This is a genomic window from Ponticaulis sp. (genome assembly GCF_029210165.1).
Classification (GTDB): domain Bacteria; phylum Pseudomonadota; class Alphaproteobacteria; order Caulobacterales; family Hyphomonadaceae; genus Ponticaulis.
On record NZ_JARGNT010000001.1, the window covers coordinates 706,823 to 764,493 of the forward strand.

Annotated in this window: 53 protein-coding genes (2 of these 53 running past the window's edge); 15 read left to right on the forward strand and 38 right to left on the reverse strand. The window is 55.5% G+C overall.

Annotated elements, in window-relative coordinates; translation table 11 throughout:
* The 5 genes from P1U45_RS03560 to leuC all read right to left on the reverse strand — a co-directional run.
* Positions 1-320, reverse strand: the 5' portion of a protein-coding gene (locus P1U45_RS03560) for a DUF4287 domain-containing protein (RefSeq protein ID WP_301057526.1). It extends 241 nt beyond the left edge of the window; only the first 320 of its 561 coding nucleotides appear in the window; it begins with the start codon at positions 318-320; its stop codon lies off the left edge, out of view.
* 54 nt (positions 321-374) lie between these two features.
* Positions 375-1,001: a rhomboid family intramembrane serine protease gene (locus tag P1U45_RS03565; protein ID WP_301057527.1), complete on the reverse strand. Its 627-nt coding sequence runs from the start codon at positions 999-1,001 to the stop codon at positions 375-377.
* Between the two features lie 14 nt (positions 1,002-1,015).
* Positions 1,016-1,702: a response regulator transcription factor gene (locus tag P1U45_RS03570; protein WP_293609326.1), complete on the reverse strand. Its 687-nt coding sequence runs from the start codon at positions 1,700-1,702 to the stop codon at positions 1,016-1,018.
* 120 nt (positions 1,703-1,822) lie between these two features.
* Positions 1,823-2,050 carry a hypothetical protein gene (locus tag P1U45_RS03575; protein WP_301057528.1) on the reverse strand — a complete coding sequence of 76 codons (228 nt, stop codon included), beginning with the start codon at positions 2,048-2,050 and terminating at the stop codon, positions 1,823-1,825.
* Between the two features lie 82 nt (positions 2,051-2,132).
* Positions 2,133-3,533 carry a 3-isopropylmalate dehydratase large subunit gene (leuC, locus tag P1U45_RS03580; protein ID WP_301057529.1) on the reverse strand — a complete coding sequence of 467 codons (1,401 nt, stop codon included), beginning with the start codon at positions 3,531-3,533 and terminating at the stop codon, positions 2,133-2,135.
* Between the two features lie 197 nt (positions 3,534-3,730).
* On the opposite strand from leuC, the gene P1U45_RS03585 reads away from it, so the two are divergent.
* Complete coding sequence (locus tag P1U45_RS03585; RefSeq protein ID WP_301057530.1) at positions 3,731-4,570, forward strand: 2OG-Fe(II) oxygenase; 840 nt, start codon at positions 3,731-3,733, stop codon at positions 4,568-4,570.
* Here the strand turns inward: P1U45_RS03585 and P1U45_RS03590 are convergent.
* Together P1U45_RS03590 and purE are read right to left on the reverse strand one after the other, a co-directional pair.
* Positions 4,567-5,631: a 5-(carboxyamino)imidazole ribonucleotide synthase gene (locus P1U45_RS03590; RefSeq protein WP_301057531.1), complete on the reverse strand. Its 1,065-nt coding sequence runs from the start codon at positions 5,629-5,631 to the stop codon at positions 4,567-4,569. The genes P1U45_RS03585 and P1U45_RS03590 overlap by 4 nt on opposite strands.
* Positions 5,628-6,119, reverse strand: a complete 492-nt coding sequence (gene purE, locus P1U45_RS03595) for a 5-(carboxyamino)imidazole ribonucleotide mutase (RefSeq protein WP_301057532.1) — start codon at positions 6,117-6,119, stop codon at positions 5,628-5,630. The genes P1U45_RS03590 and purE overlap by 4 nt, the downstream gene beginning before the upstream one ends.
* Positions 6,120-6,286: 167 nt before the next feature.
* Here purE and P1U45_RS03600 point away from each other — a divergent pair, with 167 nt between their 5' ends.
* From P1U45_RS03600 to P1U45_RS03640, 9 genes are all read left to right on the forward strand, one after another.
* Complete coding sequence (locus tag P1U45_RS03600; RefSeq protein ID WP_301057533.1) at positions 6,287-7,024, forward strand: GGDEF domain-containing protein; 738 nt, start codon at positions 6,287-6,289, stop codon at positions 7,022-7,024.
* Between the two features lie 744 nt (positions 7,025-7,768).
* Positions 7,769-8,416 carry a TetR/AcrR family transcriptional regulator gene (locus tag P1U45_RS03605; protein WP_293607118.1) on the forward strand — a complete coding sequence of 216 codons (648 nt, stop codon included), beginning with the start codon at positions 7,769-7,771 and terminating at the stop codon, positions 8,414-8,416.
* A gap of 85 nt (positions 8,417-8,501) precedes the next feature.
* Positions 8,502-9,845: a serine hydrolase domain-containing protein gene (locus P1U45_RS03610; RefSeq protein ID WP_301057534.1), complete on the forward strand. Its 1,344-nt coding sequence runs from the start codon at positions 8,502-8,504 to the stop codon at positions 9,843-9,845.
* A 152-nt stretch (positions 9,846-9,997) separates the two neighbouring features.
* Positions 9,998-10,864 carry a hypothetical protein gene (locus P1U45_RS03615; protein WP_301057535.1) on the forward strand — a complete coding sequence of 289 codons (867 nt, stop codon included), beginning with the start codon at positions 9,998-10,000 and terminating at the stop codon, positions 10,862-10,864.
* Positions 10,864-11,925, forward strand: coding sequence for a hypothetical protein (locus tag P1U45_RS03620; protein ID WP_301057536.1), 1,062 nt, complete (start codon positions 10,864-10,866; stop codon positions 11,923-11,925). The genes P1U45_RS03615 and P1U45_RS03620 overlap by 1 nt, the downstream gene beginning before the upstream one ends.
* 93 nt (positions 11,926-12,018) lie before the next feature.
* Positions 12,019-13,083 (forward strand): hypothetical protein, encoded by a 1,065-nt coding sequence (locus P1U45_RS03625; protein ID WP_301057537.1) that lies wholly within the window; start codon positions 12,019-12,021, stop codon positions 13,081-13,083.
* A gap of 76 nt (positions 13,084-13,159) precedes the next feature.
* The gene (locus P1U45_RS03630) at positions 13,160-14,215 is read left to right on the forward strand and encodes a hypothetical protein (protein WP_301057538.1); all 1,056 of its coding nucleotides are present in this window, start codon (positions 13,160-13,162) and stop codon (positions 14,213-14,215) included.
* A gap of 91 nt (positions 14,216-14,306) precedes the next feature.
* On the forward strand, positions 14,307-15,368 hold the full coding sequence (locus P1U45_RS03635; protein WP_301057539.1) for a hypothetical protein: 1,062 nt from the start codon (positions 14,307-14,309) through the stop codon (positions 15,366-15,368).
* Positions 15,369-15,470: 102 nt separating this feature from the next.
* Positions 15,471-15,917 carry a DUF6152 family protein gene (locus tag P1U45_RS03640; RefSeq protein ID WP_301057540.1) on the forward strand — a complete coding sequence of 149 codons (447 nt, stop codon included), beginning with the start codon at positions 15,471-15,473 and terminating at the stop codon, positions 15,915-15,917.
* 150 nt (positions 15,918-16,067) lie between these two features.
* Here P1U45_RS03640 and P1U45_RS03645 read toward each other — a convergent pair whose 3' ends face one another.
* The 6 genes from P1U45_RS03645 to P1U45_RS03670 are packed head-to-tail and all read right to left on the reverse strand — an operon-like array spanning position 16,068 to position 21,260.
* A complete protein-coding gene (locus P1U45_RS03645) occupies positions 16,068-16,991 on the reverse strand; it encodes a DUF6644 family protein (protein ID WP_301057541.1) in 924 nt (307 codons plus the stop codon).
* On the reverse strand, positions 16,991-17,551 hold the full coding sequence (locus P1U45_RS03650) for a DUF6644 family protein (RefSeq protein ID WP_293609284.1): 561 nt from the start codon (positions 17,549-17,551) through the stop codon (positions 16,991-16,993). The genes P1U45_RS03645 and P1U45_RS03650 overlap by 1 nt, the downstream gene beginning before the upstream one ends.
* Positions 17,548-18,108: a hypothetical protein gene (locus P1U45_RS03655; protein ID WP_301057542.1), complete on the reverse strand. Its 561-nt coding sequence runs from the start codon at positions 18,106-18,108 to the stop codon at positions 17,548-17,550. The genes P1U45_RS03650 and P1U45_RS03655 overlap by 4 nt, the downstream gene beginning before the upstream one ends.
* Position 18,109: 1 nt before the next feature.
* On the reverse strand, positions 18,110-18,841 hold the full coding sequence (locus tag P1U45_RS03660) for a HupE/UreJ family protein (RefSeq protein WP_301057543.1): 732 nt from the start codon (positions 18,839-18,841) through the stop codon (positions 18,110-18,112).
* Entirely contained in the window at positions 18,838-19,305 is a 468-nt protein-coding gene (locus P1U45_RS03665; RefSeq protein ID WP_301057544.1) for a hypothetical protein, read from the reverse strand. The genes P1U45_RS03660 and P1U45_RS03665 overlap by 4 nt, the downstream gene beginning before the upstream one ends.
* Positions 19,306-19,307: 2 nt before the next feature.
* Positions 19,308-21,260 carry a PQQ-binding-like beta-propeller repeat protein gene (locus tag P1U45_RS03670; protein WP_301059281.1) on the reverse strand — a complete coding sequence of 651 codons (1,953 nt, stop codon included), beginning with the start codon at positions 21,258-21,260 and terminating at the stop codon, positions 19,308-19,310.
* Positions 21,261-21,539: 279 nt separating this feature from the next.
* Here P1U45_RS03670 and P1U45_RS03675 point away from each other — a divergent pair, with 279 nt between their 5' ends.
* Complete coding sequence (locus tag P1U45_RS03675; RefSeq protein WP_366144977.1) at positions 21,540-22,346, forward strand: SDR family NAD(P)-dependent oxidoreductase; 807 nt, start codon at positions 21,540-21,542, stop codon at positions 22,344-22,346.
* A 72-nt stretch (positions 22,347-22,418) separates the two neighbouring features.
* On the opposite strand, the gene P1U45_RS03680 is transcribed toward P1U45_RS03675, so the two are convergent.
* Genes P1U45_RS03680 through P1U45_RS03690 form a run of 3 tightly spaced genes read right to left on the reverse strand, consistent with a single transcriptional unit; the run spans position 22,419 to position 25,847 of the window.
* Positions 22,419-24,104 (reverse strand): HAMP domain-containing methyl-accepting chemotaxis protein, encoded by a 1,686-nt coding sequence (locus tag P1U45_RS03680; RefSeq protein ID WP_301057546.1) that lies wholly within the window; start codon positions 24,102-24,104, stop codon positions 22,419-22,421.
* Between the two features lies 1 nt (position 24,105).
* Entirely contained in the window at positions 24,106-24,729 is a 624-nt protein-coding gene (locus P1U45_RS03685; protein ID WP_301057547.1) for a hypothetical protein, read from the reverse strand.
* Between the two features lie 11 nt (positions 24,730-24,740).
* Complete coding sequence (locus P1U45_RS03690) at positions 24,741-25,847, reverse strand: porin (RefSeq protein ID WP_301057548.1); 1,107 nt, start codon at positions 25,845-25,847, stop codon at positions 24,741-24,743.
* 344 nt (positions 25,848-26,191) lie between these two features.
* Between P1U45_RS03690 and P1U45_RS03695 the strand changes: the two genes are divergently transcribed.
* A complete protein-coding gene (locus tag P1U45_RS03695; RefSeq protein ID WP_301057549.1) occupies positions 26,192-28,093 on the forward strand; it encodes a PQQ-binding-like beta-propeller repeat protein in 1,902 nt (633 codons plus the stop codon).
* A gap of 440 nt (positions 28,094-28,533) precedes the next feature.
* On the opposite strand, the gene P1U45_RS03700 is transcribed toward P1U45_RS03695, so the two are convergent.
* The 4 genes from P1U45_RS03700 to P1U45_RS03715 form a co-directional block, all read right to left on the reverse strand.
* Positions 28,534-32,238: a right-handed parallel beta-helix repeat-containing protein gene (locus P1U45_RS03700; RefSeq protein ID WP_301057550.1), complete on the reverse strand. Its 3,705-nt coding sequence runs from the start codon at positions 32,236-32,238 to the stop codon at positions 28,534-28,536.
* 103 nt (positions 32,239-32,341) lie between these two features.
* The gene (locus tag P1U45_RS03705) at positions 32,342-37,408 is read right to left on the reverse strand and encodes a hypothetical protein (protein WP_301057551.1); all 5,067 of its coding nucleotides are present in this window, start codon (positions 37,406-37,408) and stop codon (positions 32,342-32,344) included.
* A 243-nt stretch (positions 37,409-37,651) separates the two neighbouring features.
* The gene (locus P1U45_RS03710; protein ID WP_301057552.1) at positions 37,652-38,779 is read right to left on the reverse strand and encodes a hypothetical protein; all 1,128 of its coding nucleotides are present in this window, start codon (positions 38,777-38,779) and stop codon (positions 37,652-37,654) included.
* 128 nt (positions 38,780-38,907) lie between these two features.
* A complete protein-coding gene (locus P1U45_RS03715; protein WP_301057553.1) occupies positions 38,908-39,378 on the reverse strand; it encodes a hypothetical protein in 471 nt (156 codons plus the stop codon).
* Between the two features lie 296 nt (positions 39,379-39,674).
* Between P1U45_RS03715 and P1U45_RS16635 the strand changes: the two genes are divergently transcribed.
* Positions 39,675-39,842, forward strand: coding sequence for a DUF3422 family protein (locus P1U45_RS16635; protein WP_366144978.1), 168 nt, complete (start codon positions 39,675-39,677; stop codon positions 39,840-39,842).
* Here the strand turns inward: P1U45_RS16635 and P1U45_RS03720 are convergent.
* The 12 genes from P1U45_RS03720 to ald all read right to left on the reverse strand — a co-directional run bounded on the left by P1U45_RS03720 (position 39,822) and on the right by ald (position 52,076).
* Positions 39,822-42,554 (reverse strand): hypothetical protein, encoded by a 2,733-nt coding sequence (locus P1U45_RS03720; protein WP_301057554.1) that lies wholly within the window; start codon positions 42,552-42,554, stop codon positions 39,822-39,824. The two genes, P1U45_RS16635 and P1U45_RS03720, sit on opposite strands and share 21 nt — an antisense overlap.
* 37 nt (positions 42,555-42,591) lie before the next feature.
* On the reverse strand, positions 42,592-43,464 hold the full coding sequence (locus P1U45_RS03725) for a hypothetical protein (RefSeq protein WP_301057555.1): 873 nt from the start codon (positions 43,462-43,464) through the stop codon (positions 42,592-42,594).
* Between the two features lie 17 nt (positions 43,465-43,481).
* On the reverse strand, positions 43,482-44,042 hold the full coding sequence (locus P1U45_RS03730) for a hypothetical protein (RefSeq protein WP_301057556.1): 561 nt from the start codon (positions 44,040-44,042) through the stop codon (positions 43,482-43,484).
* Complete coding sequence (locus tag P1U45_RS03735; RefSeq protein ID WP_301057557.1) at positions 44,042-44,554, reverse strand: hypothetical protein; 513 nt, start codon at positions 44,552-44,554, stop codon at positions 44,042-44,044. Before P1U45_RS03735 ends, P1U45_RS03730 begins: the two co-directional genes overlap by 1 nt.
* A 90-nt stretch (positions 44,555-44,644) precedes the next feature.
* The gene (locus tag P1U45_RS03740; RefSeq protein ID WP_301057558.1) at positions 44,645-45,202 is read right to left on the reverse strand and encodes a hypothetical protein; all 558 of its coding nucleotides are present in this window, start codon (positions 45,200-45,202) and stop codon (positions 44,645-44,647) included.
* Positions 45,203-45,266: 64 nt separating this feature from the next.
* Positions 45,267-45,863 (reverse strand): hypothetical protein, encoded by a 597-nt coding sequence (locus P1U45_RS03745; RefSeq protein WP_301057559.1) that lies wholly within the window; start codon positions 45,861-45,863, stop codon positions 45,267-45,269.
* The gene (locus P1U45_RS03750) at positions 45,863-46,504 is read right to left on the reverse strand and encodes a hypothetical protein (protein ID WP_301057560.1); all 642 of its coding nucleotides are present in this window, start codon (positions 46,502-46,504) and stop codon (positions 45,863-45,865) included. Before P1U45_RS03750 ends, P1U45_RS03745 begins: the two co-directional genes overlap by 1 nt.
* 13 nt (positions 46,505-46,517) lie before the next feature.
* Positions 46,518-47,027 carry a DUF4402 domain-containing protein gene (locus P1U45_RS03755; RefSeq protein WP_301057561.1) on the reverse strand — a complete coding sequence of 170 codons (510 nt, stop codon included), beginning with the start codon at positions 47,025-47,027 and terminating at the stop codon, positions 46,518-46,520.
* Positions 47,028-47,061: 34 nt separating this feature from the next.
* Positions 47,062-47,667: a hypothetical protein gene (locus tag P1U45_RS03760; RefSeq protein ID WP_301057562.1), complete on the reverse strand. Its 606-nt coding sequence runs from the start codon at positions 47,665-47,667 to the stop codon at positions 47,062-47,064.
* A gap of 163 nt (positions 47,668-47,830) precedes the next feature.
* Complete coding sequence (locus P1U45_RS03765) at positions 47,831-50,149, reverse strand: serine/threonine-protein kinase (RefSeq protein WP_301057563.1); 2,319 nt, start codon at positions 50,147-50,149, stop codon at positions 47,831-47,833.
* Positions 50,150-50,180: 31 nt separating this feature from the next.
* The gene (locus P1U45_RS03770; RefSeq protein ID WP_301057564.1) at positions 50,181-50,789 is read right to left on the reverse strand and encodes an ECF-type sigma factor; all 609 of its coding nucleotides are present in this window, start codon (positions 50,787-50,789) and stop codon (positions 50,181-50,183) included.
* A 195-nt stretch (positions 50,790-50,984) separates the two neighbouring features.
* The gene (gene ald, locus P1U45_RS03775; RefSeq protein ID WP_301057565.1) at positions 50,985-52,076 is read right to left on the reverse strand and encodes an alanine dehydrogenase; all 1,092 of its coding nucleotides are present in this window, start codon (positions 52,074-52,076) and stop codon (positions 50,985-50,987) included.
* A gap of 137 nt (positions 52,077-52,213) precedes the next feature.
* Between ald and P1U45_RS03780 the strand changes: the two genes are divergently transcribed.
* Positions 52,214-52,654, forward strand: a complete 441-nt coding sequence (locus P1U45_RS03780) for an Lrp/AsnC family transcriptional regulator (RefSeq protein ID WP_293609287.1) — start codon at positions 52,214-52,216, stop codon at positions 52,652-52,654.
* A gap of 6 nt (positions 52,655-52,660) precedes the next feature.
* Here P1U45_RS03780 and P1U45_RS03785 read toward each other — a convergent pair whose 3' ends face one another.
* Genes P1U45_RS03785 through phhA form a run of 6 tightly spaced genes read right to left on the reverse strand, consistent with a single transcriptional unit; the run spans position 52,661 to position 57,182 of the window.
* Positions 52,661-52,951, reverse strand: coding sequence for a 4a-hydroxytetrahydrobiopterin dehydratase (locus tag P1U45_RS03785; RefSeq protein WP_366144962.1), 291 nt, complete (start codon positions 52,949-52,951; stop codon positions 52,661-52,663).
* Positions 52,948-53,958, reverse strand: coding sequence for a fumarylacetoacetate hydrolase family protein (locus P1U45_RS03790; protein ID WP_301057567.1), 1,011 nt, complete (start codon positions 53,956-53,958; stop codon positions 52,948-52,950). The genes P1U45_RS03785 and P1U45_RS03790 overlap by 4 nt, the downstream gene beginning before the upstream one ends.
* A complete protein-coding gene (maiA, locus tag P1U45_RS03795; protein WP_301057568.1) occupies positions 53,955-54,614 on the reverse strand; it encodes a maleylacetoacetate isomerase in 660 nt (219 codons plus the stop codon). Before maiA ends, P1U45_RS03790 begins: the two co-directional genes overlap by 4 nt.
* Positions 54,614-55,165, reverse strand: coding sequence for a VOC family protein (locus P1U45_RS03800; protein ID WP_301057569.1), 552 nt, complete (start codon positions 55,163-55,165; stop codon positions 54,614-54,616). The genes maiA and P1U45_RS03800 overlap by 1 nt, the downstream gene beginning before the upstream one ends.
* Positions 55,165-56,271: a 4-hydroxyphenylpyruvate dioxygenase gene (gene hppD / locus P1U45_RS03805; RefSeq protein ID WP_301057570.1), complete on the reverse strand. Its 1,107-nt coding sequence runs from the start codon at positions 56,269-56,271 to the stop codon at positions 55,165-55,167. The genes P1U45_RS03800 and hppD overlap by 1 nt, the downstream gene beginning before the upstream one ends.
* A 17-nt stretch (positions 56,272-56,288) precedes the next feature.
* Positions 56,289-57,182: a phenylalanine 4-monooxygenase gene (gene phhA, locus P1U45_RS03810; protein WP_301057571.1), complete on the reverse strand. Its 894-nt coding sequence runs from the start codon at positions 57,180-57,182 to the stop codon at positions 56,289-56,291.
* Positions 57,183-57,325: 143 nt separating this feature from the next.
* Between phhA and P1U45_RS03815 the strand changes: the two genes are divergently transcribed.
* A protein-coding gene (locus P1U45_RS03815) for an Lrp/AsnC family transcriptional regulator (RefSeq protein ID WP_293609267.1) crosses the window boundary here: on the forward strand, positions 57,326-57,671 show its 5' portion. The gene runs 122 nt beyond the window's last position; 346 of the gene's 468 nt are visible here — the first part of the coding sequence; the start codon lies at positions 57,326-57,328; its stop codon lies beyond the right edge, outside the window.

The window sequence follows — 57,671 nt, forward strand, 5'->3', positions numbered from 1 at the left end:
TCGCCGCCAAGCGTCTGCACATATGCGATTACGGCATCATAAATTGGTTTGAGGTCAGCTTTCCCACCGGAATATTGCGCCGCCACCAGATCATCAGACGACTCATCTGTTGTTGAGGCTGCAGATTTGAGCGCCGTATGCGCAACCAGATTGGCAAAGCCGTGCGTCATACCATGATCGGTTTTAAGTAGCTTGACGATTGCGCCATGCTTTTCCAGACCGGACCCGGATACAATCTTTAGCCAGTCTTCCATAGCCTTGCCGGTCTTTTCCGGCATATTGGCAATCATAGTTGCCGCCATTTCTTCAGGTGTCGCCATTTCGCCCTCCCACAATTTGAGGACGGTTTTACGCGATGATTTTCAACTGGCAAATCAGCGCCCGGCGAAACGTGCTTTCACCTGACGCCAGAGCTCGAAGAACACATCGGGACGCATCACCGCAACAACAACCAGTCCCGCCAGCGCGCCCGCAAGGTGCGCCTCATGACCAACACCGCCAAACGAGCCGGACCGGATGGCAAAGGTCGAGAACCCGATAAAGCCGACCGCATAGAGAATGGCAGGGACCGGAATGATTCCGAAAATGAGGATCATCATAAACGGCGCGAACAAGCTGACGCCGATCATCACGCCAGATACCGCGCCCGACGCGCCAACAGCCGCGTAATTCACATCACCCAGATTAGCCCAGACAGCATATCCACTGCCCACCAGAAGGGACACGAAATACAAAATCAGAAAGCCACGCCGGCCAAGAAAGCGGTCACTCTCCAGCGCAGGGCCGAAGAAGAAGAGCGTGAACATATTGAATAGCAGATGGGTGAAGTTCAGATGTAAAAAGCCTGACGTCAGAAGACGCCAGATCTGCCCGTCCATAACCGCCCCGACATGCAGCAGTCCCATGCCAAAGACATAGGGGCTGGCAAATCCGGCGAGCGAGATGATCACGTTCGCCGCGATGATCACATATGTCGCCGGAAGGGATTTCTGTCGGGTCATTTAGGGCTCACCTGCTATGCCTGCAGGCGATACCCGCCTGTCTCGGTCAGAAGAAGTCTGGAATTGGCCGGGTCCGGCTCGATCTTCTGCCGCAACCGGTAAATGTGAGTCTCCAATGTATGGGTAGTGACATTGGAATTGTAGCCCCAAACCTCAGAGAGCAGCTCTTCACGACCAACCGGCTTGCCGCTGGAACGATAGAGATACTTCAGAATGTTGGTTTCTTTTTCCGTGAGACGAACTTTGCGGCCCTCGCTGTCTGTCAGCAGCTTGGTGCTCGGGCGGAACTCATACGGACCGACCTGGAAGATCGCGTCTTCACTCTGCTCAAAGCTGCGCAGGTGCGCACGCACACGCGCCAGAAGAACGGAGAATTTGAACGGCTTATTGACGTAGTCATTCGCGCCAGAGTCGAGGCCCAGAATGGTATCGGCATCCGTTGTCTGACCCGTGAGCATAATCACCGGGGCACGAATACCATCACGGCGCATCAGCTTGCACGCATCGCGTCCATCCATATCCGGAAGCTCAACATCCAGAAGGATAAGGTCTACACGGCCGGTTTTCGCGGCCGAAATACCGTCGGCAGCATTCGCCGCCTCGATAATAGAAAATGTATCATAAAGCTCGAACTGCTCTTTCAGAGCGCCGCGCAAATCCTCATCGTCATCTACCAGAAGGATCGTTTTAGTCGCTGACATGGCCAGCCTCCACAAATTGTCTCGGTCAGACTTTAATAGGGTAAGTCAAATCACATTTGTAGATTTTTATCGATAAACAGAAATGACGACAACTACACATTCGCGTGTAGTTAAGCGTGATTAATCGTCCTCGTCGAGATCGTCTTCGAAGTCCTCGGCCTCGAGTTCATGGTCGATATCTTCGATATCGGCGACATAGTCACCCCCGACCGAGTTCACGCAGTCCGAGTAAAGGTCCAGAAGCAGCTCTTTACCGAGATCGGTCGGCTTGAGATTCTTACCATCCAGAATCGTCTCCATCAGCTTCCATGCCGTGTAGGATGGTGACCAGTTCTTTGTATCAGACATGAGGGCGCTCCAATGATTTCACATCGGGAATCATGGATGCGTTCGCGGCGTTGCGAAAGAACAGAAATGGCTGGCGAAGCGGTTATTCTCCGCCAAGCGTTCCAGACAGAGCTGCGCGCGCAGCAATGCGTGGGCTGACAAGGTGCGTACGGCCATCGCGGCCCTGACGGCCCTCAAAATTCCGGTTGGAGGTCGACGCGCAACGCTCGCCCGGCTCCAGCGTATCAGGGTTCATACCAAGGCACATAGAACAGCCCGGCTCACGCCATTCAAAGCCAGCCGCTGTGAAGATCTCGTCGAGACCTTCTTCTTCGGCTGCCGCGCGCACGAGACCGGAACCCGGGACCACCATGGCGCGCACGCCCTCGGCAATGGTCTTGCCTTCAACTTCTTTCGCCGCAGCACGCAGGTCCGCGAGGCGGGAGTTTGTACAGGATCCAATAAAGACACGGTCGATCTTCAGGCCCGAAATCGGTTCACCCGGTGTGAGGCCCATATATTTGATCGCGCGGGTCGCAGCCTCTTTCTTGATAGGATCATCAAAATCTTCCGGCGCAGGAATGCTCGCAGACAAAGGCAGAGCCTGCTCAGGGCTTGTGCCCCAGGTGACAGTTGGCGGAATGTCGGCAGCATTAATCTCAATCACATGATCCCATTGGGCATCATCATCAGAGAAGAGCGTTTTCCAGTGCGCAAGCGCCATTTCCCAAGCGCCGCCTTTTGGCGCAGCAGGACGACCCTTCATATATTCAAACGTGACCTCATCTGGCGCCACGAGGCCAGCACGTGCACCGCCTTCGATCGAGAGGTTACAGAGGGTCATACGGCCCTCCATATCGAGCCCGCGAATTGCGTCACCCATGAACTCAATAACGCAGCCTGTTCCGCCCGCTGTGCCGATCATTCCAATCAGGTGAAGCGCGATATCTTTCGCCGTCACACCTTCCTGAAGTTCACCATTCACACGCACAGCCAAATTCTTCATCTTGCGGGCGCGCAGAGTCTGAGTCGCCAGAACGTGCTCAACTTCGGATGTACCAATGCCGTGCGCCAGCGCGCCAAACGCGCCGTGCGTGGAGGTGTGGCTGTCACCGCAAACGATCGTGAGCCCCGGCTGAGTACGCCCCTGCTCCGGCCCGACGACGTGAACGATACCATTACGGATGTCGCCCATCGGGAAGAACTCGATGCCATACTCTTTCACATTACGTGAAAGCGTTGCGAGCTGGTTCTTCGCTTCCGGGTCTGTGACACCATCAATGCCTGCCGCCTGATTTTCTGTCGGCGTGTTGTGGTCCGCGACAGCGAGCGTCAGGTCAGGGCGGCGCACATTGCGGCCTGCAGATTTAAGGCCCGCAAACGCCTGAGGCGTCGTTACCTCATGGATAAGGTGAAGATCGATGAATAGCAGCGCATCACCATCCGGAGTTTCATCCACCAGATGTGCATCCCAGATTTTGTCGTAGAGCGTTTTGCCAGTCATAAGTCTTTTTTACCCATAAGAGAAAAATTCACGCGCTCTTCTTTCAAGACGCAAAGCGTTTGTCCAGTCACTGAGGCATAAGTTTGCGCCTGACGAATATCAGAGATAATGCCCGGTCTCACCTATGTGTAGAGTTGGTTGCATTCTGACCAGCGCGTAAGCCATAAAGTAGCAGAGCAAACACTGCACGAGACGCCATGCTTACAGAAGCCAAGCTTAATGAGTGGACCAGCTGGGTCTGGACAAACCTCCATCGCGGGGTTTCTCCGTCCATGCTGAAAGCAGAGATGTCAAAGCAGCTTGTGCCAGAGGGCGAGATTGCACGCGTTTTTGACCGCGCGCTCGAACCCACTGCTCCGGTCGACTACGAAGCGCTCGCCAATTGCGCGATCACCAGAAAGTTCACAGAAACAGCCGGGCTGAAGAAAATCGCATCCCGTAAGGCGCAGGTTTTCAGTTGGGAAAATTTCCTGACACCGGACGAGTGCGAGAAGACGATCGACGTCATCAACCAGCATTTGCGCCCGTCAGAGGTTACAGACACGCGCGGCGATAAATATGTCCGCACGTCGTCCACGTGCGATTTGGGCGATATTGCTGATCCGCATGTCTTTATGCTCGATCGCAAGACGGCCGAGGGCCTTGGCATTCACTGGAGCTATTCGGAGCCAACGCAGGGCCAGAAGTACGAGATCGGTCAGGAGTTCAAATCTCACACCGATTATTTCGAACCAAGAACCAAAGAATTCGAACCGAATACGGCAGAACGCGGCCAGCGCACCTGGACCTTTATGATCTATCTGAATTCCACGCCGGAAGGCGGCGCGACGCGGTTTCCGAGACTGGAAAAACTGTTCCGCCCGAAACAGGGCATGGCCGTTATCTGGAACAACCTCAATGCCGATGGCAGCGTGAACCCTTTCACCCTGCACCATGGCATGAAGCCGCGTCAGGGCGAGAAATACATCATCACCAAATGGTTCAGAGAACGCGGCTGGGGCCCAATGTTTGATGATCCGGGGTTTTCGAAGCTTTAGAGCTTCTTGACGATATGGCCCATTTTCCGGCCGGCGCGCATTTCCCGCTTGCCATAGAGCGTGATCATATCGCCCGGACCAGCTGATCCATAAGCCTTCATCACATCGTCACCGAGCAGATTCTCCATCTCAACATCCATGAGACGGTCTGTACTACCAAGCGGCCAGCCCGCAATAGCGCGGATATGCTGCTCGAACTGACCGGTGATGCAGGCTTCCGGTGTCCAATGGCCTGAATTATGGACGCGCGGCGCGATCTCATTGAGAAGGATCTCGCCCGACTCCAGAACGAAGAATTCACACGCCATGACACCCACATGGCCGAGCGCCTCTGCGAGATTTTTTGCCGCCTCGATAGCAGCCTGTTTTGTCTCTTCGGCATAACGCGACGGCGCACGTGAGATGTGGAGAATACCGTTCTTATGAATATTCTCGGCAGGCTCGAACGTTGCCATTTTACCATCGACGCGGCGCGCCACGATGACAGACATTTCTCCGGCGAAAGGGACGAGCGCCTCGAACACGCATGGCGCTTCACGTAAATCTTCAAACGCCTGAACCGGACTGTCTTCAGGCTTCAGCCGACGCTGGCCATGCCCGTCATATCCGTCGCGGCGTGTTTTCAGAATGCCGTTTCCGCCGAGCGCCTCAAACGCCGTAATCGCCTCATCAACGGTGTTTACTACGTGATAATCTGCCGTCATCACGCCCGCATCGCGTGAGAAAGACTTTTCCAGATGGCGGTCCTGACAGATTTTAAGAGAAGTCTGGCCCGGGCAAACGGTAACGCCCATGTCCTCAAGGATTTGCAGCGCCTCAACAGGCACGTTCTCAAATTCCAGCGTGATCAGATCGCAACGGACAGATAACTCCGCAAGCGCGTCACGATCAGTGTAGTCTGCGATAATCGAATGTGACGCGACACGTCGCGCAGGACTATCCTCATCCTGTCCAAACACAACAACATCAAAGCCGAGCCGGGCCGCCTCGGTGGCAAGCATCCGGCCAAGCTGACCGTCGCCCAGAATTCCAATCACCGAGCCGACGGGTAAAGGTGTCATTGGTCTACCGGTTCCTCTGTCACCGCGGCGCTTTGCTCTTCGCGGAACGCAATCAGGCGTGCACGTACGTCTTCATCATGAAGCGCGACAACAGACGCCGCCAACAAAGCAGCGTTCGCAGCGCCTGCGCCGCCAATCGCCAACGTGCCAACAGGAACACCCTTCGGCATCTGAACAATAGACAGAAGGCTATCCATGCCTTTGAGCGCTTTGCTTTCCATTGGAACGCCAAACACTGGCAAATGGGTCAGCGCCGCGACCATGCCTGGAAGGTGGGCTGCCCCGCCTGCACCGGCGATAATCACCTGAACACCGCGCGCCTCGGCTTCGCGTGCATAGGTAAACATACGGTCTGGCGTACGGTGGGCAGACACGATCTTGCACTCATGTGCAACACCAAGGGATTCAAGCATATCATGGGCGGCGGAGAGAACCGGCCAGTCAGACTGACTGCCCATAATAATCCCAACCTGAGGCGTGGTTGTCATAGCGGGTGTGCTCCGGCAAAGGGACAACTTATGGATTTTGTTCCCGCTGGCAAGACCCTCTGCAATTGCGCGGTTTCCTTCCGGTTTTTTAAAGAAAAAATCGCCTATCGTTAACCGTCCACTAAGCCATTCAGCGCATTCTTAATAGAATTGCGAGGAATGATTTAATGTCTGACACGCCTTCGGGTCATCAGAATTGGACATCAGGAAAGGTTCTCCAGCTCTATCCGGGCGGGGGAAACAATGATCGCACGTCCGATTCCGTTCGCGCGTCGCTCAACACATTTCTCAATGCGTCCGGCTGGTCGGTAGACGACCTCACGCCAAACCAGCTCCACATGCTGGTTGGTCTTATGACCGAGCGCCAGAATCTTCTCGAAACCGTCCAATCGCTAAACGCTGCGCTGGATCAGGCGCGCGACATTGCTGACCACGACCCGCTTTTGCCGGTATATAACCGCCGCGCTTTCATGCGTGAGCTTGCTAAACAGATTTCCTTCTGTGAGCGCTACGGCACCACCGTCTGTCTCGTCTATATGGACCTGGATTACTTTAAAGCGCTCAATGACTCTCTTGGTCACTCGACCGGCGACATGGCGCTAAAATCCTTTGTCTCCATCATTAAGAAGCATGTTCGCCAGTCCGACCTCGTCGGCCGCATGGGCGGAGACGAGTTCGCTGTACTCCTTCTTAACGCAGAAGAAGAGCAAGCCGCCCAGAAGGCGGGTTTCTTTTCTGATGACCTCAAAGAGATGGAATTTGGCGAAGCAAGTGCTGCCATGACACTCGATGTCTCATGCGGTGTTGCTGTCTGGGAACGCGGTGAAACACCGGAGCACTTCATCGAGCGCGCCGACGAAGCCATGTACATTCAGAAGCGCCTGAAGAACAAAGCACGCGCCTGAACCCCCTCAAATGCAGAAACAAAGCACCGCCCGTTTATCGTGCAGCGGCGTTTGAAAACGCGTCAGCGCTTACGCTGCGGCATGCTTTAGTATTTTTTCTGCAATTAGTGAGTTGATCACGAAACTGTACGCGTTTAATAGCCTGCACTAAAGATGTAGTGAGCCTATCATGAAATCGCCCGACGGGGCCGTTTTACGAGGCTTGCATTTGGGGGAGTGCAGCAAGGCGCGTTCGAATAAATCGAACAGCGACAAACTCTTCCACGACAGAATTGAGCGCGGTGCCTGCCTGTGTAGTATCCGCCTCAAAACAAACGACGCGGCATTCCCTTGTATTGCCGTCTCGTAGGAGAGCCGGCTTCCGGCGCTCCGAGGTCAGTCTCTTTTTCCCCTGTGCAAGGGTTGAGAGTCTGTCTTTTCTTTCCCAGAAGACCTGAAGGCGGTCGGTTTCCGACCGCCTCTTTTTCTGGCAAAATTGCGCATAGCACGACCTGCATAGGTGCGACACAATCCTGCATAGCTCACCCGGAAAATCTGTGTTCCAAGTGAGAACGACAGCGTTCATGGGCATTTTTTAAGCTTTTTTATAGCGAAATCCGATAAAAGTATGAGGTTTGCGAGCTTTTAATCACTTATATGCTGTGATCATATGCCTTGCTTGAGTCTCGGCATGGAATGTATCGGGCTCGTTATAAAAAACGAACCCGAACCAACTGGGACAAGAAAGAAAGACGGACGAAAGACATGACGACGAAATTTCCATTGCGTACGAAACGGAAAATGGAGACGCGCCTGAAACTCGTCAGGTCTGCCCGCCACCTGTTTCTGACCAAAGGTTACGACAACACGACACTCGAAGAAGTCGCGGAAGCAGCTGGCCTGCACGTCCAGACACTTTACCGTCACTTCGGCACGAAACAGGATCTCGCAAAAGCAGGCGATGAATACTGGCTGCGCCTTTTCGAAGAAGCGATCAGCAAGCGCGACGCGTCTCAAAGCACATTTGCGTTCTGGCGCAACTGGATGTCCGAAACCGTTGATACGCTTCTGGAAGACGCCGAGGCATTTCGGTCCCACCTTCGCATGAGCTATTCAACGCCAACTATTATGGGCGCGACACTCGCGATCCGTGGCGAGTATGAAGATCTTCTAACCAAACATCTGGCGAAAGATTTCGGCATGCCGTTTGAAGGCGTGACAACACCGCGCCTCGTTGCCGGCATGCTCATGTCGGGCAACCACTATGTCCGAATGAACTTCAAAGACCATGATACAGACCTGAAAGCTGAAACACTGCAGGTTATCGATACCGTCACTGAAATGTTCTCCGATCTGGTGAAAGCACCCGCGAAAGCTCCGGAGAAAGTAAGCGCTGAATCCACACCGGCCTGAGCGCGTTTAAAATCACTGGCACACCTCCCGCGATTATGCATAGTTCACTCTATTAAAGAGAGAACATAATCCGTGGGAGGATACCTTGAACACAACCGAGACGACGGGCTTACTGCGCCCAAAGCTGATCGCTGGCGCATGTTTTGCCGCGCTGCTTGCGCTTGGCGCATGTAATCCGACAAGTTCGGAATCCGCGCCAGCCGCTGTTGAACAAACCGAAATCCATGAAAGCCGCTTTTCTGCAGAAGGCCTTCAAAACCTGGACGACGCCATGCGTCAGGCGGTTGAGTCCGGCGAAGTCATCGGCCTGTCTTATCTTCTGGTATCCGGCGAAGAAGAAATCGCACGCAATTACTTCGGTCTCGCCTCAACTCAAACGAACGCGCCGATTCAGGAAGATACGATTTACCGCATCTACTCCATGTCCAAGCCGATAACCGGCGTTGCCATGATGATGCTGTGGGAACAGGGCCTGTGGGACCTCGACGATCCGGTCACTGAGTACATTCCGGAATTTGAAAATCTTCGCGTTCTGGACGGTATGAATGAAGACGGCACACCGCGTCTGGTTGATGCGAACCGCCCGCCAACCATGCGCGAAGTCATGAGCCATCAGGCAGGTTTTGCCTACGGTCTGGGCGGCACGGATATCGCGAATGAAGCCTTCCGCGAGCGCCGCATTCTGCGAGAGCCGGATCTGGACTCCTTCATTGATGCGATCGCTGACGTTCCCCTGCTCTTCCAGCCGGGCGATGACTGGTATTACAGCGCCGCTGTCGATGTGCAGGGCTACATTGTAGAGAAGCTTTCAGGCCAGAGCTTTGGCGAATTCCTCGACGAAAACATCTTCACACCACTTGGCATGGACGATACCGGCTTCTTCGTTCCGGAAGCCGATTATGACCGCCTGTCTGATGTTTTCACCTTCAGTCAGGAATATGATCGACTGGTAACTGTCCCGACGCTCGAAACGCGTTTCCGTGAAGATACGGTACCTATGGAATCCGGTGGCGGCGGCCTCGTCTCGACACTCGATGACTATAAGAATTTCTGTCAGATGATGCTCAATGGCGGCGAACTGAACGGCCACCGCATTATCCGCGAAGATACTGTCGAGCTGATGCGCACAAACGTACTCGGTCCGGACATGGAGCTCTGGTCCAACGGCAATGCGGGGCGCGCAACAGGCGCTGAAGGCCATGGCTTCGGTCTTGATTTCGGCATCGTTATGGACCCGTCCGCCACAGGTACAGGACAAGGCCCCGGCACATATTACTGGGGCGGTGCTGCCGGAACATGGTTCTGGATCGACCCTGCCAATGACCTCTATTTCATCGGCATGATCCAGCTGTTCGCAGGCGATCCTGAATCGCAGTTTGACCCGCGCGGTGCGAGCCGTGAAGCCGTCTATGGCGCTCTGGTCGAGTAATCAGCCAGCTGGTAAATTTACCTAACTTGACATTCGTGTAGTTAAGTATCACAAATTCAATGGCAGGCTGGCAGAGTGCGCAAAAGCGCCGCCAGCTGCCAACTTAAGTGAGGAGTCAGAAAGGCAAAAATGCCTTTCGCGGGAGGATATACATGAAGGCTTTGTTTTCAGCCGCTGCAGCGATGGCGCTGCTGGCCGGCTGCGCGACTGCGCAATCAACCGGTACAGCGACAACAACCGCGGCGGCACCAGCTGTTGCTGAAGAAAGCGCTCGTCCAGACCTGAACGGCGTCTGGCGCGTCAACAATCGCGCTTACTACGACCTGGAAGCACACCATGCACGCCATGCTATGCAATTGCGTGAAGGTCCATACGGCCCTCTGCCTGATAGCCGCGTTGTCGCACTGGGCGCCATTGGCGCGGTTCCAGCGGGCGAAAGCGTCGTAAGCACGGGCGACATTCCATATACAGCGGACGCACTCGAGCGCCGCGATGCGAATTTTGAAAACTGGATTGATCGCGACCCGAATATCAAATGCTACCAGCCGGGCGTTCCGCGCGCGAACTATATGCCATTCCCGTTCCAGATCATCATGAATGAGGAACAGGGCCAGATGCTGATGGCTTACGAATATGCTGGCGCAGTTCGTAACGTCTTCCTTGGCGAAGATCCGGGCGAAGCGCCGGTCGATAGCTGGATGGGTCAGAACTATGGTTACTGGGACGGCGATGACTTTGTAATCGAAGTCAAATACCAGAACGGTCAGACATGGCTCGACCGCGCAGGCAACTTCCTGCCATACGGCGCAGAAGTCACAGAGCGTTATTCCCGTATTGACGACAATCACATTCGCTACACAGCGACGATCGTCGAGCCGGAAACCTACACAGAGCCTTGGGAAATCTCCATGGTGCTCTACCGCCAGATCGAAGAAGACGCTCAGATCCTCGAATTCAACTGCGTTGAATTTGTTGAAGAACTTCTTCACGGCCACCTGCGCCGGGAGCCGCTTGACTAATGAAAGCGCTCAAACTTCTCACAGCCTCGGCGGTAGCGGGACTTCTCGCTGCCATGCCGGGTGCGATGGCTCAGGATGGTCCGGCCCCATGGGATCCGGACTATGAACCGCCACGCATGGAAGATGGCACACCAAGCTTTGCCGGTGTGTGGTCGAAGGCATCCCTTACCGTTCTGACACGCGGACGCCAGTTCTCCGATCTCGTGATCCCGCCTGCCATGGCGCAAGCGATCGAGTCCGGCAACGCCGCAGCGACAGAGCGCGCCAATGCAGCGCGCGACCCTGACGAAATCCGTCAGGCACCTGAAGCGGGCGGCGCTGGCGTGGGCGGCTATAACCGTTTCTGGATGGACCCGGGCAATGCACTCGGCGTCATTGACGGCGAATATCGCTCATCTTGGATTGTCGATCCGGCCGACGGCCAGATCCCTTATACAGACGCAGCCCGTGAAGAAGCCGAAAACGCCATTTCAAACATGCGTAACAGCTTCTCTGATCCGGAAGTCCGCTCTGCAGGCGAACGTTGCACAGTCGGTTTCGGCTCTACAGGCGCACCGCCTATGCTGAACGTGCTTTACAACAACCATATTCAGTTCTTCCAACAGGAAGACCTGATCGTTATTCTCGCAGAAATGAACCACAATGCTCGCATGATCCGCATGAATGCGGAACACCGTGGTCCGGAAATGCGTGAATGGCTTGGCGATTCGATTGGACACTGGGAAGGCGATACGCTCGTCGTGGAAACGACCAATTTCCACCCGGATAACTCTATTCGCACGGCTATTCGTCACGAGCTGTATTTCGAACCGGATACAGTCGTAGAAGAGCGCTTCACACGCGTATCTGACGAAGTGATCCATTACGAGTTCACCGTGACTGACCCGGATCTGTTCACACAGCCATGGCGCGGCGAGATGCCGATCTGGGCGGCTGAAGGCCCGATCTATGAGTATGCCTGCCATGAAGGCAACTACTCTCTGCCGGGTATTCTGGCGGGCGCACGACGCGAAGAACGTCTGGCAGCGGAAGCTGCTGCTAACGGAGGTGGCGGGGAATAGACCTGCCGCTTTCAGAGATGACCACACCGGTGCGCGTTTTATCAACGCGCACCGCGCATCTCAGACTATAATAACCAATTTAGGGAGCGCGACATGACATCACCGTTAAAGAACCTGGTTTCTAAGGGCGCCATTTCCATGCTTGTAAGCGCGATGGCGCTGGCTGCCTCCGCACAGGACGCGCCGCCTGCATGGGACCCGACCTATGAGCCGCCCCGCATGGAAGACGGCACGCCAAGCTTTGCCGGCATCTGGTCAAAAGCATCTCTCACTGTGCTTGAGCGCAGCCCGCAATTCAGTGATCTTGTCATTCCGCCGGCGATTGCCCAGCGCATTGAGCAGGGCCGTGCCGCAGCGACCGAAGCAGCTAACGCCCCACGCGACCCGAACGAGCTGGAAGCCCCGGAAGCGGGCCAGAATGTTGGCGGCTATAACGCCTTCTGGACCGACCCCGGCACCGCGCTGGGCGTGATTGATGGCGAGTATCGCTCGTCCTGGATTGTCGACCCGGCTGACGGACAAATTCCGTACACTGAAGCGGGCCGCGAAGAGGCTTTTTCTGCGCGTCAGGAAGCGCGTGAAAACTTTGACGATCCGGAAATCCGCATGGCGGGCGAGCGTTGCTCCGTCGGCTTTGGCTCTACTGGCACGCCGCCAATGCTGAACGTGCTCTACAATAACCACGTCCAGTTCTTTCAGGATGGGGATACAATCCGCATTCTGGCGGAAATGAACCATAACGCCCGCATTATCCGGATGAACACGGAGCACCGCGATCCGGAAATGCGCACATGGCTTGGCGATTCCATCGGCCACTGGGAAGGCGACACGCTTGTTGTGGAAACCACCAATTTCCATCCGCAGAACTCGGTTCGCTCCGCCATCCGCCACTATCTGTATCTGCAGCCGGATTCTCTTGTCGAGGAACGCTTCACCCGCGTGTCTGACGACGTCATCCATTATGAGTTCACAGTGACAGACCCGGATTTGTTCACCCAGCCATGGTCGGCTGAAATGCCACTATGGGCGGCTGAAGGCCCAATCTACGAATACGCCTGTCATGAAGGGAATTATTCTCTTCCAGGCATTCTTGCTGGCGCGCGTCGCCAGGAAGCTCTCGCCCGCGAAGCTGCGAGCGAGAACAGCGGCGGCGAATAATTCGCCGGACGCTATGAACAGAGCTGACCCGAATAATGAGGTTGGCCCGTTCGACACGAGTTAGGGAGGATATGTCGTGCAATCGGCATTAAAGAAACTAGCCGCAGCGACTGCGCTTACCGTGATGACGGTAACTGGCGCAGCCACCGCTTCAGCACAGGACGCGCCAGAGGCGTGGGACCCGAATTACGAACCGCCTCGCATGGCAGACGGCACACCAAGCTTTGCTGGTGTCTGGTCTAAAGCGTCACTCACCGTACTGGAGCGCACACCGCAATTTGCCGACCTGATGATTGCGCCAGCCGTCGCGCGGGCGATCGAGAACGGTCAGGCTATGGCGATGGAAGCCAGCCAGGGCCCGACCGATCCCGATGCACCTGCACCGGAAGCCGGTCAGGATGTTGGCGGGTACAATACATTCTGGATGGATATGGGCGACCGGATCGGCGTTGTTAACGGCGAATACCGCTCCTCATGGATCGTTGATCCTGCAGATGGCAAGGTCCCGTATTCAGAGGAAGGCCGCGCGGCAATGGCAGATGCCATGAGCCAACGCAGCTTTGATGACCCTGAAGTACGCTCAGCTGGTGAACGTTGCACAGTAGGCTTCGGCTCTACGGGCGGCGCGCCAATGTTGAACGTGCTCTATAACAACCATGTCCAGTTCTATCAGACCGAAGATGTCGTCTCCATTCTTGTCGAGATGAACCACAATGCACGTATGGTGCGGCTGAATGAAGAACACCGCGCGCCTGAAATGCATCAATGGCTTGGCGATTCCGTCGGACACTGGGAAGGTGATACGCTTGTCGTTGAAACGACCAACTTCCATCCTGGAAACCTTATCCGCGGGGCAATCCGCCACCGCCTCTATGTCGAGGAAGACACTGTTGTTGAAGAACGTTTCACGCGCGTAGCAGACGATGTGATCTTCTACGAATTCACCGTCACTGATCCGGATCTTTACACCCAGCCATGGCGTGCCGAGATGCCGCTCTGGGCGGCTGAAGGCCCGATCTACGAATATGCCTGCCATGAAGGAAATTACTCTCTGCCGGGCATTTTAGGTGGAGCCCGCCGTGAGGAAGCCCTCGCACGTGAAGCTGCCGAAAACGGTGAGACCACGAATTAAACCAAACAAGCTGCCGGTCGTCAGTATTATACCAGCTGAACGAGCGACCTGCCTCAAGAATAAAAACGTCATAGCCCGGGGAAAAACAGCAATGACATCACGCCTGACCAAATGCCTCACGGCGACCATAAGTTTCATCGCGATCGGCATGTCTGGTGCCGCCGCTCAGGACGGACCAGCTCCTTGGGACCCGAATTATGAACCGCCACGCATGGAAGACGGCACGCCGAGCTTTGCTGGCGTCTGGTCCAAAGCGTCCATTACATCAATCGAACGCAGCCCGATGTTCGACACGCTCGTCATCCCGCCGGAGATTGCCCAGAACGCTGAAGAAATGCGTGCGCGCATGTTCGACCAGCGCAATTCTGCTCGTAATCCTGACGAAATCCGCGAAGCACCGGAAGCTGGTGGCAGTGTTGGCGGGTATAACGCGTTCTGGCTCGATCCCGGCAGCACGCTTGGCGTTGTAAATGGCGAGTATCGTTCTTCATGGATCGTTGATCCGGCTGACGGCCGCATCCCGTATTCCGAGGAAGGCCGCGCAGAAATGGAAGAAGCCGTGGCTCTGGCCTGGCACAATTACGATAACCCGGAAAACCGTTCCGCAGCCGAGCGCTGCACAGTCGGTTATGGCTCCACCGGCGCACCGCCAATGCTGAACGTGCTCTATAACAATCACGTCCAGTTTTTCCAGACAGACGACCTGATCGTACTGCTCGTTGAAATGAACCACAACGCCCGCCAGATCCGCATGAATGCAGAACATCGCGGTCCTGACATGGCGCAATGGCTCGGTGATTCCGTCGGCCATTGGGAAGGCGACACACTCGTCGTTGAGACGACCAATTTCCATCCGGATATGAACCAGCGCTCCTCTCAGGCACAACGCTTCTACCTTCAGGAAGATACAGTTGTCGAAGAGCGCTTTACCCGCGTCGCTGATGACACAATTTTCTACGAGTACACGGTCACAGATCCGGACCTCTTCACACAGCCATGGAGCGCCGAGATGCCTCTATGGGCGACAGATGGCCCGATTTACGAGTATGCTTGCCATGAAGGCAATTACTCACTGCCGGGCATTCTCGCTGGCGCGCGCCGCGAAGAGCGTCTCGCGGCTGAGGCCGCTGCCGAAGCAAATGGTGGCCAATAACAAAAAGCAGTCCAACTGACTCATTCAGTTGATATTCATGCGGGTCGTGATATTAAACTAACATAAAGTGGCCCGCACACTTATAATCTGGAGGCAACGTACATGATTAAAATGGGGAAAAAGACACTCGCAGCATTCGGTACAGCGACAGCTGTAGCCCTGATTGCTGGCGCATCCTACGCCCACCACGCTTTCTCTGCCGAGTTCGACGCTGACGCGCCGGTTCTGCTCGAAGGCACAGTAACCCGCGTTGAGTGGGTGAACCCGCACACATGGATTCACATCGATGTGGAACAGGAAGATGGCACTTCTCAGCCTTGGATGGTTGAAGGTGGTACGCCAAACACTCTGCTGCGCGCTGGTCTGAACCGCCGCACGCTGTCACCTGGTACAGACCTCGTTGTTCGTGGCTACCAGTCTATCGACCGCCTTTGCGCGCCAGCTTGTAAAGCTAACGGCCGTGACGTGACCTTCCCGAACGGCGAGCAAATGTTCGTAGGTTCTTCAGGCACAGGCGCTCCGGAAGACGGTTCTGACCCGACAGAATAAGATCAACTCTGATCTAATCTGACACGAAGCCGCCTCTGGTTCACACCAGAGGCGGTTTTCTTTTGTCTGTTCTCAACAGCGATATAAAACAAAAAGCCCGTGCCAATAGGCCCGGGCTTTTACGCGTGATGGATGGCTAAGTCTTATCGCCTACCAGAAGGCAATCCAGCGGCCAGAGATCGCCACCGAGAGCCAGAGGAACATGCTCATCATGCTGACAAAGCGCATGCTCAAGGGCTGGGTCTGCACTGCGCCCATACCAATCCAGGAAATCACACCGGCGATATAAGACACCAGCATCATGCCCAGAATGGACGGATGGAAGAATGCAGCAATCCCCATCGCGTTGAGGTCGAGCTCATGGAAGTACTGATAGTCGATCCGCGCAAGCAGGAATGCTGCGGAAATCAAAGCACCAACAACAACCAGAAAGCCCGGCAATGAAATATACATTGGCAGAGCTCGGAGTTTCTCCACCTTCTCGTTCTTCAGGTACATTGGTGCGGTGATAAAGCCTACGATCAACAGCATCAGAATGAGATAGGCCTGACGGGCCGCATATCTCCAGTCGGTCAGCTCGATCCAGGCATACCAGAAGACCAGCATAGAGATCACAAGGCCGATAATCGCGACCGGCGTGAACTTGCCATTGTTTCGAATTACGCTGTCTCGCGTCGTGAAGGTAAAGACGAGCGCGGAGAACAAGCCTGCCATTTTCAGCCAGAATGGCGGACTGTTATAGATCCGCATCACCTGGCCCAACCCAAGCATAATGCCTGAGATAATCAGTGCGATTGCTGCCCCGACAAGGAACGGGTGCATTTTCCGGTTCAGCTCACCAGGTGAACGCGCCGTGACGCCCGGGCCAACAACCCGAAGGTCAGCCAGCAGAGTAGCGCCGCCCAACAGAGATAGTGCAACAAGGTGCACACACCCCGCCATCGGCGTAAAATACCACGCATCTTTCACAAATCGCGCCGCAGGCCCCTGATCGGTAGCGCGGAATAGCGGCTCGATATTGTCGGAGTAGAAGTCGGCATTGCCTGCGAGTTGGTAGATCAGATCAAACAACATCAGTGGCCTCCCAGTTGCGGACAATCAGAGAAGAAGTAGAGGAAGTCACCCTCGTTGAATGTCGCGCAATGAAACCAGTCACCATACGCGATAAGACGGCCGAGACAGACGACAATCACCCAGCTCGAAAGTGATAGCCCGGCGATCACGCGCGCGCTCATTGGCGGCTTTTCAGCATTATCCCACTTCGCCTGACCATGCTGAACCCGGAAGTGGAACACCATGATGTTGATCATCGCGAGCGCGATCACGATCAGTTTCAGCCGGAAGTACATATTGTTGTAATAGGTAAGTGGCTTGGCGTAGAACAAAACGACGCCCGTGATCATCAAAACCGCAAAGCCGACCATCGTCAGTGGCAGAATGCGCTTTTCAATCGCCGATACCGGCGTTTTGGTGAAAAGCACACCAAGCAGTCTCAGATCGACCATGATGATGGTTCCGACAAACAGCATCAGCGTCATGATATGTGTCGCTTCGATCGCGGACCAGACCAGGAACGACTCCCGTAAGGCGACACTTAGCTGCTGACCATCGAGCCACAGCATTAAATCTCTCATTCAGTACCCTCCCCGTTTATTTGATCCTCGTAGACCCCTCCATCACGAAACAGGGTGGCTTCGTCATAGAACCCGTAAGTCACGAGTGTAATCTCGACATCTTCCGCTCCGCGGTTTTCAAAAAAGATGCCGTGAATTCCGTCATATGGAGCGACATAGCTCCCGCGCGCGCCTGTACCTGCTGAGATGGCAAAGCTGTCAGAGACCTCTTCGCCGTCAATCATCGCATCAGTGTGGAAATCGTACTCGACTTCTGCCGTCGCCGACCAATCGAACAGAAGAGATTGCCCTTCCAGCAGGTGGTATTTGTATTCAAGGTTTTCATAAGGCGCGAGCGTCCAGACCTGACGGTCGGAGCGGATATCGGCCTCACCCGCCTCGTTATAATTTGTGGTTTCCATCTCTTCATTAGAAAGCACCATCAGGCCTGATGCCCGGCCAAAACCTGTCGGGTCGACGCCAAACTCTGCGGGCAGAACAGCGAGCACGAGCACGATCGCCGCAGCAATGATGGAAAAGAGAAGCGGAAGCAGCGTTCCGCGCGTAGTCTCATTCATCTCAGAAACCTCCTGACTGAATGAAAGCAAAGGAATGCTGACCGAACAGAATGAAACCAGCGGTCATGAGCAGCACGTTCGCGTACCAGGCCTGTTGTTCGAAACCGCATGCCTGACGCCAGATATTCAAAAGGCTGACAATGAATATGAGCACCAGAACCTGACCGAGTTCGACGCCAATATTGAAGCTGATCATATTGGCGATCAGCCCCTCTTCAGAGACCGATAGTGCCTGAAGCTTGGTCGCTAGGCCCGTACCGTGCGCGAGGCCGAATGCAGCCACCGCCCATTTCGGGTTTACCCGCAGAGCTCCCCAGTTTTTGAAGCCACCGATATTGTCGTACGCTTTATAGACAACAGACAGGCCGATGATTGCATCCACTAAATACTCGTTGGCATGAAAGCCACCCAGCACACCGCCGAGCAGCGTGAGGCTATGGCCAATCGTGAACAGGCTCACATAGACCAGAATATCCTTGAACTGGCGCAGGAAGAAAACGACGCCAAGCAGAAAGAGCACATGGTCTGTGCCCGTCACCATATGTTTGGCGCCGAGATACAGAAAAGGAATTGGCGCAAAGCCGGAAATCGACTCGATATAGCGTGCATTCTGCTGCGAGACGTCATGGGCAAAAGACGGCAACGCGAACAGCAAGCAAATCGCGAGGCCTGTCAGCGCAATGCGCCAGACAGCCTGTCGATCATAGCTATAAGGAGACGAAAGAGCGTTCATCGAATTCTCTGAATATCCAGAGCGTAGCGCTGATGGCAGGCAAGGCAGACCCGATAGACCTGACCGCCCGCATCAAACAGCTCGTCTTCGTCGCGCGCTTCAGCAGCGGCACGCACGCGTCCAGCGGCCACGACCAGCCCTTCAGAAATCGCGATCCACTCTTCGTCATCGCCTGCAAACTCTTCAGACTGCAGACGGCGCGTTTGCGCAATCAGATCATCCGTCGCCTGAATAACGACAGCCCACTCTTCATCGGTTTCCGGGAAGAGAGACTCTTCACCTTCTTCGGTGAGGATGTAGCCGGCATTGTCCCAGATGCCGTCTGCCGTTTCATCCATTTCTTCAGTCATGAATGTCGCGACAGCGGACATGCGCGCTTCGATCTCGGCTTCTTCGTTATTTCCGCAAGCCGACAGCATCAAAGCCCCGCCGAGTGCGAATACCGCAAGGTTAGATGTTTTCATTTTTATTCTTCCTTCCCAGTCAGCCGGAAAGCGAGGAGTGCATTCCCCGGCATCTGGCTGAAACCGCTATAGCCGGACTGAACATAAAGCATGTCACCCGCCAGGAACGGCCCGGCATTATCAATCGCGCCGCCATGGGCGGAGATGCCGTTCACCGTTTCAAATTCACGAACCGTGTCATATTCCCAGAGGCGCTCGCCCGTTTCAGCATTGAATATGAACAGGTTTCCGTCGAGCGCACCAATAACAACGAGCTCATCCGTAGATGCAGGCGTCGCCGAATATCCGTAGGAGAAAGAACAGTCCGGCCAAGGCTCAGTCTGCTCGTTGCGTTCCGCATACGTAATATCGCATCCGCGCTCAGCGCTCACTGACCAGAGCATGTCTCCTGTATCAAGGTCGAGCACATACAGCCCCGGTTGCGGATTATATTCGGCCGGATCCATCGGAAATTCAGGGTCGGCCGTAGGCGCATAGACGCGGCCATTGGAAACGGTGACACCCCAATGCACACCGCCGAGCGCTGAGCCTGCAGAAATCTTCCGCGTCCAGACAAGCTCGCCAGTCTCGGCATCGACGACATGCACGTCGCCAGATTTTTGACCTGCGACCACAACCTCGCGGCCATCAGAGAGCTGCGTGAACGTGACGCCGCCGCCAAAGTCATAGTCCGGCCCTTCAGGTGTCGGGCAGTTTGGACCATCAGGACGGAACGCTGAGCAGGACATGTTCCAAGTGTCGTGATCCCAGGCCTGATACACCCAGAGCATCTCACCCGTCTCAAGGTCGAGCGCGATGAGCGCATCACTTGTTTCTGTTGCCGGCAGCGAGGTGTTCTCGCCTGTACCAATATAGACGCGGCCATTTTCCAGATCGACGGCAGGCGTTGCCCAGACCGGCGCACCGGAAGGGCCCCATTGCTGTGTCCCAACAGACGACACACCAATCGGCTCAGCGTCCGGTGTCATATGCGTCGTCCAGAGGATCTCGCCGGTTTCCATATCCAGTGCATGCACGCCGCCATGGCCTTTGCAGCACTCAAAACGCGGATCCATGGCGCGCGGCGCATCATTGTTCGACATAGGCACAATGAGGCGGTTACCTGCTGGCACCACACCGCCCGTGCCCATAGATGTGTTGAAAAGCGCAGCTTCAGTCGACCAGAGCGCTTCACCGGTTTCGCCGCGATAGGCATGGACGGTTCCAATGGCATCCATCACGAAAATAGCGGGCGCGCCGCCAACTTCGCCAAGCGACACAGCAGAACGCATCGGGCGCTCTGTCTGGTTATGCCATTTGATGCAGCCGGACTGGCGGTCAATCGCAAAGAGGTGACCAGACGTTGCAGCCGTGAAGATCGTGTCTTCCGTAACGACAGGATAGGATCGCATGTCGGACGTACCCGGCATGCCGAACGCCCAGGCGAGTTCAAGCCCATCAACATTCTCAGACGTCAGAGACGTCGATTGAGAGCCAAAATACCGCTGATTATCTGTTGTCACGCCCCATGAGCCAACATGAACGGTATCAAAATCAATATCGGTGCTTTCGCACTGTGCAGCCTCGGAGACGACATCGCCAGTTTCGCCTGCGGGCGAAAGATAATCAATCAGGTCAGCAATTTGCGTGCGGTTCAGACCTGTCGCCATATCGCGCATTTTGCCCTGCGTAACCGCATAGCGCAGGAACGGGCCGCTCATATTCTGAAGATCAGCGAGGCTCGGCATGCGCAAGTCTCCGCCTGCATCATGGCAGTCCGCACATCGTTCCTGATACACAAGCGCGCCCGGATGCGGCGTCTCTACGCGCGCCTCCATAGCCACAGTTTCAGCAACAGAGGTATCCACAGTATCGGAAGAAGCGGTCTCGGTCTGGGCGCATCCAGCCAATACCAACAGCGAAATGCCGCCTAGCAATATTCCCGCAATTGGGGCCGTTCCGCGCTTTGCTGGCATTTGCACCAGGCTTCCTCCCGTTATGGCTGAGGCTCTTTCGGCCTCTGTCTCTTATAAACATTGCTATATCAGAGAAAAAAATAGTCAACTATCCTAAACTGTCGCAGGTGACATTAGGCGCTGAAAATCCGGGTCGCTGAGGGGAACGGAAGCGCAGTAAAGCCAAGTTTTACTTTGCACTTTGAACAGTCATGCTACACGAAACCGCATTAGACGAATACAGAGACGTGTATTCATCGGGGAAACACGAAACAAGCAAGTAAGGAGACGCCCATGCAGATGGACTTTGACAATTTATTCTCGGTAGCCGGCAAAACCGTGGTCATCACTGGTGGTTCACGCGGTATTGGCGAGATGATGGCTGCAGGCTTTCTGAAAGCTGGCGCGAAAGTCATTATTTCATCCCGTAAAGCCGCTGCATGCGAAGAAGCTGTCGAACGCCTGAAAGCGTATGGCGACGATATCGGCGCGATCCCGTCTGACATGTCCACTATGGACGGCGTCAATCACCTGGCATCTGAACTGGGAAAAGTCACAGACAAGGTCGATGTGCTCATCAACAATGCCGGTGCGGCATGGGGCGCACCAATTGATGAATTCCCTGAAATGGGCTGGGACAAAGTCATGGACGTGAACGTCAAAGGCGTTTTCTTCATGACCCAGAAACTGCTTCCAATGCTCCGCGCAGCAGGCACAGCTGAAGATCCGGCACGCGTCATCAATATCGGCTCTATCGATGGTCTGCGCACACCAAAAATGCTGACGCCTTCTTACAGCGCGTCCAAAGCGGCCGTTCACCACCTGACACGCGTTCTGTCTGCGCACCTGATCGGCGACAACATCACTGTGAACGCAATCGCACCGGGCCCATTCCCGACATACATGCTTTCAACGGGTGTCGGCTTTGGCGGCAAAACCGAAGGCGACGATGTGGATTGGGGCGCTATCGGCGCGCAAAATCCAGCTGGCCGCGTCGGCGCGCCATCGGATGCGGCAGGCGTTGCGATCTTCCTGTCATCGAAAGCCGGCTCTTATGTCGTCGGCCAGACGATTGCGCTGGACGGCGGCATTGTCGCGACCTGCTAAAGGCCGATAGCCTTATCAAACGAAAAGAGCGCCCCTCACGAGGCGCTCTTTTTTATTGGGAGGAGTGGCAGCCTAGCTCGCCAGAAGACGCTTCACAAAGCTGTCTGCCTGCTCTTTCAAACGGCGAGCCTCCAGAATAGCTCCGTCTGCCTGCTCACCGATGCGGCGTGAAGACTGACCGGTTTGTTGAGCAATACTAGCAACTTCACCAATGCTGGCCGACACTGAACCCGCTGATTGTGCAGCGCGATCAACATTACTTGCAATTTCCTGCGTCGAAGCGCCTTGCTGCTCCATGGCTGCGGCAATTGCGCCGGATACATCATTCAGCTTCACAATCAGCTCGTTCAGATTGTCAGACGACTCTGAAACGCTGCCAACCGAAGTCCGGACGCGGGAAATCTGGTTAGCAACAGATTCCGTTGCGGACGCAGTCTGTGACGCGAGCGCTTTCACCTCGCTTGCAACCACCGCAAAGCCTTTACCGGCTTCACCTGCACGCGCCGCTTCAATCGTTGCGTTGAGCGCAAGAAGATTGGTCTGCTCGGCAATGTCAGAGATCAGGCTCACAATCGACTCGATCTCGCGGACGACGCCTTCAAGGCCTTCAACTTCTTTCACCACATTGCTGCCAGCGGTTTCACCGGTTGCTGCAATGCTGGCGACCTGATTTACCTGCTGGGAAATCTCGCGAATGGTTGAAGACATTTCTTCGGTCGCACCGGCTACCGCCGTAATATTGCCTGCAGAATCTTCCGTTGCGTGTGAAACTTCACCTGCGCGGCTGCCTGTGTCTTCTGCTGCCAGAACGACTGTATCGGAGAGGGATTTCAGTTCAGCAATGACGTCTGTCAGAGAGTTGATACCACCTGACACTTCCTGCTCGAACTGGGTCGCAATGCGCTGCAGAGTTTCCTGCTTTTCCTTCTCCGCCTGCTTGCGTGCAGCGACCTGCTCTTCTTCGAGCTGGCGCGTGCGGATCAGGTTGTCACGGAAGACCTGTAATGCTCGGGCAAGGTCTGCGACTTCATCTTTGCCTTCACCGGCATCGACACGAACATCCGTATTGCCTTTGGCGAGCTCCTGCGTTGCATCACGAATTTTCGCAAGCGGACGAGAGACCACACCATTGAACAGGAAGCCGAGCGCAACAGATGCGAGGATAGAGACGACTGATGCGATGACAGAAACGATCAGAATGTTACCAAGGCCCGTCATACTCTGCTGCGATAGCTCCGCAGACTTCGCCGAGATATCCGCCAGAACGGCCGCGATTTGCTCAACCACGGCAGCCTGGCGGCGACGACCTTCGCCTTCGCTTTCAAGTGCGCGGGCATAATCGATCGTTTCCAGACGACGCATCAGCGTAAACTGCTGTTCCATCCAGTCCTGAGCATACAACTCCCAGCTGGATTTGACCGAACGAATTGCCGCGGCAGCAGCCGGATCAATTTCAGAAAACATCTCTGCAACATGATCAAATTCAGCAGCGAGCTGAGGGGTCTCTGCCAGAAACTCCTCGCGGTATGTCTCATCAGACGACAGAAGATAGGCGTTCGCCGTGAGCGAATGCTGGCTAAGCCCACTTTCAAGGCTGGAAAGGCTGCGCACAGCGCTGTTGAGTTCTTCGTTCACGACGGAATCGCGGCGGACACTGTCGGCGAAGACAAAGATGGAAAGGCCAGTCGCCGCACAGATCAGCGCGATGATCGCGAATGCAGCTGCGGCTTTCAGGGTAACAGACAGAGACTTCAACATATCAAGACCCCTGATACGCACGACGTCGTGCGAGCTCACTTAAATTGACTTCAACAGTCCCCACACCAATAGGTGTGCCGTCCCGGTCGATGGTCAGATTGACCTGCGTCAGCCAGACGCCAACCTCGTCATTGAATTCAGGCTCGTCGATGAAAATCGCACCCGCACCTTCAGGGAAGGTACGCTGATACTTGGCCTCATCACCCTGCCAGAAGTCACTTGTGACACTGCTCTGAGCGACGTTCAGACCAAAGCGGTCCATCACGAAGATCTCACTGAGCAGTCCTTTGGAGGAGGCCTGCGCCCTCAAAAGATATGTCGATGCCGGAGCACCCAGCGCAGCCGTGATGACGGGCTGCGCACCGTCGGTCTGTGTTTCAGCCCGCCAGCTCTGATCCAGTGCATCAATCTCGGTCTGGGAGATATTCGCACGAACCTCATTTTGATGATCAATAGCGTGGTGGACGACCGGCGAGTTCAGCATGACCTCAAGGTCAGCGATAAACGCATCGTCGATCAGATCTGTAGACGGGACATCCGTCACTGATTGCGCGCTGGCGCCGCTTATGGAGCACAGAAGAAGTGCCCCAATCGCAGCCGAATGAAATACTGATCTGGTCAGCATGGGGTTATTCCTTAATAGAGCTCAATCTGAGCACGGAAGAGCACAGAATCTGCATCGCCAGTCCCGTAAGCCGGGCTGTTGTCGTATTCAGTGTGAGCAACGTTCACCATCAGGCGGACATACTGATCGAGATACCAGGTGCCGCCGAGCATATAGGTGTCTTGAGAGCCACCATTCAGCGCAGCATCAGAGAGGTCTGCCATGTCGTAGCGTGCAGACAGCTGGAATGCGCCGCGACCGCCATCATGGATAGACTGGTCGATAGATGTTCGGCTGAACAGGCTGTTGCGATAAACACGGTGACCGCCCCAGACATAAGACGCATCAACATAGAATGCTTCTGCCTGTGGATCACTCGCACAAAGTGTTGGCGGGCAGTCAATCTCGGTTACGCCGTACTCACCCTGCAGCGTAAAGCCGTCATTGATGTAGGCCGCCTCAACGCCAAGGAAGAGATCGCTCTCGGCTGTTCCGCCGACCCGAACCGTACGAGGCGCCGAACTACCCAGCGGGCGCTGCGAGTAAGAGAACAGGCTCTGATCGTTTGAATCGCGATAGCGAAGCGAACCGCCCAGATGCAGAATGCTTTCATCAGCGAATGTATTCGTCCAGGCCAGACGCGCAGATGCTCCGAACAGATCAATATCTTCCACGACATTTGCATCCGGACCATAAACAGCACCTGAGAGGTGAATGTCGCCGAACGCCTTATAGAGACCGATACCCAGCGAACGGCCGATACCGTTCATGCGTGAAACGGACGATTGCTCCATGAAGGTCGTCGCATAAAGAGACGATTGCTGCTCCAGGCCGTTCATAATCTTGAAGTTACCGACCCGCACGGTCAGCTCGTCTCCAAATTCCACGAACAGGTCACGGATGAACACGTCACCGTTTTTAATGTCGAAATTGCTTTTGAATTTATAGCCGTTAGCAGACCCGCCGACATCTACACGAAAAAGGCGCAGATTTGTGCCGTCCACGACGTTGTTGCCGCCTACGGAAATATTCTCGTAATCGAGGAAGGCATGCGCGCCCAGCTTAATATTCAGATCATCTGCGGAAGCAGAGAAAGTTAGCGCCAGACAAGACGAACATAAGAGAAAAAATTTATTCATTAGGATACTCAGAAAGTTATGTTTGTTTTTTCTGATCGTACCCGAATAGAATTGAGACCTTGTTGCTTAAAGGATGAACAATTAGCGCGCTCCGGTTAACCAGTCCGGCGCTGCACCCAGCCCCTCACATACGCCAATTGCCATCATTTATCGAAGTATATTGTCCCAACACAGGGCTGCACTTTTGCGTTGAATTCTGCAAACAAAAACAGGTGAAAGTCACAAGTTGCTTACCTTAACGTGTGCAAAAACCCATGGACAAACCGGCTCAAAACAGTCAAGTATAGTGAACTATCTTGATGGATGCCCACAAAATTGGGCGGCATCACCCGGGAGGAAAATTAATGAAGCTCACCATGCGCGTGGCAACCGCCACGATCGCTCTCTTAGCAGGCTCCGCATTTTCGCCTGCATTCGCGCAGAACGCAAACCAGCCTGATGACGATCTGCCAGGCCGTATCATCTACGAAGAAAACTGCGCAGCGTGCCACGACAATCCAGCCGATACGCGAGCAGCGAGCTTTGAAACTCTGACAGGCATGACTGGCGAACAGATTTACGCGGCCATCAGCGAAGGCGGCATGATGGAAGCCATGGCCGGTCATCTGGAGATGAGCGAAAAAATCGCGCTCATTGAGTATCTTGTATCCGGCCAGACACCGACAAGCGGTGAAGGCAGCTGGGCAGAGCCCCTCATGTGTGCTGCGGACAATCGCACGGTTGATCTGACAGGCGACGCGTCATTCACCACATTTGGCGTGGATACGCGCTCTACCCGCCACGCATCGGCTGAAGATACTGGCCTGACTACTGAAGACATGCGCGATCTGCAGGTTGCCTGGGCAATCGGCTTTCCTGATTCACAGAATGTGAGCGCTGCACCGGCGACCGTCGGCAACACGACCTTCATCAATGGTGATGGCGTTCTGGCAGCGTTCGACACGCGGGATGAATGCGTGAAGTGGACGTATGCTGGAGGCATGTCTCGCTCCCCGATCACCTATGGCAAGATCGATGGCGTCGACACAATACTCTACGTGACGGGCACAGCTGATGTGCATGCCGTAAATGCGCTGACTGGCGAAATGCTCTGGGAAGCCTCCGCACAGCCGCGTCGCGGTGACGGCGGACGTGTCCGCTCCGGCGTTGTCCTGCATGACGATACAATCATCGTGAACATCTCCGCGTCCGGTGTTGGCGGCGGTGGCAATTATTGCTGTACGGGCCACGGCTCCGTGACCGCTCTTAGTGCCGCAGACGGCAGTTGGAAGTGGGAATGGCACACTATGGAAGAGGCCACAGATAACGGTCTCATCAACAGCCTTGGTCAGATGCAACGCGGCCCGTCTGGCGCACCAATCTGGACACAGGCAACCATCGACGAGACGCGCAATCAGGTCATCGTCACCTCCGGCGAGAACACATCCTTCCCAGCGACACGCACCTCTGATGCGATCATCGCCCTTGACCTCGACACAGGCGAGCCGAACTGGGTCTTCCAGGCGATGGAAAACGACATCTGGAACGTGCACTGCCGCGGCGACGATTCAACTGCGGGCCCGAACTGCTCATGGCATTGGGATGACGAAAATATCGGTCGCGACTTTGACTTTGGCGGTGCAGCAGCGCTGACCACCGTCGAAATCGATGGCGAGCCACGCGACGTTTTTGTCGCCGGTCAGAAATCCGGCCATGTCTGGGTACTGGATGCGGCAGCCGGTTATGTCATCTGGGATCGCCAGATCGGCAATGGCACACCGCTTGGGGGCAACCACTGGGGCATCGCGATTGATGGCGAACGTGTCTTCCTGACCATCAATGACCCTGTTTCTTACGGCACAGAGAACCCTGTGCCGGGTGTCTACACATTCGACATCGCAACGGGCGAACCTGTCTGGGAATATCTGGCAGAACCTGATTGTGAAAATGGCCGCGGCGACATGGTTACGCTCTGCGATCAGAAATTCGGCTTCTCCGCGACCCCTCTCGTTGTGGATGGCGCACTGATCGCGGGCACGCTGGACGGCAAAGTCTTTGCCTTTGATGCCGCGACCGGTGATATCCTGTCTGTAACAGATACGGCGGTCGAATTTGATACGATCAATGGCGTCGAAGGCGCGCGCGGCGGCTCTATCGACAGCCATGCTGTGAACGTCGGCAATGGCATGCTGCTGATCGGGTCGGGCTACGCCTCCTTCCGCCAGACTGCGGGCAACGTGCTTGTGGCACTGGAACCGGCTGAGTAATCCAGCCAGAAGACATCAAACAAAGCGGAGCAGCGATAAGTTGCTCCGTTTTTTTATGCTCTGAATTTCATGGAAACGGCAGTCTGCGGACAAGAAGGCCGCGAACGCTCAGAGTGATTTCGGGCGAAATCAGTCTCTGTGTCCCCGCGCTCACAACCTTCCCGGGTCCCCTTGCTCTTTCGAGCTGCGTCCGTCCCCCTTCCGAGTTTTGAACGCATATCCGGTCTAGCTGACGCTTTCACAACGAAAACTGACGCGTTCATTCATATTCGGTTCAAGAATGCGGGAAACACGCTTCGCGCACGCCGAAAGATCAATCAACCCTCTGAAAATTTGAGATTTTTATCGTCTTTCCTGAACGTTCAGATTTTCGGAATTTTCGTTCATCTTCAGGCCGTCATTCATATTCGACCCGTTCATGAATGCCTGTACAGCGCAGTTTAGTTGATCTGTGCCCGATACTGGACGCTGAAGCTCGGATCAGGATCGCCCGCAGCCATCTGGCCTTTCGGGTTGAAGCAGACATAGCGGACATTGGCGTCATAGCCTGCACTCGGCGTGTAGGTGCAGTCTGCAAACGTCGCCGGACGCGTTCCGGAGTTGGAATAGGCGACATCAGAAGACACGGTGAAGCTGAGCCCCGTAGAACTTTCCGTCCAGCCCACAACCGCGACGCCAAAAGAAGACGTCGTGCCGTTATAGAAGGTGATGTCTGACGGCACCTCATCAATGAACTCGATACTGTCTGTGTCAGACGCGCCACCGCCGATATTGGTCGCAGAGATCGTCACGACGATGTCATTGCCCGGAACCGCATAAAGGCCGGCTGATGTCGGGTCATAGATCGCGACGGAGCGACTGGCCGTCAGCAACGCATTGCCGCTGATAAGAATGGCATAGTCTTCAACTTCGCCATTCACGGCATCCGTTGTTGAATCCAGGCCAGATGTGCTGGACCATCTAAACCGTGCGAATGTCTGGCTTGTTGTAGCCGTCGGCGGAACACTGAATGCTATCTGGATGTTCCCATCGGCAACGCCGTCACCATCACCGGCGCCGCCATCCTGAGCGTCAGTTGCCAGAACTTCCGAAACACCATCGACCGTATCGAGGAAATCACCGTCGCCATTCCAATCGATCCAGGCCTGTAAATAGCCACCGGAACCGTTGACGGTCACGTCCAGCGTGCCCGCTGCATTCTGCGAGAAGCTTGGCAGTGTTGTGGCATCGTCTGTATCTGCTGAAGCATCTGCGCTGTCATAAGCGGCGAGCTCGCCCGTTACGCCGCTTCCCAGATAAAACCCGGAATAAATATCGTGACGCGCTGTGCCATAGCTGGTGCCGGTTTGCGGGATATCCGAATAATCGTACGGCGCGATCATCGTATTGTTGAGCGCGAGTTCCGAAGTCGCGCCATAGCTGCTGGTACCGGTTTTGGATGTTGCTGTTACAGTGATGATATCATCCGGCGAAACAGCAATATCGGTTGTGAACGTGCCTGAATAATCGATTGAACCACCGGCGTGAGCCCCGGTTTCCAAAGCGCCGACATAGGTTTCAGCGTCGCCATAGCCCGTTCCGTTGACCACGGATGTCTTGAAGAACTCGATGCGATAGCCCTCGGTATTGGCAGGTGCATCGAGCGTAAACTCATAGCGAAGGCTCGTCGTACCATCACCATAAAGGCCGTTCAGAACCGGAAAGTTCAGAAGGTCATTCACGCCCGTGTCCGCGTCACCGGCATCATTGGCGGTCACGCCATCCGTACCGAGATCAATACCAATACCGGTATTGGAGTAAATCGCGTTCTGGAGCATTGGAATGTCAGAGCCCTGCAAAAGCTCAATACCATCACCTCCATTGGAATAGATAGTATTGCCCGCGATTGAATTGCCCGTGCCTGTTGTAGAAACTTCGATCCCGTCCTGCCCGCTATAGGCGATGATGTTTCCTTCGCCTGCGCCGGTGCCACCAATGGAGAAATTGCTCCACGCCATGGTGCCACCGCCGAGGTAAACAGCTGCTTCTGTGGAACTGCCAACTGCAATATTCGTCGCGCCATCGGCGCCGACCCCCACATGATTGCCCTGAATGGTAACACCGCTGGCCGTAGCGCCCCAAAATTCGATCAGTGCCGCGCTATAACCACCAATGACGTTGTCGGTGATCGCAATCGCGGTGCCGTTTGCGCCACCATCCATCGAGAAGGCATCCTGCACGTTGGCACCGACATTATAACCGTTAGAGAGCGCGGTGTTTCCGGTGCTGTCCGTACCAATATAATTTCCGGCGATCGTCAGATTTGAAAACGTACCCTGAACCTGAATGCCGCGACCACCATTCCCGCCGATCACATTGCGGCCAGCCTCAACACCTGTGCCAATCGTAATGGAAGACGAATTCGCCATGGCAATACCCGCTGACGCATTGCCAATAGCTGCTGTGCCAGCGGCGTTCACACCGATATAATTTCCGAAAATGTCGATGTCGCTCGCGGCACTCAGCCACATAGCGCTGGAGCCATTCCCACTAATGACATTACGCGCAGACGAGGTGATGCCACCAATCGTGACGCCCGTAACGGAACCACCGTTAAACGAGATGCCGTCATTACCGTTGGCGAGTGCGCTGGCCCCTGTCCGGTCGACGCCGATATAGTTTCCGACGATCTGAAAATCACCCAAGGAGCCGGTAATCGTCTCGCCTGCATCAAAGAGAATACCCTGAGCGGAGTTTCCTGAAATCAGATTGTTCGTGATGTCCGCAAAAGTCACCGAACCGGTATAATTGTTCAGACCGGCCGTGTTCGCCCGCGCGCTTGATCCCGACGGATCCGTACCGATGAAATTGCCACGTACTATCACGCCGGACGCGCCATTGTCTGTGAGAACACCAAAATAGTTGGACGAGATGACATTTCCCTGCCCTGCGACGAGGCCGCCTATCTGAGGCGCGCTGCCCTGAACAAACACGCCCGCACCGGTATTTCCAGCAGCCGTTCCATCAGGGTTCAGGCCCAGATAATTGCATTGCACAGCAAGGTCAGAGGCGGAGCTGGTGCCCAGAATCCCAACCTGAAAATCGGTGATCGCCAGACCTTTGACGGTCGTGCTCGCCGCGCTGGTGGTTATGCCATACGCCGAGCCAGGGCCATCGATCTCGATCATGATGGTGTGCGCCGTGCCGCCCCATAAGTCGCCACAACCCGCACCTGACTGCGTGGTGCCGTCAATTGTCACGCCCGCATCCGTAATCGTTGGAAGGCCGCTGGCCGCTGTGATTACGAACGGCCCCGCGCCAGAAATATTGAATGTGATGTCATCGTCAGCAGTATTCGCGTTTGCGTAGTTGATCGCATAACGCAGTGTGCCGACAGTATTTGTATCCGCCGTGCTGGTGACGATCATGGGATCAGCCGGATCATCGAAAGTCATGTCAGAAATACCGACATATTGGGTCGTGTCAGGATCGCCTTCATCGTCACCGAAGAAGTATCGGATGCGCACCGCGGCAACTGTTGTCGTTCCGAAATCGATGCTGAGGTTACCGGTGGTTTCAGTGTCCGTCAGGCGGGAGTTGTTATCAGACTCCCAACCCTCACCAAAGCTTTCATTATCTCTGTGAATTTCTGCGCCCGCGCTCCACAGGCTGGTCTGGTAGGCCAGGTTCACCCAGTTATTGTCGCCGGTGTGGTAATACACCTCAACGAAGTCATCGAGATCGTCCAGAGAGTGGTCATCAATATCCAGCAGGGTGAAAGCGAGATTCTCGATAGGAATATCGAAGTTGAACTCAACGGTCAGCTTGTCGTCCGGGTCATCGAGACTGTTATACATGGACATCAGCAGCAGACCGGAATGATTGCCGGTGGTGCCTGCCTGGTAGGTCACAAAGTCCGCAAAGACACCACCATCGAATGTGCCGCCATCTGTGACCGTCGACCAGGTTGTCGTCATGGTCACGTCGCCCGATGTGTGTGTGGTGCCGGACGTGTAGGCTGCGCCGGTTGTTAGCCCCTGATTTTCCCAAATGATGTCGCCAGCCTCGGCGCGCATGATGGTGGATGCAAGGCACACCCACGCGAATGCGACCAGTATCGCATACTGCGTAGCGCAGGCCTTCAGCTTCCCCATCACATTCATCATTCTACAGACCGCCAATGTCTCGCGCGCGCCGCTGAACCCTCCCGGCGCGGGCGATGGTCTATGTTCCACGATATTTTTAAGAGAAGCGTTAAAGAACATGGCCTTACCAGCCCACACGTTCCGCGAGGCCTGCGATGTCACCTTCGTCAAACTGCATACGGAATGTGACGTATGGACCGGAGCGTGAATATTCAGCCGCTTCAAAATCCGGGTCCTCATAACCCTGAACGTTATAGCCGGCGCTGATCCAGATATTCTCGTTCGGCGAGTAACCTATATTCGGGCCGAAGGAGTAATCCACCGTGCCGGAATTCTCAGACCAGATTGCAGAGGCAGACACGCCCACATCGATCTGGTCAGTAATGTTCATCCGGTACTGACCGCCGACCAGCTGGGTGAAGCCGGAATAGGATGTGCCGTTCACTTCGGTCTCCACATATTTTGAACCGAGATAGATGGAGCCCTGCGTGTTGTCGCTCAGCTGCAGGTTCGCCGCGAGATTGTTCACGATGCGCCAGGACTGCTGGTCCTCGCCAACGGCCTCAGATTGCAGGTCCAACCGGTCATACACGGTAATACCGCTGTCATTCGGGCGGTAGGACATGCCCACTCGCACATCGAACTGCTCAGTGTCTTCTGCCCCAAAACGGTTGAAGCGTTCGGCGCGCGCGGCGCCCGCAAAGGAGAGATACTCGCTCACTTGCTGAGCCGCACTGAGCACACCTGTATAGCGAGCGCCTTCGGCTGTATCGCGCACCTCAAGGCGGGCAGAGGCAGCTGTCTCTGGTGTTCTGAAGGCCGCGCCGACATAGGCCGACTGGAATTCACGCGTGTCGGTCAGGATAGAGCTCTGAGCAAATTCGAGCGGCGTATCGACATCATCAGCCAATGGATCGATTGGCGCATCGCCGCTGTCAAAGTTTGCACGGCGCGCAATACCCAAAGACACAGACCAGACTTCGGAAATACGCAGTGTCTGATCCACACCGAATACAGCGCCCATACGATCTGTCGCTTCCTGCAGTGCCATATCCGCTTGTGCGCGGATGGAGCCGCCGGTCCAAGGTGTCAGCTCCAGTCCAAGGATTGAGTTCTGCCCCGAGCCGTTTTCAGCCTGGACGAATTCATGCCGCGCAAACACGGTTGCAATGTCGCCAATGGTTTTATCGATCCCGAACACTGTGCGCTCAGGGAAGCTGGAAACAATATTGTCCTCACTCATCGGCTGCTCGTGTCGCGCAGACAGTGTCAGGCCGATGCTATCGAAGGCGCGCTGAATACCGGCAGCCACCAGAACAGACTGACGGTAATCGCCAGATTGTAATTCCTCGCGCGCGTAGCGTACGCCAATCTCTGCGCCAAAGTCCTGAGATGTTTCTGCCAGAGAGACAGATGCCGTATCGCGGCTCTCACCTGTTTCCAGATTTTCTTCCCGCGAGGCATCCGCCACAATGGAGCGTGTGGAGCGAAGCCCTGTTTCGCTGCTATCTGTCTGTCCAAGCTGGTATGACCCGGTCACACCATAGCGGCGAATGTCTTCTGTGTTGGAATTTGTCTGGCCAACCCCAAAGCCTGTGCCCTCTTCGCGGTAATAGGCGGTGAAGGCCAGATCATCAGACTGGTGCAGCAATTCCATGAAGACGGCATCGCCGCGGGTCTGACCGCCAGCGTTTTCTGTCTGGCTGGCAGCATATTCCATGCGCAGCTCTGTGCCCTCAAAAAGCTCGGCTCGCAGGTCCACACCGATGAGATCGGATGACTGACCAGCTGACTGCGCGCTGCCACCCTCATGGATGGCCGTCGCACCAACTTCTACTGCGCCGTCTGCAAAACGGGCCACGAAACGGCCACCCGCCGTGATATGACGCTCGGCTTCGCTGGTCGTCTCATACGTGACAACGATCACATTCGGATTGAACTGAGCGTCCGCAGCGTCCACCGGCGCGCGGAAGATGAGCTGACCGGTACGATAATCAAGATCATAGTCGACGAAGCGCGTCAGCACGCGCTGGTTCAGAATACGGTCCGGACGGAAGCGCTCTCGCGTTTCAATCACAATGGTTTCCGACTGGCCGAGGATTGGTGCCACGGACAGTTGGTAAGGACCTGACGTGCCATCAGCTGCCAGTTCATCGGTGACAAAGCCCTGATTGGTTTCAGCTGCGAAGAAGGAATACGCGAAGCTTTCCTCATCCTGCATGATGCGCAGGCCCGATAGCGTCCGCGAATAACGTGCCAGCTGGGTCTCACCCATATCAGTGTTGTAATCACCGAAGAGTGCCTGGAAGCGTCCGTTCTCCAGCTTCAGGAAAAGCGGATAGCGGCTAGGCGCGTCATTCTGCTGAACTGTTGAATCACCGAACAGGCTATACGCAGCAGATGGATCAACCTCGCGATTAAACCCTGTATGGTAGTCTCCGAGCTGGCGATCTGTATCGATGGAAAGCGTTGCCAGCCAGTCATCAAGCACACGCCCTTTGGCATAAATGGCAATACGGCCGTCCGCGAACGGATCAAGCGCCGCACGTGTCAGCCCGTCAGCGCTTTCCTGTTCGTCGCCGCCAATACCTGTGCTGGTCGGCGCGCCTTCACCGGCGGTGGCTTCAATCAGGCCCACGACGATCCACGGGCGTGGCTCAGGTTCGATATAGGCACGCACGAGTTCGGTCCGGCCATTGTCCAGCTCGATGCGGATATTGGCGAATCCGGTCTCGAGCGTAGGCTCCAGCCGGACTGTACCAATGCCATCCGCCCCGACGGCGATATTGCCTTCGTCGGCAAGCGATTGAGAAATGCCAATATCGCCGGCAATGTCGCCGGAGTTGTGAAGGCGATACGGCGCTTCTACATCCACGCCGATAATGCGGCCCGAGTGAACATCACGGCCACCATCATCGGTGAAATGCACAGCAATGCTTGGTGGTGTTCGTCCATCCGCAACGAGCACAGACCGGTCTTCAACAAGTTCGGCGCGGGTTGCTTCCCGCGTAAACCAGATCTCCTCGCGAAGGCGCTCAGTGACAAGGCCCGCTGCATTCAGAATACGCGCTTCAATCACGTTCTGACCGTCTTCGATATCGACGCTACGCCACCGGCTGATCGCGGTCGTGCGATCCGTAGACAGCTCCATGCCCGCGAAGTTACCTGCCGCAAGACGCGCACCGTTCAGATACAGCTCCACAACCTCGCCCGGCATGTGCTGGATGCCAATATTGATCGACGGCGTAGACGGTGTGCGCTCTGGTGCCGGATAAACCCAGCGACGCTCAGGCAGTTGTTCGTTCAGCCATGAGAGCCCGTAGGTCAGATGCTCGGTCGCGTCATTGAAGATAACTTCTGTCTGTTCGCTTTCTTCCACCTCATAACGACCAAGATTGAAGTTCACGCGCCAGATGACGCCGCCATCAACATCGACAAGCTCTGAGGTATTACCGGTATGACCCATGCCGGTTCTACTACCGCAGTCTAACCGCTCTACGCCTGGCGGCAGTACGCCGTCATCCAGTCGTACGACGTGAGAGCCCGGTCGAACCTGTTCAAAGTGGAACCGGCCTTCTTCATCAGTGATGACGTACTCGCCCGTCTCCAGATAAATCCGCACGCCCGCAATACCGGACGTATCGCTCTCATCCCAGACCGGGTCGGTGAGATCGCAGCTTCCCTCGGTTACACGACCGATAATCGTCGCGGTCGAGCGCAGCAGATCTTCAATGACAGAAATGCTGGCTTCAGCCGCATTGGACACTTCGGCACCCCGCCCATCGACGGCGACAACGCGGTTTGTTGCGCGGCCAAGTCGCGCGCCTGCGACAACTTCCATCACATAATCGATTGTCATGGACTCGCCCGGTTCCAGACGCGTTGGCGTAAACTCGAAACGGCGACCGGAAATCCGGAACTCACCTTCATCAACCGGCAGACCATTCACCCGAATGGACTCCCGGATCAGCCGGAAACCAAATGGCGCGGTATCCTGAAGAATGATCGCGCCCGCGCTGTCATCAAAGTTCGAAACCATGATTGAATACGGAACGAAGTCGCCAATTGCAGCTTCGCTTACACCTGCTGATTTTTCGATAGACACGCGCGAGGTCGGATCGAGCGGAATGTCAAAAATCAACGGACCCGAACCATCAAGATGGAACGGGCGATTGAATGAAGCCTCGGAAATGTCGAACGGGCCGTTGGGCAGCCCGTCAAAATTCCTGACAATGGATGGATAGATATATCCAGGCGGGGGATCGAACTCCATTCGATAATCCCCGGGCGGCATTAGAGGGAATAAAAACTCCCCGTCTTCGAGATCGTAAACTCTGCCCGATGCATCGGTAATAGTTCCGCCCGTCACCAGTTCTGCCGGATATTCAGAAATGCCATCAAAACCGAATACCGGGGCGAGCTGCCCGGTTGCGCCATCAACAACGCGGACGGTAATACCGTTCAGCATCTGACCCGTCGTGGAATCGAAGATCCGTCCGTTCGGGTCAACAAGTGCTGTCGTTGTTGCGACCTCAGTATCATCGAACTGATCTTCATAGATGGCTGTCAGCGTTTCATGCTCGTGAACCGACAGCTGGTCATCGCTCGGATCGACATCTTTTTCGGCCGTAACGATATAGCCGAGGAACCGGCCCGTATTCGGACCAGACTCAACGATATCCACGACAATCTGATCGCCCGCAGAGGTTTCCACCTTCATGGAAAGTCGCTCACGAATATTCGGATTGCCGTTCTGGCCTTCGTCTTCTACGCAGATAATTGTGATGTCGCCCGCGAAATAATGGGTCGTTGGAATAACAGGGACATCTGCGCTCAGGCGCTGCTCAACCATTCCGTATCCGCTGACATCAACCATTTCACCGGAATTCGGGAATGGATAGTCGGCCTCCATCGGCATGAAAGGACCGTAAAGCGACTGGCTCGGGCTTACGTAAGTTTCCGCAATATTCATCATCACGCGGTCGGGTGCGGATGGCGCATAACGGAAGAAATGGACCTGAGACGGTGTTTTACGGGCTTCAACGCGGAAAACGGCTGGTGCGGTCGCGACGGTGACGGTGTCACCTTCGTCTGTGTCGTAAGACAAATAGGCGATATTTTCGATGACGCGGCCAATGTCGGTAGATTGCGCAAAAGCGCCACTTGTCGTTACGACAAGCAGCGTGAGCAAAGCACAAGCCCCCACAAAAAACCGACCCAAACGCTCCATTCGGAGAACGCCTTTTACACTGGCGGCTGCCTGTTTTAGTGGCTGAGCTCTTAGCTACTGAAACATGAACCGCATTATTATCTTACGTTCTGTTTTTATAGCATTTTCACGTCAAAATGACGTTTAGCGGACCCGTGAAATTTCATGAAAAAACCCGGCCATCTGGCCGGGTTTTGACGCTTTAAAACTGGACCTGGTCAGCGTTTAATTGACTGTGACCCGCATTTCGATCGTTGCCGTCTCACCCGCGCCGATTGTTGCGCCAGTCTGGGACACAGTACAGGTCACAGAAGAGCAATCGTCGCCTGCTGAGGGTGTCGCTTCGGTACCACCCGTAAAGTTGGTGAAGGTTGCACCGTTAAAAGTGAACTCGGTCGGAAGCGTGTCACTGATGGATGAGACGGTCGCCGCGGCTGAACCGGAGTTTACGATTGTAATCGTGTACTCAAGGCAAGAGCCCGGAATTGCGTACTCGTTCGCACTCACCAATGCGCCACTCGCACAAACAAATGTGCCGTCCGCATTCGTAGAGATCACTTCGACTGTTTTTGTCGCCGTCAGATCCGGAGACGAAACAGTGAATGTACCCGTATCAGAGTGCATACCGTCATTGGCAGCATCGCTTGAGCCATCGCCAGCCGCGTCGTTCAGAACGTTCTCGGCCACGCTGTTCATATCATTTGTGCCATCATCCGCAGCGATATTGGTGCCCGGGCTGCCAGGAGAGCCTTCAGCGGCCTCCAGCCAGACGGTTGGATAATATGTATCGGCAACAAGGACGACGTCCGAGGTTTCCGAATCCGGCTGCGAGGCGGGAATATCACCAATGACCTCGACCCAGAGAATTGCATCCGGCGCGAGATCAGATGTCACAGAGGCAAATGTCGTTGGTGAACCGTCATCAGCGCCTGGCTCATATGTGCCATCGCCATCGTCGACGTAATAACGAATCTCGAGGTTATCGGTGTTGAAGTCGTCACCTGTGCCGTTTTCCGTTGATAGGAAGTAGGCGAAGTTGTCGTTACCGTCGTTACGCAGCAGGAACACGAGCTCTTCGTTTTGCGCCCCCGGCGCAACGGTAGAGTCATCACTGGCTGACGAATAGCTGACGGTGATGTCAACCAGACGGTCGACGGTGAAAGTGGTCGGGCTTGCTGTATTATCGATCTGCGGCTGCGATGTGCCACCGACAGAATAGTTCAGCGTAAAGGAGCCCTCAACGGACACACCCGCATTTGTGTAGTTGTTCTGCGCATGCGCTGCAGGCAGCGCCGCCAGAACGCCAAAAGACATGCCCACCAACCATGTCCTAGCGTTTTTTGTTATGTTCATTCTCATACCCGTCCATCCCAAAAGTATATGGATGGCCGTCATTATACTGGCGGGTTAATAATTGCCCTTTAAGAAAATCGAAGTAAATTCAAAGGAAGTTCGTTAAGGCTGAAGGTAGTTTTGTTAACTTACTTCAGCACAGCACGGAATGATATTTCGTCCATAGTATTCGCGGGCACAGCGTCTGTAAATACCCATTTAATGGCCCGCACGTCATACGCGCCAGCTGGACGCGATCCGGCTTCATCTTCGATGCTCAGCTCATTCCATGAATGGAAAACGCCGTCACCGACGGAATAGAGCGTGTTAACACCCTCATAGTCCGCGCTGCCCTGAACAAATACCATCTCTTCCGGCACAGGCATTTCGAGGACGATATTCTCAACAGCTTCTGCCATCTGGTTTTCGTAATGTACGGTGAAAACAACCGTTTCACCTGGACGAACCAGCTCGGCTGGACGCAGCTCTTCAACGGTTTCTCCGGTTTCCATCTCTACAGAAACCGCCACTTCAGCGCGCTGCTCGACAAGCAGACCTTCTGCAAAGGCAGGCAGGCTTATAAGGCCAAAAACGACAGCTGAAACCAAAGTTTTCTTCACGGATAACCCTCCGACATGATCGCGCTGACCATAGCCAATTAGCGTTAACAGAGCCTGAAACCCACTGCACAGGGTTTGAAACGACTGATTATACCATTTAGTTTTACTTTGAGGTCGTTCCGGTATTACTTTAGTATTACTAGGTAAGTCCGAGCGTATTTCATGGGGCGCCCACGTCATACCGTCCAAACATCGCGCGGTTCTGCGCCCTTGAAAAATGCCGATTTTCGCCCCCCCAAACGCCACGAGACTACCGGGGAGCCACGGTCCGACTTGGAAAATCCCTTTCCAGCGCGATCAGCTATTACGCCGTCGGCCTGTTCGGCTATGCGATCAAAGCGATACATTATGCGGGCCTGCCGGTTGATCCCAGTATCGCGACTGGCATTGCCGTGCCTATCGTGATGGGTGTTTTGTGGCTCGGCCTTAAACAGCTGATAAAATCACTCGGCCATTCCAGCTGACGCTTCAGATAAGCGAACGAGTTCCGGGCGGAGAATATCGCCCGGCGCGACATGCACTTCAGTTGGCTCGAAACCCGGAACGCTCAACGTGTAGCAACCCGGCGTTACAAACTGGAAGAAAATATAGCCGTCAAAAGCGGAGCGTTCGCGTTCACGCTTACCATCCGGCGCACACGAGTTGAGCTCGGCGATACGCCCGTCAATCGGATCACCATTCTCGTCTTTAAGCTCGACCTCGACCTCACCGCTCATCACAACAGGCAGATCAATGCTCACCACACCGGCAGGGCGCGCAGTGAAGCTCGCGCCCACTGTAGCCGGAATGAGATACGGATCACTTAGCTCATCTCGGCTGACCGACACTCCAATCACCTCGGTTGTGGAGAGATCATCCAGAACGACGCGTTCGTCATTGGAGATGAGACGCGAACGCGGCTCGGTAATCACCGCCGCATCCGGAATAATCCGGTCCTCACCCGGCGTGTAGACACCATCAAGGTTCATATCCTCGAAGACACGGATGCTTGCCACGCCGCGATTGGACCGCGCATTTCGCCCGAACCGCATGCCACGGCCACCCGGATGACGGTCAAAATTAAAACCCAGTGTAAAGAGCGCCGAGGTCTGGCTGTCTTCCAGATCATGGCGCAGATCCATTCCGAGGCGGATACCATCGAAATCTCGTGACAAGGATGCCCCCACCGTGCGGCTTTCAGACTGGAAATCGTGTGAGTAGCGAAAGCGCCCGAACCAGTCATTTATACGGCGCGCAATTTCAAACTGGCCGCGTGACAGCTCAAGTTCAGGCCGGAGGCTCATATCGAGGGAACCGCGCATACGAAAGTCGCCGACAGAGCCGGAGACGTTCAGCGCACTGTTCGCCGTTTCAATCATGCCGTTTCCATCAGAATCGCTCCAGCGCCAATTGGCGGTCTGACTGACGGAGACACCAGCAACCTGACCGGACAGACGGCCCTGCGCGGCAAAATCCTGCGCGCCATCAGAACGTTCGCTGCCCGTAAAGCCGAAAGACCAGCCCGCGCCGTTTACAAACCCGAACGGCTCCACACGTCCGTCAAAACGAAGACTTCCCCGGCGAACAAGCTGAGCGCTGTCATTCTCATCATCAAGCTGACCAAACCGGTCTGTATAGGTTTCGGCTGTCGCATTCATTGATACACCGCGAAATTCGGTCGAATAGGTGAGACGGAGCGCATTTTCGCCCGAATCCTCAATCGCAAAGTCACCTGACAGGACATGCACGCCAGATCGCTGCGCAAGCGTCAGAAACGCGGACTGATGATCACCAAGGCCCTCTCCGCCCCGCAACTGCGCGCCGAGCGAAGCAGAAAGCGAATTGGTAAGGCCCATCGTCATTTCCGAATACGCCACATAACCCTGGCCGCGGTCGCCTGCGAGGAAGTCTTCATCCTCGCCTTCATTGCCGATCGTATCATCGTCGAAATCAAGTTGTGCGGCGTCGCGCGGATTCATGAACACGCCGCGCCCGAGAAGCGCAAATTCGGCCGTGTATTCAATATCGCCGCGTCGCACGAAGGCGTCAGAAATATCAACGGGGCGTTCGATCGTGCGGCGTTCGCCAAGTGGGCCGTAAAGTTCGATGCGGAAGCGGTTGATACCAAAGGTCAGCGGCACTTCATCAAAGATATATCGCCCGCTGGAGGGCACAGTCAGAAAGCCGAGCAGCTGACCATCACGGTACAATTCGGCCTGCCAGCCGGCGAAGGCCTCACCTTCAAGACGTGTCGTGTCGAAGTCGCCGCCACGGCGAAGGCGCGAACGCGATACCTGAAGACCAAGGCCGGCTCCGCCCCCGTTCAGAAGCGGGTGAGTAGAGGTGGACACATCACCAATGCGGAAGTTCGTCGCGCCATAATCGCCCAGCACGCCGGAAAACAAATGCCCGCTCGCATCGGTCCGGCTGAGTGAAAGCCGTGCGGTACGCTGGCCATCCGTATTCGCGCTGGCGAACAATTCGCCTGTCATCCGCAGGAAGTCGCCCGTGAGCGAGATATTCGCCGATGCGTCTGATATCTGCGGGTCCGGCCCTGCAACATTATAGCTGATATCAGCCGTGCCATAAGGCCAGCCAATCCATGAGTACGGAGCATCCACCGGTGAAAGTGCACCGACATCAAGGCGCGGCGCAGGTCGGCCGCTGCCTTGTGTCCGGCGATTACGCATAGACACTTCTTCGGCGGGCAGAAGATAATCAGGCTCCAGATTGATGGTCTGGTTCTGGGCATTCCATTCTGAATTCAGACCGAACCAGGATGTGAGAAGCCCCAAGGGCACATGCAGACGCTCGCCGTCAGTACGAAGGCGCGATGGTCTGAATTCAAACGTCTCCCCGGCGATCGTGACCGTGCCGCTGGCCCCATCCAGTTCGAAGGTCTGAGTTTCACGCAAGAACCAGCCGGACGCTGTACCTTCAGCGTCATTCACCTCAATCGGAAATTCGAGCGCGTAGAAAAAGTCTTCGAGCGGCAGAAGCAGATCAGCGCCATCGCCATAGGCGAAAACATCCTGCGCAATCACAGCCCGGCGGCGAAGACGCAGTTCGATGATGCGAAAATCAATCTCCTGCGCCTCACTAAGGGCGGGCGGACCAGCCGTTCCGTCTGGCAGCGTCCAATGCGTCAGGCATAGCACCGCCGACACGGACAATATGACCGCCAGAAACCGTTTCATTGATTGCAAGCCCCCTCACCCGAACCGTTATACCGGATCAGCTAATGTCTGCCGACGCGATGAGTTCTGCATTGTTCTCATCGGTCTCGAAGACAACGCGGGCGGGCACGGCGCCCGTCACGGTGACCGGAACGAACACAACGCGTGTCTGCAGCGGTGCGAGCACAGACACACCGCGCAGCAGACCAATTTCCTCTCCCGCGGCGTCATAGACACGAACAACACCGTGATCAGCCCAGTCGCCCGTACGGTTCAGCGTTACGAGAACGCGCGTGCCATCTGAGTCCGGTTGGGCCTCAACTTGAGCGGACTGGATCTCAGTCCCCATAGCGCCCTCGCCCGTCCGCAGGATCACCGGAATGGTGATGCGGTATTCAAGACCAACGCGGACTTCGACAGACGTGCTTTCTTCTGTTGTTGCTTCGTCTTCCAGTTCATCGACTGGCGCGACAGTGGGAATGGAGGAAAACCGCAAGTGCGAGCGGAATTCACCGGCGTCCAGATCACGCGGCGCACGGGAGATCACCCGCACAACCTGACGCTCACCCGGGCCAAGCGTCACCTGACGCGGCGCATAACGCAGATAACGTGACGCTGACCAATCCGGAGCATCAGCCCCCTCGTCCAGCGGAGCGTACCCCCCCTGCGAAAGCGCTTCCAACTCAACGTCCTCGACACGATAAGTGACGGTATCACCGCCAGAATTATAGAGCGTGACCTCGCCGCGGCTATCGCCCGGCTCCAGCACAAGGCGTGTCGGCGTCAGCGACAGGCCGCCAAACGGGGACACAGCTTCCGTTGGTACAGCGTCAAAACGGGTCGGCCCCTCAACCGCCAGTTCATCGGCCTGACCGAAAGCAGGGGTTGCGACCAGAAAGCCCAGAGAAGCAGCAATCAGCATCGGTTTCATGACAGGATTCCTCATCATCAATATTCGGTTTCAAGTTCGAGCGCACCAAACGCGCCATCTCCGGTCGCCGCCGAAGGTGAAAGAGTGAAGTTTGTGCCTGCGCGCAGCACCACGCGGCCTGCTTCGGAGGTACAGATCAGGCGATAGCGGTCGCCGAGCGCTTCAAGCTCGCCGCCTTCAACGGCGATGTCAGACATTGAGATTTCTATACCCTCAGCGTCAGAGCGCGCATTGATTTTCAGATCCAGCGTATCGCCCCTGGCACAAGCAATCTGGAACGCGGCCGCCTGAACGTCTTCACCGGCGTAGCAGCCATCTGGGGTGACCTCGCCTGCCCCGTATGTGCCGGTTGAGTCAGTGATTTTTACATCGCCCTGACTGTCAAAGCCATACTCGCAGAATCCAGATTTAGGCACGCCAATCTGTCCAAAGCTGCCTTCGGTTGCTTCCACTGCCGTGGTTGAGATTTCCGCCGATGAGACGATTTCTGCGCGCAGGGGCGCAACCACCGTCTGCGCTGTCGCAGAGATACCCATCATCGCCAGAAGAGCAGCGCAGAAGAGAGAGCGGACCCGCATTAATAGACCACGTCCAGAACGGTCGTGGCGCTGATGTCACTTCCAACGGCAGAATCACCCGCCTGAACAGACATGCGAAGGTCCAATTGAACGTCGGACACTACTTGGCCTCCGCTGTTCGCGGCTGATCCGCATGTGACACCAAGCTGCAGATCATTCTTATCACCGAACAAAACTTCCCACGTTATGTCCGCGGCAGGGTCGAGAACCTCAAGGCCGTCCAACGGGAAGGTGACGCCTAGTCCGGTTTGAGCCTGCCTGGTGTGAATTTCAAACTGCGTGCCCGGCAAGCAGGAAAAGTTGACAACAGGTGCCTGCGCATTCGTGTCATCAAACGCGCAAACTTGACTAGCTTGAATCAACTTCCCTGTATTTCCAGGTTCAAAAACAAAGTTGCAAACACTGTTCGGAGATTGAACAACCCGCCCGAAATTGGCGTTCTGGACGACCTTCAGACTTGCCCCGCCCTCTGATAGCGACGACACCACCTGAGCCTGAACATCCACACTCACGCTATCCTGCGCGTTCGCCGGAATCCCGATGTGAAGTGTGGCGCTCAAAAGCGCGAAAAGAAACGGTCTGATCATATCCCAGATCCCTGTTTAATATTGAATTTCGAGTGGGAGCGTGACGGAGAAGCTTTCGTCAGTCTCTGGCGTTCCTGACTCGAGGCGCAGTAGAACCTGACCAAACAGCGTCACGGTTCGCGTCGCGATCTCATCATTGCCGGAATGGCAATACGTATTGAATTCGAAAACTCCGCCGCCCTGATTAGATCTCGCGGCCGAGACGTAGGCGCGATCATTGCCAGCACCATACAACCCCTGAAATTCGGCATAGTCGTTCGTATTGAAGGTGTCGCGGCGCGTTCGGATTTGTACATATGTATCAACCGGACAAGTATAGCTGATCGTCGGCGTCAGAACATTGTCGTACAGCGCGCCGCATCCGCCGCTATTGAACCCCGGGGCTTCCTGATAAGTCCCTTGTGCCGCAGCAAAGTGGAGCACATCATTTTCGCCAGTGAGATACCTGCACACATTGTTCGGGCTACGCGCAACGGACCCGAAGCTCCCCTCGGTGAGGATTTTCATTTCAGCGAGGGCAACCGGCGACATGATCGTACCTTCAACAGTGATATCCACACTGTCCTGAGCCAACGCTGACGGCGCTCCCAACAGGGCGAGCGACAAAGTACTTAAAATATGAAGTTTTATATCAGCCTCACTCAAATTGGAAAGTTATGGGAATGGCGACGTCGTAAGATCCTGACGGGATGTCATTCTGCTCGCCCTCGATCAGTCCATAGACCTCGAGATTCATGAAGTACTCGTAGTCCAGTTCCCGCCCGGTCGGGCAGGTGAGCACAAAATCATACCCGTCATCGCCCCGTGCAGTTCCGGCAATTCTCTCACCGAAAAAAATTGCTCTGGCAGAAAACGACATCCCGCTCGCCGGATAATCAATGCCAACACGTATCGGAAGCGTCATGCCACCCGGGCACGTCAATTCGATTGTCGGTACCCGGACGTCGCCATACTGAGCACACCCGGAAGACGTTGTACCCGGCGCGGTCACAACTTCACCGGTATTAAAGTCCTCCACGTAAAGTGTGTTTACCCGATGCTCATAAAGACAGGTGGTTGTCGCAGACCGCGCGATCTGACCGAGGTCTCCCTCACTGTCGACTCTCATGGAAACCAAATCGCCCGGATTGAGAATCTCGAACGTAACAGGTACATCGAGTGCGTCCTGCGCAGGTGCAGGATGCGCCGCAAAAGCAGACGCGACGAACAACAAGACTGGCTTTGCGGCGCGCATCAGTACGCCGCATCCAGCGTGACAGTGCCGACCAGAACGTCCGTGCCTGCTGACGCGGTGGTCTGAACGACAAGGCGTCCGCCAATCGCGACATACATGTCGCCATCAGCCGGACAGGTTGCTGACATACCTCCGGCGCTGGAGCCTGATGCGAGCGTTGAGGACAAATCTGAATTAGAAAAGCTTTGCGTGACGGTGCCGGTGCCAGCCTCAAGATTCACACCTGTGGCCACGCCATTTGTCCAGCTGGTTGTAAAATCAACGGTGCTTGCAGGATTACACGTCACCGCAAAAACGCCGTAACTTGCATCTGGCGTCGAGGCGCTGCCCCAATTGCATCCGGACGGTGTTGGCACTGTGGTGTCAGTAAGTGTGTCAGTTTCTGAATATTCATACAATTGATATGTCGGCGTCGCGCCACTCACGCCCACATTATAGTGACAGCTATGGCCTGTTTCTGTGCCGTTCGGGATGTTCACCGCGCCAAAATTCAGGCTGGACTGACCGGTCAGCGCGAGCGGTGGAACCGATTGTTCAAGGGTAACGGTAGCGTCGACCGTAGCACTGTCCTGCGCATGCGCGGCACCCATCAGGCTGATGGAAAGTGCTGCGATAAGGCCGATATGTCTGGTCTTAGTCATCATTGGGTGTCCCCTATTCGTATTGGGCTTCCAGCCGGATCGTGCCGACCTGGCCGGTAAAACTGGATGGTGCTGAAGGTGTAACGGTGAGGCGGCCGCCTGCGTTGACGTCTGAAAGGCCGTCTGCGTCACAGGCGCGGGTCTGCAGCGCGCCGGACGCGGCAAACCCGTCAATCGCCATCGGGTTGGACGGCGCAGAGAACGTCGCGCCCGATGGCGCAGAATTGGTGTAGATCACTTCATAGGTGGCGAGGGCATCGGCCTCACAGGCGACGGAAAACTCCGCCTGTAAAATCTGGCCCGCAAGGAACTGACATTCCGACCCTCCAGATAGCACGCTGCCGCCCGTCGCCGTCACGTCATAAACGCACGTGCCGGTGCGCGGCACAGCCAGCGTACCGAAAGAGAGGTCGCCCTCGCCCACAATATCGATCGGCGTAACCAGCTCTGCACTTGCTGTTACATCTGCCTCTGAGGCGACAGATGGCATGGCAAGCAAGAGCATGGCCGCACCGACCGACATCAGGCCGCTTATGAGTGTTCCCCCACCCATGCGGTTAGTATGAAACTTCTGCGGTGATTGTGCCCACATTGCCGTCATATGGAGCAGACAGATTGGTTAGCGTGAGCTCCATCGCCGGAATATAGTCGGTGGCGCCAGACCAACACGGCTCAGTTCTCACGACCGAGCCAACGGCTGACATTCCGTTCTCGACGGGATTAAATGCGCGGAAATCTATGTAATTCGACTGCGCCATTGGATCTACCGCGTATGAAAGTGTCACCGAGATATCGGCGTCTTCAACGCAATTTATGCGAAACGTTGGGGGAGTTTGATCGCCTCTAAACTCACAAACGCCGGGCTCCGGGTTTGACGCTGGACCGGAATTTGTCTGATTACCGTAGACATACCTTAGCAACTCTCCCGGAGCGGGCCGTAAGTTGTCAGTCCCCACGCCTAGCACATATCGGCATACGCTCCCCTCCAGTAGCGGGATCGCAACTTCGCCGAAACTGCCCGCGCGTGATCCTTCGATGCTAAGAGAACTTGTACCGGCCACCACATTCGCGCTGGCATCCACCGTTGCGCTTTGCGCCGCGGCCTGCTGGCCGATAAGAGCTGCCGCAGCGGCGAGCCCGATATAAGAAAATTTCCTGTTCATTTCCCACTCCCGGAATCATGACGTCACTGGGAGTCACGACCGGCGCCGGAAAAAGTGGACATGGATTTAAGACTTTTTTCACAGAAATACGAATTTTCTGCAGTTTCGCGTTAAGGTTTCTCGTGAGGCGGGAAGGATTGGCCCGCCCTTCGCCAATAAGGCACTAAAGCGCGCCGCGTATCTGTTCGACCTTGGCCACATAGCGCCCTGCAGCTGGGCCAGCCGCCTCGAATACGGTCTGCGCCTCTTCCAACAAAGCCAGAGCGATTTCACGTTCGCCGCGCGCGCCAGCTAGCTGGCCCTGATAAAGCGCTTGCATACCGCCATAGACACTTGCCGAAAGGCCGCCTTCTTCCAGCAGCGTTCCAGCCTCATCCAGCATGGCCTGCGCCACTGCCAGATCATCATTCAGAATAAGCGCTTCAATCCGGCCATATCGGGCAGCAAGTGCGGCAGGCCCAGAGGCGCTGCCATACTCATCTGCCATCGGGATCGCCTCATCAAACAAGGCAAGCGCGCCGTCCATATCCCCATTCTGGATTTTCAGCTTGGCATAGTTGGACATGAGCACAGCCAGCGCGACCGAGCCGCCATAAAGATTGGTACGCAGGCGCAGCGTCTCGCTATAGGCGGTTTCAGCGTTCTGAAGATCGCCGGTCACATGATAGAGCGTCGCCAGATTGTTCATCACATTGAGGCCATCGGGTGATTCCAGACGCTCAATGGACGAGAACACGTCGCGGGCGTTTTCTGTGGCTTCAATAGCGCCCGGAAGGTCACCGGTTCGCATCAGCGCCGCGCCAAGATTGGTATAGAGAATGCCCACATCCATGGATTCACGGCCGGAAAATGCTAGCCGTTCCGGAATCGCATCACGCAATGCTGCCACAGACGCCTCAACATCACCGGCATCGGCCAGAAGCTGGGACTCGATCAGCGCCGCATCGAGGCGGGCATCGGTATAAAGGTCAGGATTTTCAGCCCAGACGATACGCGCGTCATCCAGATAGGTGCGGGACTCCTCAGCATTGCCGAGACGGAACAGGATAACCGCCAGATCATGCCTGGCCTGCGCAATGAGGCCGCGATCAAAGCTGTCTTCCGGCATGTTTGCCACCGCGCGCAGGAGAGGTTCTGCTGCCTGATAATCATTCATCAGGTAGAAAATCTCGCCATACATGTGCAGCACAGGCGCGGCTTCAGCAGGGTTGTCTTCAAACTCTTCCAGAACGCGTTGCGCAGACCGGCTGACAAGCTCACGCGAGGTCGTCTCTGCCCCGTCGCTTGCCTCTGAGAACATGACAAACGTCGCCTGCTGCATGGCGCGAAGCCGTTCGCGTTCCTGAATGGCCTGATCGCGCTCACGGGCGGCTTCTTCTGCCTGCCAGATTGTACCGGCAAGGCCAGCGCCGAGCGCCAGAATGACGGCAGAAACGGCGGTAGTCGCAAGGGCGTTCCGCTTCAGGAACAGCCCGAAACGATAGCCCGTGCCACCAGACATCGCCTGAACAGGCCGATTGGTAAGCCATGCGCGAATATCCGCGCCGAGCGCCTCAGCAGACGAGTAACGGTCTTCCGGCTTATCTGCGAGCGCTTTGGCCAGAATGGCTTTGATAGCGTCCGGCGCTCCCTCGGCATCTACATTCAGCGACATGCCCGCGCGGGTCGCGGTTTGACCGGTCAGTAATTCATGAAGCGTCGCTCCAAGGCCGAACACATCAGTTTCAACGCTTGCCGCCTCACCGCGCAGCTGCTCTGGCGCCGCATAGCGCAGCGTCATTGGTGCGCGCGTTTCATCATCCTCGGTCAGAAGCCCTGCCACGCCGAAATCAATCAGGCGCGGCGTACCGTCTGCCGTCACCAGAATATTGTTCGGCTTGATATCGCGGTGGAGCACCAGACGGCCATGGGCATGGCTGACCGCATCGCAAACTTTCAGGAAGAGACGTAGCACCGCCTCACGAGACAGGTTTTTCTCTTTGGCAAACACATCAATCGGCACGCCATCAACATGCTCCATAACGAGGAATGGCCGACCATCTTCAGCAACGCCGCCATCAATGAGGCGACCAATGCCGGAATGTTCAAGATTGGCGAGCACCTGACGCTCGCGGGCGAACAAATCCCAGGTCCGGCGATCATTCGACGCGATCAGTTTCAGCGCGGCCGTCTGATCGTAAAGACCATCGGCGCGGGTGGCGAGATAGACCTCGCCCATACCGCCTGCACCAAGCGAGCGTCCGATCTGCCAGTTACCAAGGCGCGCGCCCTCAGCTAGGCTTTTGCCGGTGACAACCATGCCGTCATCGCCCGTCGCGAGAAAACCTGTCTCGCGCTCGGCAGCATTCACAAGGCGCAGCACCTGTTCGGCAATGTCCTCGGTTTCGGCTTTTGACCGGATGAAATCAGCACGGGTATCAGCAGATACCTCCATCGCATCATCAAATAATGCGCTGACTTTGTCCCAGTTTTCGATCTGCATACCCCACTCCAATTTGCAGATTTCAGCGTGTTCAGTCCGGCATTCGGGTTGTCTGACCTGATGCCAGATGCGAGCGCAGCATGGCTCTCGCCTTCACCCAGTCCCGGCGGACTGTTTTCTCATTCATGTCGAGCACGAGCGCCGTTTCCTCCAGCGTCAGCCCGACGAAATAGCGGCAATCCACCACCCGTACGAGGCGCGGATCATGCTCGGCGATGAATTCTAGCCCCTGACGCACGGCGATCACATCTTCCGGCGAAAGTTGATTGTCGCCCTCAATATCCATGTCATCGATATTGTCGCCGATAGCCTCAGGTGGCGCGGCATTGTCCCCGCCCTTACGGGCATGGTCGATCAGCGTGTGACGGATAGCGAGCGTGACCGAAGCAAAGAAATGCTGGTCGTCTACGAATTTCCGTTTCTGACTGAGACGCAGAAAAGCTTCATGGACGAGCGTCGTCGTGTTCAGCGTTTCAGACAGGCTGCGACGGCGCCTTAACCGCCGGGCAATCGCGAGAAGCTCGTCATAATTGTTCTCGAACAGCTCTGCAGAGGCCTGCGCGACAGCTTCATCATAGCCGCTTGCATTGAACGGTTCACGTCCAGCAGCGCCTGATGAGTTACCTGTCGAAGAAGCCATACACCTGCCTGATACCCAGAATTTCTACTTAAAGATCATACTAGACTTCCAAGGCTTGCACGCAAGTAATCCGGGCATGTTCTTCAGGTATTTCGAATAGAAAACCTGTTTAACGCCAATCGGTTCCTATTTGGTGGGCGCACAACAAAAAAGAGCAGGCCTTGGGGGCCTGCTCTTTCTGGGGGGAGGTTGGACCTACTCAGAGAAATTCAATGAGCGGATCACTTCGGGGTGGGTAATCTTTCCGGCCTTCACATTCAGGCCTTCAGCAAGAAACGGGTTATCAGCGAGCGCTTTGTCTGTGCCTTTATTTGCCAGCTGCAGCGCGAATGGCAGGGTGACATTGCTCAGCGCTTCGGTTGCAGTGCGCGCAGCCAGCGCAGGCATGTTAGTCACGCAGTAATGCGTCACGCCATCGACAATGTAAGTGGGTTCTTTGTGAGAGGTTGGCTTGCTCGTCTCGAAACAGCCGCCCTGGTCAATCGCGATATCGACAACAACGCTGCCAGCACGCATCGCCTTGATGTCTTCAGCGGAAACGATCTTCGGCGCAGATGCACCCGGAATAAGAACGGAACCGATCACCAGATCAGAGTCGCGAACCGCTTCAGAGACGGAGCTGGATGTTGAGAAACGAAGCTTCGCACGGCCATCAAGAATAGCGTGTAGCTCGCGAAGGCGCTCTGTAGAGCGGTCCAGAACGGTCACATCGGCGCCAAGGCCAATCGCCATCATAGCCGCGTTCGTACCCGCGATACCGCCACCAATTACGGTGACCTTCGCTGTAGAAGTACCGGTGACGCCGCCAAGCAGAATGCCCGGGCCGCCATTATTAATCTGCAGAAGCTGCGCGCCGACCTGCGTACCAAGACGGCCTGCAACTTCGCTCATTGGAACCAGAAGCGGTAATTTACCCTGACGGTCGGTTACCGTCTCATACGCAATGCAGATTGCACCGCTTTTCATCAGGCCGCGGGACTGAACAGGGTCCGGAGCCAGGTGAAGATAGGTGAACAGCGTGTGCTTTGGCTGGAGCTTTTCAATCTCGACCGGCTGAGGCTCTTTCACCTTCACGATCAGATCTGCAAACTCGAAAACGTCGTCGGCAGTGGCAGCGATAGACGCGCCCGCTGTGACGTAAGCTTCATCGCTGAAACCGATGGCATCACCTGCCATAGTTTCGATGATGACATCGTGGCCATTATCAACCAGTTCCTTCGCGCCTGCCGGTGTAAGGCCTACGCGATATTCCTGATTTTTAATTTCCTTTGGCGAACCAACCTTCATGTCTGCACTCCATGCTGAACATGAGGACAATCTACCACATAATTCAAGAAATAGCCTTCGAATTATGTTACAGATTAAGAAATTTGACGTATAATATTTCTCCGTAAGAGAAATTTGGAGAATATTCCATTATCGAACTGGATAAATACGACCACGCGCTTATCGCGTGTCTGAAGGAAGACGGACGCCTGACCAACGCGGAGCTCGCCCAGCGTATCAATTTGTCTCCGTCAGCCTGCCATAAACGCTTCAAGCGGCTTGAGAGCGAAGGCGTGATCACGGGCTATACCGTTATCCTTAATCCGGACGCTGTAGGGCGTAACCAGAACATCTTCGTTCAGGTAACGCTGGACAAACAGGATAACAAAACCATCCAGACGTTCGAGCTGACCGTGCAATCCGTTCCGGAAATTGCCGAATGCTATCTCATGTCCGGCAGCTATGATTATCTCATGCTGGTTCAGGTGAGCGATACGGCGGCCTATGAACGCCTTCACCGCGATGTCCTGACATCTCTGCCAGGCGTATCGCGGATCAGTTCACACTTTGCTCTGCGCGCGGTGACGGCGCAAACCTGATACCGGCTATTTCAGCAGGTTTTCGATCGACTTTGCGAGCTTCATATCACGCTCGGTCAGCCCGTCCGCATCATGCGTTGAGAGCAGGATTTCAACGCGATTATAGACATTAGACCATTCAGGATGGTGGTCCTGCTCATGCGCAAAAAATGCAATGCGCGTCATGAAGCCAAAGGCCTCTACAAAGTCATCAAACTCGACTTTGGCCGATACGGACTTACCGTCCTCTGACAGCGCCCAGCCGGGCTTCAGCGCGCACAGTGTCTTGATTTCGGTCTCGGTCAGCGTTTGCATCATACCTCCACTACGGTCTGTTCAATGGCACCGAAGATTGAATGCCCTTTCCCGTCCAGCATTTCCATGCGGACGACATCTCCTGCTTTCATGAACGCAGTGGATGGCTTTCCGTTCGCAATTGTTTCGATCATCCGGATTTCGGCGATGCAGGAATAGCCGAGACCGCCCTCTGCTACCGGTCGGCCAGCGCCGCCATCAGCATCCTTGTTGGACACTGTGCCAGACCCAATAACCGTACCCGCCGTCAATGGACGGGTTTTGGCAGCATGGGAAACCAGGCGCGCCATAGAGAAGGTCGCATCGACACCCGCATTCGCGCGGCCGAACGGCTTGCCATTATAGTCGACATGAAACGGCAGATGGACGAGCGTGTTCTTCCATTTATCACCCAGCTCGTCCGGCGTAACAGCAACCGGCGAGAACGAACCAGGCGGCTTGGACTGGAAGAAGCCAAAGCCTTTCGCGAGCTCCGGCGGAATAAGCCCGCGCAGCGACACGTCATTACAGAGCATGATCAGCTTGATATGGTCGGCGGCCTCAGCCTCGCTGACGCCCATTGGCACATCATCGGTGATGACCGCGATTTCACCTTCCATGTCGCAGCCCCATGCCTCGTCACCGAGCGGAATATCATCACGCGGGCCGAGGAAGGCATCCGAACCGCCCTGATACATGAGCGGGTCGTCGTAGAAGCTTTCCGGCACTTCGGCGCCGCGCGCTTTTCTCACCAGCTCAACATGGTTGATATAGGCAGAGCCATCGGCCCATTGATAGGCGCGTGGCAACGGGCTTTCACAGTCGTGCTCGTGGAAGCGAAACGTCGGCACAGAGCCAAGCTCAACACCTTCAGCCTGGCGCATCAGGCGCGGCGCGACATGTTCCCAGTCATCCAGAGCCGCCTGCAGCGTGGGCGCAATTCGCGCCGCATCCGTTGCGCGTGTGAGGTCTTTCGAGACAATGACCAACCGGCCATCGCGGCTACCATCTTTGAGTGTAGCAAGTTTCATGTAGCAGGACCTTTATCAGGTGAGTCAGGCTGTTCGTCCGGGTGGGCGCGCTTAAAAGCGTCCAGCGTCTGACAATGATCATCAATCGCCCGAAGCGCCTGAAACGGCGCCAGATCCACCTTCCAGCGGCGGGCATTATAAAGTTGCGGGATGAGAAGCACTTCAAACGCTGTCGGACGACCGAATGGCAAAGCGGCATCTCCGGTCATTTCACGCGACAGGCGTCTTTCCAGCCCGCACATTGTTTTGTGCATCCAACGCTGGTTCCAGGCTTCTTTCGCTTGCTGATCCGCGCCGAACTCGGTTTCGAGATAAGTCAGAACCGGAAGATTGCACGGCGCATGGATTTCCGTTGCTATGGCATAGGTGAGTTCGCGGCAAATCTGGCGCTCTCGTGCGTTTTCGGGCCAGAATGACGGTTCGGGGTTTTGCTCCTCCAGCCAGTCCAGAATAGCCAGCGACTGGGCGAGTACCGTTTCATCATCTGTCACCAATGCCGGAACACCAGCATGAGGATTCAGGCGCCTGAAATCATCCGATTTCTGTTCGCCTCTGGCTATATCGACCGGCTGAATATCGTAATTCAACCCTTTGAGATTGAGTGCGATGCGCACGCGATAACTGGTAGAGGATCGGTAATAGCCATGTAGCCTCATTATGGTTTTGCTTCCTTCCCGAGCTCATGCAACCACGCTGCGTGGCGAGGTGCTTTTTTTGTTGCTGACCATTCGTCAATCATGTCCGGGGCGACGCGCTTCAACTCCGTATACTGCTCATCGGTGCCGATATCGCAGGCGAGCTCAAGACGATGCCCGTTAGGATCAAAGAAATAGATCGATTTAAAGATACCGTGATGGGTAGGGCCCAAAATTTTTAATCCCATGCCCTCAAGGTGCTCTTTTGCCGACAGCAATTCGTCCATGGTCGCGACTTTGAAAGCGATGTGCTGAACCCATTCCGGCGTGTTCTGATCACGCCCCATGTCCGGCTGTTCAGGCAGTTCAAAGAAGGCCAGAACATTGCCATTCCCGGCATCCAGAAAGATGTGCATGTATGGATCGTAAGCGCCGGTTGATGGCACATGGTCTTCAGCAATGGCGAGCTGGAAATCCATGCCAAGAGCCTCGCGGTAGAACTCTACCGTCTCTTTGGCATCCTTGCAGCGATAGGCGACGTGGTGCACGCCGCCAAGCTTTGGAGCAGCCATTATGCAGGCTCCTCTGTCTTATCCCCGATCACGCCGCGCGCGACCTGATCACGCTCAATGCTCTCGAACAGAGCTTTAAAATTTCCTTCGCCAAAGCCGTCTTTATAGTCACCAACGCGCTGGATGAACTCAAAGAAGACCGGGCCAACCTGCGGCTCTGCAAAGATCTGCAGAAGAAGACGCGGCTGACCGCCTTCTGTCGTGCCATCAAGCAGGATACCACGAGTTTTCAGTTCAGCCTCATCACGACAGTGTGCAGGCAAACGCTCGCTGAGCATTTCGTAATATGTGTCCGGCGGCGCTGTCATGAACGGCACGCCATTCGCTTTCAGCCGGTCCCAGCACGCGATAAGGTCATCACAGATGAGCGCAATGTGCTGAATACCTTCGCCATTGAATTCACGAAGGAATTCTTCGATCTGGCCGCCGCCGCCCTTGCCTTCTTCATTCAGCGGAATGCGGATACGGCCATCCGGCGCAGTCAGCGCCTTGGAGGTGAGGCCAGTATACTCGCCTTTAATGTCGAAATAGCGGATTTCGCGGAAATTGAAGAGCTTCTCATAATAGTCCGCCCAGTACTTCATGCGGCCACCATAGACATTGTGCGTCAGGTGATCGATCTCATTAAAGCCTGCACCCGCCGGATGGCGGTTCACACCTGGAAGATACTCAAAATCAATGTCGTAGATGGAAAGCTCACCCTTACCGCTGTCATATCGGTCGACGAGGTAAATGATCGAATTGCCAATGCCACGAATGCCCGGAATAGACAGCTCCATAGGGCCGACATCCATACGGACCGGCTCTGCGCCGCGTTCGATCAAGCCCTCATAGGCTTTGCGCGCATCTTTAACACGAAACGCCATGCCACACGCAGACGGGCCATGCTCGCGACCAAAGAACCAGGCCGGAGAGCGCGGCTCGTAATTGGTGATCAGATTGATCTGGCCCTGACGCCACAGTTCGACGTCTTTGGTGCGGTGGGTTGCGACACGGGTGAAGCCCATCGTCTCGAAGATCGGCTCCAGAATACCTTTTTCCGGCGCGGTAAATTCGATGAATTCAAAGCCATCAAGGCCAGCGGGATTCTCAAACAGGTCAGGCATGAAAGTTTCCTCTCGTCTTATTCAGTATGTTCGTGATGGCGCGCCGCCCTGGCGCGAAAATAGTCTTGTGTGCCGCGATGGATGAGGCGGTCAGCGTCTGTGATTTCGTGAGGTTCGATAGCCGGCCGACCGCGCACATCGTCGTAAATCGGATCAAAATCGCGGTAACAGGCATCCAGAAGCGCCTGAAAATCGTCGATCACGAAATAGGTCTTCTGGAAGTCGTCGATAATGTATTTGGTGCACATGATCCGCTCCAGATCGAAGGCGATCCGGTTGGGTGAGGCATCTTCCAGTGCGAAAACGGTTTCCTTCGGCGAGGACAGAATACCGGCACCAAAAATACGCAACTCACCTGCCTCGCGGATGAGGCCGAACTCTACCGTATACCAGTAGAGACGAGCCAGATTGTGCAACTGCCCGCGCTGCATCGCACGCAGCCCGCCCTTGCCATAGGCTTCCATGAACTCGGCAAACACAGGGTCTGCCAGCATTGGAACATGGCCGAAAATATCATGGAAAATGTCCGGCTCCTGAAGGTATTCGAACTCCTCTTCAGGGCGGATAAAAGCGCCAGCCGGAAAGCGGCGATTGGCGAGGTGATCAAAGAAGACCTCATCCGGCACCAGCTCGGCTACAGGCACGACGCGCCAGCCGGTTTTCTTTTCCAGCTGGTCGCTCAGCTTCTCCATGTTCGGGATGCCGCCTTCAGACAGGCGCAGCGTCTCAATCGCGTCTAACGCAGGCTTGCACGCACGCCCGACAACGCGGTCCGCCATGATTTTAAACAGGCGGTCCCACCGGTTGTGCTCGGCGGCTGTGTAGGTGTCCCAGCGCTGGTCAATTGTGTAGTCAGCATTGCGCGGGGCGTCAGCATAGCGGTTTTTGGTCAGTCCTTGGACTGAAGCCATATTCCTCTCCCGTATTCTTTTTATTTTGAATCAGAATAACAGGAAGCGGTGAAACACGTGGTCCAAAACAAACCATTCATTGTAAATATTTGAAACATATGTTTCTATTTGAGCGATATTTCGGAACATATTTAGAGAATACCGTGCTCAATAAAACTGATCGTAAAATCCTGAAAGTCCTTCAATCTGACGCCAGCCTCAGCCGACAGGACATGCTGGACGCAACGCGCGTATCCGCGACAACGCTCTGGCGACGCATTACCGATCTGGAAGAAGCGGGCACGATCCAGAAACGCGTCGCGCTCCTGGACCCAGTTGCTGTCGGCTTTCCGGTCTGTGTGTTCGTTTCCATTGATATGAAGAGCCATGACCGCGTGGACCGCGATAGTTTTCTGGATTTTGTCAGACGCACACCGGAAATCATGGAGTGCTATTCAGTTACCGGCGCGCATGATTATTCGTTGAAGGTACGGGTCGAGAGCGTGGCCG

Excerpts from the sequence above, each read along its gene's own strand:
- P1U45_RS03625 (WP_301057537.1), top strand. The coding sequence starts at position 12,019 with ATGACATCACCGTTAAAGAACCTGGTTTCTAAGGGCGCCATTTCCATG.
- P1U45_RS03615 (WP_301057535.1), top strand. The coding sequence starts at position 9,998 with ATGAAGGCTTTGTTTTCAGCCGCTGCAGCGATGGCGCTGCTGGCCGGC.
- P1U45_RS03690 (WP_301057548.1), bottom strand. The coding sequence starts at position 25,847 with ATGAATAAATTTTTTCTCTTATGTTCGTCTTGTCTGGCGCTAACTTTC.
- P1U45_RS03745 (WP_301057559.1), bottom strand. The coding sequence starts at position 45,863 with ATGCGCGCCGCAAAGCCAGTCTTGTTGTTCGTCGCGTCTGCTTTTGCG.
- P1U45_RS03605 (WP_293607118.1), top strand. The coding sequence starts at position 7,769 with ATGACGACGAAATTTCCATTGCGTACGAAACGGAAAATGGAGACGCGC.
- P1U45_RS03640 (WP_301057540.1), top strand. The coding sequence starts at position 15,471 with ATGATTAAAATGGGGAAAAAGACACTCGCAGCATTCGGTACAGCGACA.
- P1U45_RS03755 (WP_301057561.1), bottom strand. The coding sequence starts at position 47,027 with ATGTCGGTCGGTGCGGCCATGCTCTTGCTTGCCATGCCATCTGTCGCC.
- P1U45_RS03565 (WP_301057527.1), bottom strand. The coding sequence starts at position 1,001 with ATGACCCGACAGAAATCCCTTCCGGCGACATATGTGATCATCGCGGCG.
- P1U45_RS03750 (WP_301057560.1), bottom strand. The coding sequence starts at position 46,504 with ATGACTAAGACCAGACATATCGGCCTTATCGCAGCACTTTCCATCAGC.
- P1U45_RS03590 (WP_301057531.1), bottom strand. The coding sequence starts at position 5,631 with ATGACACCTTTACCCGTCGGCTCGGTGATTGGAATTCTGGGCGACGGT.
- P1U45_RS03665 (WP_301057544.1), bottom strand. The coding sequence starts at position 19,305 with ATGAAAACATCTAACCTTGCGGTATTCGCACTCGGCGGGGCTTTGATG.
- P1U45_RS03675 (WP_366144977.1), top strand. The coding sequence starts at position 21,540 with ATGGACTTTGACAATTTATTCTCGGTAGCCGGCAAAACCGTGGTCATC.
- P1U45_RS03710 (WP_301057552.1), bottom strand. The coding sequence starts at position 38,779 with ATGAACATAACAAAAAACGCTAGGACATGGTTGGTGGGCATGTCTTTT.
- P1U45_RS03725 (WP_301057555.1), bottom strand. The coding sequence starts at position 43,464 with ATGAAACCGATGCTGATTGCTGCTTCTCTGGGCTTTCTGGTCGCAACC.
- P1U45_RS03600 (WP_301057533.1), top strand. The coding sequence starts at position 6,287 with ATGTCTGACACGCCTTCGGGTCATCAGAATTGGACATCAGGAAAGGTT.
- P1U45_RS03650 (WP_293609284.1), bottom strand. The coding sequence starts at position 17,551 with ATGAGAGATTTAATGCTGTGGCTCGATGGTCAGCAGCTAAGTGTCGCC.
- P1U45_RS03635 (WP_301057539.1), top strand. The coding sequence starts at position 14,307 with ATGACATCACGCCTGACCAAATGCCTCACGGCGACCATAAGTTTCATC.
- P1U45_RS03680 (WP_301057546.1), bottom strand. The coding sequence starts at position 24,104 with ATGTTGAAGTCTCTGTCTGTTACCCTGAAAGCCGCAGCTGCATTCGCG.
- P1U45_RS03765 (WP_301057563.1), bottom strand. The coding sequence starts at position 50,149 with ATGCAGATCGAAAACTGGGACAAAGTCAGCGCATTATTTGATGATGCG.
- P1U45_RS03760 (WP_301057562.1), bottom strand. The coding sequence starts at position 47,667 with ATGAACAGGAAATTTTCTTATATCGGGCTCGCCGCTGCGGCAGCTCTT.
- P1U45_RS03645 (WP_301057541.1), bottom strand. The coding sequence starts at position 16,991 with ATGTTGTTTGATCTGATCTACCAACTCGCAGGCAATGCCGACTTCTAC.
- P1U45_RS03700 (WP_301057550.1), bottom strand. The coding sequence starts at position 32,238 with ATGATGAATGTGATGGGGAAGCTGAAGGCCTGCGCTACGCAGTATGCG.
- P1U45_RS03620 (WP_301057536.1), top strand. The coding sequence starts at position 10,864 with ATGAAAGCGCTCAAACTTCTCACAGCCTCGGCGGTAGCGGGACTTCTC.
- P1U45_RS03695 (WP_301057549.1), top strand. The coding sequence starts at position 26,192 with ATGAAGCTCACCATGCGCGTGGCAACCGCCACGATCGCTCTCTTAGCA.
- P1U45_RS03730 (WP_301057556.1), bottom strand. The coding sequence starts at position 44,042 with ATGCGGGTCCGCTCTCTCTTCTGCGCTGCTCTTCTGGCGATGATGGGT.
- P1U45_RS03785 (WP_366144962.1), bottom strand. The coding sequence starts at position 52,951 with ATGATGCAAACGCTGACCGAGACCGAAATCAAGACACTGTGCGCGCTG.
- P1U45_RS03685 (WP_301057547.1), bottom strand. The coding sequence starts at position 24,729 with ATGCTGACCAGATCAGTATTTCATTCGGCTGCGATTGGGGCACTTCTT.
- ald (WP_301057565.1), bottom strand. The coding sequence starts at position 52,076 with ATGAAGGTTGGTTCGCCAAAGGAAATTAAAAATCAGGAATATCGCGTA.
- P1U45_RS03800 (WP_301057569.1), bottom strand. The coding sequence starts at position 55,165 with ATGGCTGCTCCAAAGCTTGGCGGCGTGCACCACGTCGCCTATCGCTGC.
- P1U45_RS03670 (WP_301059281.1), bottom strand. The coding sequence starts at position 21,260 with ATGCCAGCAAAGCGCGGAACGGCCCCAATTGCGGGAATATTGCTAGGC.
- P1U45_RS03585 (WP_301057530.1), top strand. The coding sequence starts at position 3,731 with ATGCTTACAGAAGCCAAGCTTAATGAGTGGACCAGCTGGGTCTGGACA.
- P1U45_RS03660 (WP_301057543.1), bottom strand. The coding sequence starts at position 18,841 with ATGAACGCTCTTTCGTCTCCTTATAGCTATGATCGACAGGCTGTCTGG.
- P1U45_RS03570 (WP_293609326.1), bottom strand. The coding sequence starts at position 1,702 with ATGTCAGCGACTAAAACGATCCTTCTGGTAGATGACGATGAGGATTTG.
- hppD (WP_301057570.1), bottom strand. The coding sequence starts at position 56,271 with ATGCCTGACCTGTTTGAGAATCCCGCTGGCCTTGATGGCTTTGAATTC.
- P1U45_RS03790 (WP_301057567.1), bottom strand. The coding sequence starts at position 53,958 with ATGAAACTTGCTACACTCAAAGATGGTAGCCGCGATGGCCGGTTGGTC.
- purE (WP_301057532.1), bottom strand. The coding sequence starts at position 6,119 with ATGACAACCACGCCTCAGGTTGGGATTATTATGGGCAGTCAGTCTGAC.
- P1U45_RS03770 (WP_301057564.1), bottom strand. The coding sequence starts at position 50,789 with ATGGCTTCTTCGACAGGTAACTCATCAGGCGCTGCTGGACGTGAACCG.
- maiA (WP_301057568.1), bottom strand. The coding sequence starts at position 54,614 with ATGAGGCTACATGGCTATTACCGATCCTCTACCAGTTATCGCGTGCGC.
- leuC (WP_301057529.1), bottom strand. The coding sequence starts at position 3,533 with ATGACTGGCAAAACGCTCTACGACAAAATCTGGGATGCACATCTGGTG.
- phhA (WP_301057571.1), bottom strand. The coding sequence starts at position 57,182 with ATGGCTTCAGTCCAAGGACTGACCAAAAACCGCTATGCTGACGCCCCG.
- P1U45_RS03575 (WP_301057528.1), bottom strand. The coding sequence starts at position 2,050 with ATGTCTGATACAAAGAACTGGTCACCATCCTACACGGCATGGAAGCTG.
- P1U45_RS03720 (WP_301057554.1), bottom strand. The coding sequence starts at position 42,554 with ATGAAACGGTTTCTGGCGGTCATATTGTCCGTGTCGGCGGTGCTATGC.
- P1U45_RS03655 (WP_301057542.1), bottom strand. The coding sequence starts at position 18,108 with ATGAATGAGACTACGCGCGGAACGCTGCTTCCGCTTCTCTTTTCCATC.